The organism is Acinetobacter sp. YH12142 (genome assembly GCF_013418435.1).
Lineage (GTDB): Bacteria > Pseudomonadota > Gammaproteobacteria > Pseudomonadales > Moraxellaceae > Acinetobacter > Acinetobacter amyesii.
Genome location: NZ_VPCB01000010.1, coordinates 57672 through 115342, shown reverse-complemented (window position 1 = coordinate 115342; position 57671 = coordinate 57672). Strand labels below are relative to the sequence as shown.

49 protein-coding genes and 1 pseudogene (1 of these 50 only partly in view) are annotated in these 57671 nt (G+C 39.2%); 32 read left to right on the top strand and 18 right to left on the bottom strand.

The features are described from left to right. Nucleotides 1-120 precede the first annotated feature (120 nt). The 29 genes from tviB (at nt 121) to FTU77_RS10085 (ending at nt 31863) form a co-directional block, all read left to right on the top strand. The gene (gene tviB / locus FTU77_RS10225; RefSeq protein WP_180055726.1) at nt 121-1398 is read left to right on the top strand and encodes a Vi polysaccharide biosynthesis UDP-N-acetylglucosamine C-6 dehydrogenase TviB; all 1278 of its coding nucleotides are present in this window, start codon (nt 121-123) and stop codon (nt 1396-1398) included. 15 nt (nt 1399-1413) lie between these two features. Continuing rightward, nucleotides 1414-2436, top strand: coding sequence for an NAD-dependent epimerase/dehydratase family protein (locus tag FTU77_RS10220; RefSeq protein ID WP_180055725.1), 1023 nt, complete (start codon nt 1414-1416; stop codon nt 2434-2436). 10 nt (nt 2437-2446) lie between these two features. Further along, on the top strand, nt 2447-3619 hold the full coding sequence (locus FTU77_RS10215) for an oligosaccharide flippase family protein (protein WP_180055724.1): 1173 nt from the start codon (nt 2447-2449) through the stop codon (nt 3617-3619). Then, nucleotides 3619-4212, top strand: a complete 594-nt coding sequence (locus FTU77_RS10210) for a DapH/DapD/GlmU-related protein (RefSeq protein ID WP_180008022.1) — start codon at nt 3619-3621, stop codon at nt 4210-4212. Before FTU77_RS10215 ends, FTU77_RS10210 begins: the two co-directional genes overlap by 1 nt. Before the next feature lie 119 nt (nt 4213-4331). After that, nucleotides 4332-4880: an acyltransferase gene (locus tag FTU77_RS10205; protein ID WP_180055723.1), complete on the top strand. Its 549-nt coding sequence runs from the start codon at nt 4332-4334 to the stop codon at nt 4878-4880. A gap of 33 nt (nt 4881-4913) precedes the next feature. Then, nucleotides 4914-6032: a glycosyltransferase gene (locus FTU77_RS10200; RefSeq protein WP_180055722.1), complete on the top strand. Its 1119-nt coding sequence runs from the start codon at nt 4914-4916 to the stop codon at nt 6030-6032. Beyond that, a complete protein-coding gene (locus FTU77_RS10195) occupies nt 6029-7123 on the top strand; it encodes a glycosyltransferase (protein ID WP_180049539.1) in 1095 nt (364 codons plus the stop codon). The genes FTU77_RS10200 and FTU77_RS10195 overlap by 4 nt, the downstream gene beginning before the upstream one ends. Beyond that, nucleotides 7120-8259, top strand: a complete 1140-nt coding sequence (locus tag FTU77_RS10190; RefSeq protein ID WP_180055721.1) for a glycosyltransferase family 4 protein — start codon at nt 7120-7122, stop codon at nt 8257-8259. Before FTU77_RS10195 ends, FTU77_RS10190 begins: the two co-directional genes overlap by 4 nt. Nucleotides 8260-8291: 32 nt before the next feature. Then, complete coding sequence (locus FTU77_RS10185) at nt 8292-8831, top strand: serine O-acetyltransferase (RefSeq protein WP_180055720.1); 540 nt, start codon at nt 8292-8294, stop codon at nt 8829-8831. Between the two features lie 154 nt (nt 8832-8985). Continuing rightward, nucleotides 8986-9588 (top strand): sugar transferase, encoded by a 603-nt coding sequence (locus FTU77_RS10180; protein ID WP_180055719.1) that lies wholly within the window; start codon nt 8986-8988, stop codon nt 9586-9588. Next, on the top strand, nt 9588-10244 hold the full coding sequence (locus tag FTU77_RS10175; protein ID WP_218947286.1) for an acetyltransferase: 657 nt from the start codon (nt 9588-9590) through the stop codon (nt 10242-10244). Before FTU77_RS10180 ends, FTU77_RS10175 begins: the two co-directional genes overlap by 1 nt. 35 nt (nt 10245-10279) lie before the next feature. Continuing rightward, nucleotides 10280-11449: a DegT/DnrJ/EryC1/StrS aminotransferase family protein gene (locus tag FTU77_RS10170; protein ID WP_180055718.1), complete on the top strand. Its 1170-nt coding sequence runs from the start codon at nt 10280-10282 to the stop codon at nt 11447-11449. A gap of 61 nt (nt 11450-11510) precedes the next feature. Continuing rightward, complete coding sequence (locus FTU77_RS10165) at nt 11511-13373, top strand: nucleoside-diphosphate sugar epimerase/dehydratase (protein ID WP_180055717.1); 1863 nt, start codon at nt 11511-11513, stop codon at nt 13371-13373. 112 nt (nt 13374-13485) lie between these two features. Beyond that, nucleotides 13486-14751, top strand: coding sequence for an oligosaccharide flippase family protein (locus FTU77_RS10160; RefSeq protein WP_180055716.1), 1266 nt, complete (start codon nt 13486-13488; stop codon nt 14749-14751). 11 nt (nt 14752-14762) lie between these two features. Beyond that, a complete protein-coding gene (locus tag FTU77_RS10155; protein ID WP_180055715.1) occupies nt 14763-15929 on the top strand; it encodes a nucleotide sugar dehydrogenase in 1167 nt (388 codons plus the stop codon). A 28-nt stretch (nt 15930-15957) separates the two neighbouring features. After that, complete coding sequence (gene rfbB / locus FTU77_RS10150; RefSeq protein WP_180055714.1) at nt 15958-17034, top strand: dTDP-glucose 4,6-dehydratase; 1077 nt, start codon at nt 15958-15960, stop codon at nt 17032-17034. A gap of 8 nt (nt 17035-17042) precedes the next feature. After that, complete coding sequence (rfbD, locus tag FTU77_RS10145) at nt 17043-17948, top strand: dTDP-4-dehydrorhamnose reductase (protein ID WP_180055713.1); 906 nt, start codon at nt 17043-17045, stop codon at nt 17946-17948. 1 nt (nt 17949) lies between these two features. Continuing rightward, complete coding sequence (rfbA, locus tag FTU77_RS10140) at nt 17950-18843, top strand: glucose-1-phosphate thymidylyltransferase RfbA (RefSeq protein ID WP_180055712.1); 894 nt, start codon at nt 17950-17952, stop codon at nt 18841-18843. Nucleotides 18844-18901: 58 nt separating this feature from the next. Continuing rightward, nucleotides 18902-19465 carry a dTDP-4-dehydrorhamnose 3,5-epimerase gene (rfbC, locus tag FTU77_RS10135; protein ID WP_180055711.1) on the top strand — a complete coding sequence of 188 codons (564 nt, stop codon included), beginning with the start codon at nt 18902-18904 and terminating at the stop codon, nt 19463-19465. A 32-nt stretch (nt 19466-19497) separates the two neighbouring features. Then, nucleotides 19498-20457, top strand: coding sequence for a glycosyltransferase family 2 protein (locus FTU77_RS10130; RefSeq protein ID WP_180055710.1), 960 nt, complete (start codon nt 19498-19500; stop codon nt 20455-20457). Between the two features lie 34 nt (nt 20458-20491). Continuing rightward, nucleotides 20492-21670 (top strand): hypothetical protein, encoded by a 1179-nt coding sequence (locus FTU77_RS10125; RefSeq protein ID WP_180055709.1) that lies wholly within the window; start codon nt 20492-20494, stop codon nt 21668-21670. A gap of 4 nt (nt 21671-21674) precedes the next feature. Beyond that, nucleotides 21675-22583, top strand: a complete 909-nt coding sequence (locus FTU77_RS10120) for a glycosyltransferase (RefSeq protein WP_180055708.1) — start codon at nt 21675-21677, stop codon at nt 22581-22583. A 15-nt stretch (nt 22584-22598) separates the two neighbouring features. Next, nucleotides 22599-23690: a DUF1972 domain-containing protein gene (locus tag FTU77_RS10115; protein ID WP_180055707.1), complete on the top strand. Its 1092-nt coding sequence runs from the start codon at nt 22599-22601 to the stop codon at nt 23688-23690. Between the two features lie 237 nt (nt 23691-23927). After that, the gene (locus tag FTU77_RS10110; protein WP_180055706.1) at nt 23928-25292 is read left to right on the top strand and encodes an undecaprenyl-phosphate glucose phosphotransferase; all 1365 of its coding nucleotides are present in this window, start codon (nt 23928-23930) and stop codon (nt 25290-25292) included. Between the two features lie 102 nt (nt 25293-25394). Next, on the top strand, nt 25395-26270 hold the full coding sequence (galU, locus tag FTU77_RS10105) for a UTP--glucose-1-phosphate uridylyltransferase GalU (protein ID WP_180055705.1): 876 nt from the start codon (nt 25395-25397) through the stop codon (nt 26268-26270). Nucleotides 26271-26283: 13 nt separating this feature from the next. Then, nucleotides 26284-27537 (top strand): nucleotide sugar dehydrogenase, encoded by a 1254-nt coding sequence (locus FTU77_RS10100; RefSeq protein ID WP_180055704.1) that lies wholly within the window; start codon nt 26284-26286, stop codon nt 27535-27537. Further along, complete coding sequence (pgi, locus tag FTU77_RS10095) at nt 27537-29210, top strand: glucose-6-phosphate isomerase (protein ID WP_180055703.1); 1674 nt, start codon at nt 27537-27539, stop codon at nt 29208-29210. Before FTU77_RS10100 ends, pgi begins: the two co-directional genes overlap by 1 nt. Continuing rightward, a complete protein-coding gene (gene galE / locus FTU77_RS10090; protein WP_180055702.1) occupies nt 29203-30225 on the top strand; it encodes a UDP-glucose 4-epimerase GalE in 1023 nt (340 codons plus the stop codon). The genes pgi and galE overlap by 8 nt, the downstream gene beginning before the upstream one ends. A gap of 195 nt (nt 30226-30420) precedes the next feature. Next, nucleotides 30421-31863 (top strand): capsule assembly Wzi family protein, encoded by a 1443-nt coding sequence (locus FTU77_RS10085; RefSeq protein ID WP_180055701.1) that lies wholly within the window; start codon nt 30421-30423, stop codon nt 31861-31863. Nucleotides 31864-31969: 106 nt separating this feature from the next. Here FTU77_RS10085 and FTU77_RS10080 read toward each other — a convergent pair whose 3' ends face one another. The 15 genes and pseudogenes from FTU77_RS10080 to FTU77_RS10010 form a co-directional block, all read right to left on the bottom strand. Then, a complete protein-coding gene (locus FTU77_RS10080; RefSeq protein ID WP_180055700.1) occupies nt 31970-33340 on the bottom strand; it encodes a phosphomannomutase CpsG in 1371 nt (456 codons plus the stop codon). Between the two features lie 224 nt (nt 33341-33564). Further along, a complete protein-coding gene (locus FTU77_RS10075) occupies nt 33565-35178 on the bottom strand; it encodes a Tn7-like element transposition protein TnsE (RefSeq protein WP_180026173.1) in 1614 nt (537 codons plus the stop codon). Between the two features lie 2 nt (nt 35179-35180). Beyond that, nucleotides 35181-36713 (bottom strand): TnsD family Tn7-like transposition protein, encoded by a 1533-nt coding sequence (locus tag FTU77_RS10070; RefSeq protein ID WP_180055699.1) that lies wholly within the window; start codon nt 36711-36713, stop codon nt 35181-35183. Continuing rightward, nucleotides 36706-38394, bottom strand: coding sequence for an AAA family ATPase (locus tag FTU77_RS10065; protein WP_180055698.1), 1689 nt, complete (start codon nt 38392-38394; stop codon nt 36706-36708). The genes FTU77_RS10070 and FTU77_RS10065 overlap by 8 nt, the downstream gene beginning before the upstream one ends. Before the next feature lie 14 nt (nt 38395-38408). Further along, complete coding sequence (locus FTU77_RS10060) at nt 38409-40508, bottom strand: Mu transposase C-terminal domain-containing protein (protein ID WP_180055697.1); 2100 nt, start codon at nt 40506-40508, stop codon at nt 38409-38411. Further along, nucleotides 40492-41304 carry a TnsA endonuclease C-terminal domain-containing protein gene (locus FTU77_RS10055; protein ID WP_104504133.1) on the bottom strand — a complete coding sequence of 271 codons (813 nt, stop codon included), beginning with the start codon at nt 41302-41304 and terminating at the stop codon, nt 40492-40494. The genes FTU77_RS10060 and FTU77_RS10055 overlap by 17 nt, the downstream gene beginning before the upstream one ends. A 233-nt stretch (nt 41305-41537) precedes the next feature. Beyond that, nucleotides 41538-42361: pseudogene (locus FTU77_RS10050) on the bottom strand (IS5 family transposase). 1218 nt (nt 42362-43579) lie between these two features. Beyond that, a complete protein-coding gene (glmS, locus tag FTU77_RS10045; protein WP_180055696.1) occupies nt 43580-45418 on the bottom strand; it encodes a glutamine--fructose-6-phosphate transaminase (isomerizing) in 1839 nt (612 codons plus the stop codon). Nucleotides 45419-45430: 12 nt separating this feature from the next. Further along, nucleotides 45431-46795, bottom strand: coding sequence for a bifunctional UDP-N-acetylglucosamine diphosphorylase/glucosamine-1-phosphate N-acetyltransferase GlmU (gene glmU, locus FTU77_RS10040; protein WP_180055695.1), 1365 nt, complete (start codon nt 46793-46795; stop codon nt 45431-45433). A 21-nt stretch (nt 46796-46816) separates the two neighbouring features. Then, a complete protein-coding gene (locus FTU77_RS10035; protein WP_180055734.1) occupies nt 46817-47293 on the bottom strand; it encodes a phosphatidylglycerophosphatase A in 477 nt (158 codons plus the stop codon). Nucleotides 47294-47315: 22 nt separating this feature from the next. Beyond that, nucleotides 47316-48233: a thiamine-phosphate kinase gene (gene thiL / locus FTU77_RS10030; RefSeq protein WP_180055694.1), complete on the bottom strand. Its 918-nt coding sequence runs from the start codon at nt 48231-48233 to the stop codon at nt 47316-47318. Nucleotides 48234-48253: 20 nt separating this feature from the next. After that, on the bottom strand, nt 48254-48703 hold the full coding sequence (nusB, locus tag FTU77_RS10025; RefSeq protein ID WP_078191534.1) for a transcription antitermination factor NusB: 450 nt from the start codon (nt 48701-48703) through the stop codon (nt 48254-48256). Between the two features lie 4 nt (nt 48704-48707). Continuing rightward, the gene (gene ribE / locus FTU77_RS10020; RefSeq protein ID WP_067765591.1) at nt 48708-49178 is read right to left on the bottom strand and encodes a 6,7-dimethyl-8-ribityllumazine synthase; all 471 of its coding nucleotides are present in this window, start codon (nt 49176-49178) and stop codon (nt 48708-48710) included. A gap of 11 nt (nt 49179-49189) precedes the next feature. Next, nucleotides 49190-50311, bottom strand: coding sequence for a bifunctional 3,4-dihydroxy-2-butanone-4-phosphate synthase/GTP cyclohydrolase II (gene ribBA / locus FTU77_RS10015; RefSeq protein ID WP_180026167.1), 1122 nt, complete (start codon nt 50309-50311; stop codon nt 49190-49192). Between the two features lie 314 nt (nt 50312-50625). Then, nucleotides 50626-51198 (bottom strand): TetR/AcrR family transcriptional regulator, encoded by a 573-nt coding sequence (locus FTU77_RS10010; protein WP_180022200.1) that lies wholly within the window; start codon nt 51196-51198, stop codon nt 50626-50628. 130 nt (nt 51199-51328) lie between these two features. Between FTU77_RS10010 and FTU77_RS10005 the strand changes: the two genes are divergently transcribed. Further along, nucleotides 51329-52078, top strand: coding sequence for an SDR family oxidoreductase (locus tag FTU77_RS10005; protein WP_180022199.1), 750 nt, complete (start codon nt 51329-51331; stop codon nt 52076-52078). A 314-nt stretch (nt 52079-52392) separates the two neighbouring features. After that, nucleotides 52393-52998, top strand: coding sequence for a 2-hydroxychromene-2-carboxylate isomerase (locus FTU77_RS10000; protein ID WP_180055693.1), 606 nt, complete (start codon nt 52393-52395; stop codon nt 52996-52998). A 192-nt stretch (nt 52999-53190) separates the two neighbouring features. On the opposite strand, the gene FTU77_RS09995 is transcribed toward FTU77_RS10000, so the two are convergent. Both FTU77_RS09995 and FTU77_RS09990 read right to left on the bottom strand, forming a co-directional pair. Next, nucleotides 53191-53682 (bottom strand): hypothetical protein, encoded by a 492-nt coding sequence (locus FTU77_RS09995; protein WP_180024783.1) that lies wholly within the window; start codon nt 53680-53682, stop codon nt 53191-53193. 242 nt (nt 53683-53924) lie between these two features. After that, a complete protein-coding gene (locus FTU77_RS09990) occupies nt 53925-55436 on the bottom strand; it encodes an aldehyde dehydrogenase family protein (RefSeq protein ID WP_078194071.1) in 1512 nt (503 codons plus the stop codon). Between the two features lie 221 nt (nt 55437-55657). On the opposite strand from FTU77_RS09990, the gene FTU77_RS09985 reads away from it, so the two are divergent. Then, nucleotides 55658-56839, top strand: a complete 1182-nt coding sequence (locus FTU77_RS09985) for a transcriptional regulator (protein ID WP_078191528.1) — start codon at nt 55658-55660, stop codon at nt 56837-56839. A 21-nt stretch (nt 56840-56860) separates the two neighbouring features. On the opposite strand, the gene FTU77_RS09980 is transcribed toward FTU77_RS09985, so the two are convergent. Next, nucleotides 56861-57671 carry the 3' portion of an alpha/beta hydrolase gene (locus FTU77_RS09980; protein ID WP_180055692.1) on the bottom strand. It continues 152 nt past the right edge of the window, so the window shows 811 of its 963 coding nt (coding positions 153-963); its start codon lies off the right edge, out of view — the gene reads right to left on this strand; the stop codon is at nt 56861-56863.

Below are 57671 nucleotides of genomic sequence, written 5' to 3'. Positions count from 1 at the left end.
ATTAAAATTACAGTCGTCATAGAACATCATTACACAATCGAAATTTGATTTTCTGATATAATTTAGCGCTATTTACAACATAACGATGATTGATGATTCATCGATGACATAGGCTTCAGTATGTTACAACTCTCCGAATTAAAAATTGCCATAATCGGATTAGGTTATGTCGGTTTACCGCTAGCTGTTGAGTTTGGAAAAAAAGTTCCCGTGGTGGGCTTTGATATTCATCAGAAGCGTATTGATGAATTGCGTAGCGGACGTGATCATACCTTAGAAGTTTCTCCTGAAGAGTTAGCACAGTCGGCTCAGTTAAGTTACAGCGCAAATTTAGAAGACTTAAAGGACTGTAATTTTTTTATTGTTACTGTTCCAACCCCGATTGATGAATATAAACAACCAGATTTAACCCCATTGGTGAAAGCTTCAGAAAGCATTGCAAAAGTGTTGAAAAAAGGTGATGTGGTTGTCTATGAGTCAACGGTTTATCCTGGCGCAACGGAAGAAGTTTGTATTCCTGTTTTAGAGAAGAACTCAGGTTTAACATTCAATCAGGATTTTTATGCAGGCTATAGCCCTGAGCGTATTAACCCGGGTGATAAACTGCACCGTGTGACCAATATTTTAAAAATTACTTCGGGTTCAACACCAGAAGTTGCTGATTATGTTGATGCAGTTTATAACCTGATTATTGAGGCAGGCACACATAAAGCAGCCAGCATTAAGGTTGCAGAAGCAGCCAAGGTGATTGAAAACACCCAGCGTGATGTGAATATAGCTTTAATTAATGAATTGGCGTTGATTTTCAATAAAATGGGCATTGATACTGAAGCGGTGCTGCAAGCAGCAGGTACGAAATGGAATTTCTTACCCTTCCGTCCGGGTCTTGTGGGCGGTCACTGTATCGGGGTTGACCCGTACTACCTAACCCATAAAGCGCAAGCGATTGGCTATAACCCAGAAATTATTTTGGCAGGCCGCCGTTTAAATGATGGCATGGGCGCATATGTGGTCACTCAGTTGGTGAAAGCCATGCTGAAAAAACGCATTCAAGTAGAAGATGCCAAAGTCCTCATTTTAGGCTTAAGCTTTAAAGAAAATTGCCCAGATATCCGCAATACCCGCATCATTGATATTGTGAAAGAACTGAAAGAATATCATATCGATGCCGATGTCTATGACCCTTGGGTGGATGCGACTGAGGCAGAACATGAGTACGGTATTAGCCCTGTGCGGGCGCTGGAAAATGGCAAATATGATGCAGTAATTTTAGCGGTTGCACATGAACAGTTTAAAGCCATGGGTGCAGATGCGATCCGTGCTTTGGGTAAATCTGAGCATGTATTATATGACTTGAAATACGTGTTATCTCAAGCTGAATCTGATCTTCGTTTGTAAGAGGGCCATACCAAAATGAATCAATATCAACAGGTATGTGAAAACCTTAAAACAGCGCCTAAAACATGGCTGGTCACAGGTGTTGCGGGCTTTATTGGCTCGAATCTTCTCGAAACATTGCTCAAGCTGAATCAAACCGTAGTGGGTTTAGATAACTTTGCCACAGGGCATCAGCATAATTTGGATGAAGTGCAAAGCTTAGTCACTGCTGAACAATGGGCAAAATTTAGTTTTATTGAAGGCGATATTCGCCAATTTGCCGACTGCCAAAAAGCCTGTGTTGGCGTGGATTATGTCTTGCATGAAGCTGCTTTAGGTTCTGTACCGCGTTCGATTGCCGATCCGATCACCACCAATGACACCAATATCAGTGGTTTCTTAAATATGCTCACTGCTGCGCGTGATGCGGGGGTTGCCAGCTTTACATACGCAGCCAGCAGTTCGACTTATGGTGATCATCCTGCATTGCCAAAAGTTGAAGAAAACATTGGTAATCCATTGTCACCGTATGCCGTGACCAAGTACGTCAATGAGCTATATGCAGATGTTTTTGCACGTAGCTACGGTTTTAAAGCGATTGGTTTACGCTATTTTAATGTCTTTGGTCAGCGTCAAGATCCAAATGGTGCTTATGCCGCCGTGATTCCGAAATGGACGGCATCGATGATCGCTGGTGAAGATGTCTTCATCAATGGTGATGGTGAAACCAGTCGTGATTTCTGTTTTATTGATAATACGGTTCAAGCCAATATTTTAGCGGCGACAGCATCGGATGAAGCGAAAAACCAAGTGTATAACGTGGCTGTGGGTGACCGTACTACGTTGAATGAGTTATATCGTGCCATTCAGGTGGCACTTGCTGAAAATGCGGTGAACTTTGAGCGCGATCCTGTGTACCGTGATTTCCGAGCTGGTGATGTACGTCATTCACAAGCCAGCATTGCCAAAATTGAGCAAGGCTTGGGTTATGCACCGCAGTTCAAAATTGCCGAAGGCATTCAACTGGCGATGCGTTGGTACGTAAACAACTTAAAATGATATTGAACAGATGATTGCGAAAATTTTCGCAAAGTATCAGTCGATTGGGCTGATTACCTTAAGTTTACTGGCAGGTGCGATAATGACATTTATCGCACTTCCTGTTTTAACACGCCTATATTCTGTTGCTGACTTTGGGGCTTACGGGATTGCATTGGCGATAGTCAGTGTTATATCGACGGTGGCGAATTTACGTCTTGATCAAGCTTTATTGGTTGCCGAAGAAGGTGATAAAAAAAGCCTGATCTTTGAAGGGGTAGTATTTTCAACTTTCATCGCGATTGTTAGCGGCATTGTTATTAGTTTTATTCTAAATATTGAAATGGCAACCGCAGTTGCCACAGGCGTGCTTGCCAATACCCTGATTCAAAGCTTATACAATTACAAATTTTCAGCACACAAAGAATATTTTTGTGCAGGTTTAAATATTTTTAGAAGTGCGATCGTCGTTGCAGTGCAACTGAGTTTGCCACTGTTCATGCAGATCAGTCTGGTCAATAGCTACAATGTCAGTTCGATCCTGATGATTGTGGCGATGTTGCTCTACCTATTGAAGTATCAGCTCTATCAAGTCAGTTGGCATGCGTTTAAAAATTATAAAGATTTCATTTACGCCAATACACCGCATGCCTTGCTGAATAGTTTTTCGCATAACTTGCCGTATTATGTGGTGTCGCATTTTGTCGGTGTGCAGGCGATGGGTTTCTATGCCATCGTTGAGCGGACTTTACGTGTCCCGATCAATCTAATTTCACAAACCCTGCGTCAATTTTTTATTCGCAAATTTAAAGATGTGGATTCAAACCAAAATGCGTTAAAAGCAAGTGTACTACTGAGTTTAGTTTCACTGCCGTTATTTGCTTCGGTCTTTGTATTGCCTGAATCTTTATATTTATGGGTTTTTGGCAGTGAATGGGTGGGTATTTCGAGCTATTTCCAAATTCTAGCTTTGGGCTATTGGGCGATTTTCTGTAATCCGCCAAGCTCAGCTTTTCTGATTGCTAAGCGCAATAGCCAAGTGCTGTTTAAGTTACAAATCGTAGAACTCATGATTAAGTTCGCTTTATTTGCAGGCTTCTATGCAGTCTTTGCTGATAAAGTATATATGTTGCTTGCGGTGCCTGTAGCACTGATCATTTATAACTTTGCCATTTTATATGTGGTGTGGAGAAACAAAAGCTGATGTTTTTTAAACTGTTAAAACTGATGAATTGGTTCACTGCACAATCCCGTCAGCAATTTTATAATGTGGCTTTTGGCTCCAAATTTCGTTATTTCGGCAAAGCCTGTACGGTCGATATTAGCGGACAAGTGAAGATTGGCAACAATGTTTATATTGGCGATCATGTCAGTTTAATTGTCGAGCAAGGTGCGAGCTTAGAAATCGCGGATAACAGTTTTATTGGTGAAAACTGCTATATCAAATGCTTTGGTGGCAAGGTGTCAATTGGTAAAGATGTCAGTATCAATTCTAAGTCCTATATCAATGGCTGTGGAGGTGTGAGCATTGGCGATAACACCCGTATTGGCACGCAAAGCATCATCATTGCCAGTAATCATAAATTTGGTGAACCTGACGTGTTGGTGAAAGACGCAATTACCAAACAAGGGGTCAGTTTGGGTGAAAATATTTGGCTTGGTGCACGGGTGACGGTACTTGATGGTGTGAAAATTCCAAGTGATTCGGTGATTGGCGCGTGTAGCCTCGTCTCGAAACCTTTGGATGAATCAGGTGTCTATGTCGGTAGTCCTGTTAAAAAAATCAAATCGCTCTGATCTTTTTTTTCATCCTGTATCGTGACTGCGGTTTCCATATCGTAAAGTAGATTTTCAGCGTAAAATAGCTGACTTATTTTCCTCCTTTTAAGTTGCCCCGCCTCATTCAGGTACTGTGTATGTCATTTATGGTTTCTGCTTTTCGACAGCTGTTTGATTTAGCTTATTTTATGGTAAAAGGCAGTGTGGCTTATGCACGTAAAAAAGGTGTGAAAGTTGGTGAAAACTGCCGAATCTATATTAAAAGTTGGGGCTCGGAACCGTTCTTGGTCAGTATTGGCGATCATGTGACGGTCACTTCAGGAGTGAAATTTATTACCCATGATGGCAGTACCTGTTTAGTCAAAGATGAGCAAGGGAAGCGCTATCAACGCTTTGCGCCGATTCAAGTCGGTTCTCATGTATTTATTGGGGTCAATACTATTGTAATGCCGGGTGTAAGCATTGGCTCCAACGTGGTGATTGGGGCAGGCTCGGTGGTGACCAAAGACATTCCTGATCACAGCGTGGCGATTGGCGTACCTGCCAAAGTGGTATCCAGTTTTGTCGACTATCAAGCCAAAATTCAAAGCACCTGTGCCAGTGATAGTGAGCTGGCAGGTATCACGGATTATCGTGAGCGTGTTGAGCGTGCCATGGCGATTCAAGCCTCAAAAAACCACTTTTAATATTTTCCCATTTCATAAAATTTAGGTCTGCATATGTTGAATAAAGTCATGTTCTTTTTGCCGAGCTTGGGCGGTGGCGGTGCAGAACGTACAGTCATTCAACTCGCCAACAGCTTTGCGGAACAAGGTCTAAATATTCATTTGGGCGTGTGTAATGTCACAGGTGATAAAGCTAAGCTGTTGCCTGAAGTCAGCCCGAAAATTCAATTGGTGAATTTTAATTGCGGTCGGGTGATAAATAGCATCACGCCTTTAAAAATAAAAATGAAAGCTGAGCAATACGACTGCTTGGTGGCAACGCAAACCCACACCAATATTGTGGCAGGTATTGCGAAAAGACTCGCAGGTGTTAAAACGCGATTAATCTTCCGTGAAGTATCTACGCCGTCCAAAAACTTAAAATTGCAAGGTCTTGCCAAATTTTTGCTGAAAACTTTGGTGAATTGGACTTATCCCATAGCACAGCAAGTGGTCTGTGTCTCGAAAGGCGTAGAAACAGATTTTCGTGAATACTACAGCTATAAGAAAAATAACCTGAGCACCATTTATAACCCTGTATTGGACGATGCCTATTTTGAAAAGCTCAAAGCACCAGTCACACACAAATTTTTAAATGGTGACCATAAAGTGATTTTGGCAGTGGGGCGTCTCACTGAAGCAAAGAACTTTGGTTTTCTGATCCGCTCCTTTAAAGCCTTGCATGATCAGCATCCTGAAACCCGATTATTGATTTTAGGTGAGGGCGAACTGCGTGCAGAGTTTGAGGCTTTAGTTGCTGAATTGGGTTTAAAAGACGTGGTGGATTTGCCGGGCTTTGATGCCAATCCATACGCTTATTTTAAATATGCATCGCTATTTGTTTTAAGCTCGAATTGGGAAGGCTTGCCGGGTGTACTTATTCAAGCCTTAGCCTCTAAAGTGAAAGTGGTGAGTACCAACTGTCCAAGTGGACCAATGGAAATTCTAGAAAACTCTAAGTTTGGTTTATTGGTTGAATGTAATGATCAAGCAGGTTTAACCCATGCGATGCAGCAAGCGATATTTGCAGATTATGTGCGATATCAAGAAGCTGATTTTGAAGCGCATATTCAGAAATTCCACAAGGCAACGGTATTGAAGCAGTACTTAAACATGATGGAGTCTGCAACATGAGCAAACCGTTGATGGTACATGTGATCACCAACTTTGCAGGCGTGGGGGGTGCCGAAATGATGTTGGCACGCTTAATTCAGCAAACTGAGCATGACTATCAGCACGTGATCATTGCACTGATGAAAACTTCCAAGGTGTATCAAAGTACTTTAGAACGTTGTCAGTCGCATTATGCGCTCGGTTGGAATGGTTTAAATACGCTGAGTACGGTGAGTCAGCTGCGCGCATTACTCAAAAAGCTACAGCCCGCAACGGTGCAATGCTGGATGTACCATGCCAATGCATTGACCAGTCTCAGTGTTATTGGTTTAGCGAAAAAACCAAAGGTCGTATGGGGTATTCATCATTCTCTTGCTTCTCCTAAAGATGAATCAATCAGCACCAAGATTGCCTTGGGCATAAGCAAAATACTGTCACAGCAACCTAGTGCTATTATTTATTGTGCGCATTCGTCTATGCAGCAGCATCAGGCCTTCGGCTTTAAAAATGGCAATAGCCAAGTGATTGCCAATGGCGTGTTTCTTGATAAATTTCAGCCTAATCCCCAATTGCATGAACCAACCGTGATTGGTTTTGCAGGGCGTTATCACACGGCCAAAGGCTACCCCTATTTGTTTGAAACGATGGGCTTACTCAAGGATCAACACATCATCTTTAAAATTGCAGGTAGCGGCGCGAGTTTAGAGAATCCTGAAGTAAAGGCTTTATTCGATCAATATCAATTGGATAGTCAAAAAGTCCATTTATTGGATCAAATCTCAGATATGCCTGCTTTTTATCAATCGATTGATGCATTCCTCATGACTTCAATTACCGAAGGTTTTCCGAATGTGTTGGTCGAAGCCATGGCATCAGGTTTGCCTTGTATCAGCACCGATGTAGGTGATGCGCAATATATTGTGCAAGAGCTTGGCGAAATTGTACCGCCGCGTAATTCGGCTGCATTGACGCAAGCAATTTTAAATTATGTGCAGCAAAGCAATGATGAAAAATTGCAGTTGAAACAAGCCGTGCGTGAGCGCGTAGAAGCACATTTCAGTATTGAGAAAGTGAGTCAGCAATATATGCAAGTTTGGGAGCAAAGCCGTTGAAATTTCTGATGATCAGCAGTTTTTTGCCTTCTGTTTTAAATTTCCGAGGGAAACTGTTGGAAGCTATTCATGCACAAGGCTACGAAATTCATATTATGGCGCCTGAATTCGCATCATTCCCTGAAGAACAGCAAAAACTGCAAGCCCTTGGCTATCATCTGCATGAAATTCCCATGCAGCGCACAGGCACCAATCCGCTGTCGGATTTAAAACTGTTAAAACATCTCTATCAGAAGATCCGTCAAATTCAGCCTGAGTATGTGCTGTCTTATACTATTAAACCTGTGATTTATGGCACGCTGGCTGGATGGCTTGCGAAAGTACCGCATCGTTTTGCTTTAATTACAGGTCTGGGCTATGCCTTTCAAAATGTGGAATCTGGCAAGCGTAGTCTGTTTCAAAAGCTGGTGCATGGCTTATATGCACAAGCGCTCAAACGTAGCGATAAAGTCTTTTTTCAAAACCCAGATGATTTAAAGCTGTTCCAAGAGATGCACTTACTGGATGTTAGTAAACCGACTGTAGTGGTGAATGGCTCAGGGGTGAATGTGCAAGACTTTGATGTTATGCCTTTACCCAAAAATGAACAAGGGCAGGTCAAAGTCTCATTCTTACTCATTGCACGCCTTTTAGGTGATAAAGGCGTACGTGAATATGCTGAATCGGCGCGCATCATCAAAGCACAATATCCTGAATCGGAATTTCATTTGGTCGGTTGGATTGATGACAATCCATCTGCCATTTCGCAAGTAGAACTCGATACGTGGATTGCCGATGGTCGCCTCAAATATTGGGGGAAACTCAGTGATGTCAGACCGGCTATTGCCCAAAGTTCAGTATATGTATTGCCATCCTACCGTGAAGGCACGCCACGTACGGTATTAGAGGCGATGGCTATGGGACGGGCTATTATTACCACCGATGCACCAGGTTGTCGTGAAACGGTATCGCACGGTGTGAATGGTTATTTGGTCGGAGTGAAGTCTGTAGATGATTTGGTGCAATGCATGCAATACTTTATTGAAGATCCAAAACTGATTGAGTATATGGGACAGCGTTCGCGAGAAATTGCGCTGAATAAATATGATGTGCATCAAGTGAATAAGCACATGATGGCTGAAATGGATATTCATTAAAGGCGATTTACCCAATTTAAGAGGCGATCCAGATGACCTTAAAATATATAAAAAGTGATTTATACCGTTATACCGGCCATGTCAGTTTTAAAACATTTTTAAAAACTTATTTTTTCAATCGTGGTTTTAATTTTTCATTTTGGCTGCGTTTGGCCAGTGCAAAATCTTTTTGGGCAAAGTTGGCTTATCCCATTTATTATTATAAAAAAAAGCAGTACGGCATAGATATTCATACCACAACTCAAATTGGATATGGTCTGTTTATTGGTCATGGCGGGCCGCTGGTTGTTAACCCTACGACTGTGCTTGGCAATAATGTAAATTTATCGCAATTTACAACGATTGGTGCCAATGGCGGCCGTCAAGCAGCAGAAATTGGTGACAATGTTTATATTGGGCCGAATGTTTGCATCATTGAGCATGTCAAAATTGGCAATAATGCCACTATCGGTGCGGGCAGCGTTGTGACGAAAGACATTCCTGAAAATGCAACTGCGGTAGGAAACTACGCGAAAGTGATCAGCATGAATAACCCGGGTCATGCAGTCAATCGTCGTTGGACCGATCTCTAAGCGGCTATATGGTTTGGCAGCTTTTAGAATGGGGAATACTTGAGTCCCTTTGATCGTTGAAATATTTTACAAATCTGATGGCGTCGAACAGGGTATAATCATTGCTAGAAATGGATACCATTTCCCCATCTTCATCTAATCTTAAGAGTGAACCATGTTAAAGCGCTTATTGGATATTGTTATTGCATCATCTGCGCTGGTGCTGCTGTCTCCTGTTTATGCTTTGGTGGCTTATAAGGTGAAAAAGAATTTAGGTTCGCCTGTCTTATTCCGTCAGGTACGTCCGGGTCTGCATGGCAAGCCTTTTGAAATGGTGAAGTTTCGGACCATGAAAGATGCGCTCGATGTGGAAGGTAATCCTTTACCTGACAGTGAGCGTCTGACTGCATTCGGAAAAATGCTCCGTGCCACCAGTTTGGATGAAATGCCTGAACTGTGGAATGTGATTAAAGGCGATATGAGTATTGTCGGACCACGACCACTGTTGATGGAATATTTACCGCTCTATAATCGTGAGCAAGCCAAGCGTCATAACGTGCGTCCGGGCATCACAGGACATGCTCAAGTGAATGGTCGCAATGCCATTTCATGGGAAAAGAAATTCGAGCTTGATACATGGTATGTTGAAAATCAATCTCTATGGCTCGACTTTAAAATCATGCTGAAAACCATAAAAAAAGTCATTGCAAAGGATGATATCAGTGCTGAAGGTGAAGCGACCATGACCAAATTTACCGGCACACCGGAACAAAAATAATGACAACACTTTATGCAATTTATGGCGCTTCAGGTTGTGGGCGTAGCCTGATGCCTGTCGCGCGTCAGCAATTGGCACGTAAAGGTGATGCGTCTGAAATTATCTTTATCGATGATGCGTTAACAGACACTGTTTTGGTCAATGGTCATCGTGCCATGAATTACCAAGCGTTTCTAAATGAATCTGCTTCTGAAAAATATGTGCAAATTGCGATTGCCAATAGTCGTGTGCGTGAAAAAATTGCGCAGCTTTTAGAATCGGATGGCATTCTGCTTTGGTCGATCACTGCGGACAATGTGGTTTTAATGGATCAAATAGAACTCGCTGAATGTTCTGCTTTGAGTCCCTTTGTCAGCATTGGCTCAAATGTCAAAATAGGCAAGTGTTTTCATGCCAATTTATACAGTTATGTCGAGCATGATTGTGTGATTGGGGATTTCGTTACTTTCGCACCAGGCGTAAAATGCAACGGCAATATTCATATACACGCGCACGCCTATATTGGCGCGGGTGCGATGATTAAGCAGGGCACACCTGATCAGCCTTTAGTGATTGGTGCAGGTGCCATTGTCGGGATGGGCGCCGTGGTCACCAAAAGTGTACCCCCAGGCGTCACTGTGGTGGGTAATCCTGCCCGAATTGTGACTTCAAAATAGATTTGTAAACTCGATTTTTAGACTGGGAAAATTCCATGTTAAACAGTGCATTTGAACCTTGGCCAAGCTTTACTCAAGCAGAAGCCGATGCGGTATCAAAAGTCCTTTTATCTAATAAGGTGAATTATTGGACCGGTCAAGAATGCCGTGAATTTGAAAAGGAATTTGCACAGTTTGCAGGAACTCAGCATGCAGTTGCCGTGGCCAATGGTACAGTCGCACTCGATTTAGCACTCAAAGCTTTAGGTATTGGTGCAGGCGATGATGTGATTGTTACCTCACGTACTTTTTTAGCTTCGGCAAGCTCGATTGTGACGGCAGGCGCCAATCCTATTTTTGCCGATGTGGAGCTGGCTTCCCAGAATATTTCTCGATGTACCATTGAAGCAGTGATTACGCAGAATACCAAAGCGATTATTTGTGTACATTTGGCAGGTTGGATGTGTGATATGGATCCGATCATGCAGTTGGCTGAGGAAAAAGGCATCTTCGTGATTGAAGATTGTGCTCAAGCGCATGGTGCAATGTACAAAGGCAAATCAGCAGGTTCCATCGGTCATATAGGCGCATGGTCTTTCTGCCAAGACAAAATTATGACCACGGGCGGTGAAGGCGGTATGGTCACGACCAATGACGAAAATCTTTGGAAAAAAATGTGGTCGTATAAAGATCACGGCAAAAACTTTGATAGCGTGTATCACACGCAACATCCGCCGGGATTCCGCTGGCTGCATGACTCATTTGGCACCAACTGGCGCATGATGGAAATGCAGGCGGTGATTGGCCGTTTACAGCTCAAACAAATGCCCGAATGGACTGCAAAACGTAACGCCAATATGGCACGTACCCAAGCGGCGTTTGAAAATAGTCCGTATTTTACTGTAGCTAAACCCTCTAGCGACTATGTACATGCCGCATATAAATGTTATGTGCAAGTCAATGTCGATGCATTACCCAACGGCTGGTCGCGTGATCGAATCATGGCTGAAATCAATGCATTGAATGTGCCTTGTTTTAGCGGTTCGTGTTCAGAAGTGTATTTAGAAAAAGCATTTGATGGTACGCCTTGGCGTCCTGCACAGTCTTTGCCGCAAGCTAAACAGCTCGGTACAACAAGTTTAATGTTCCTTGTACACCCAACATTGTCTGAGCACAGCCTGCAAAAAACCGTGGATGCGATCCAAGCGGTGATCGCAAAAATCTAAACCTGAAAAGCGCGTATAATATGCCCTCTCATTCGCTTTATTGACCCCATTTGAGCATCTTGTGAAAGACTTTATCCGTTCTATAGCATCATTACCGCGTCGCCAAAAACAAATCGTTTTGGTGCTGATGGATATCTGTGTTTTACCGTTAATGATGTGGCTGGCTTATGCCATTCGTTTGGCGCGTCCGAATGTACAGGTCATGCAAGGCTTAGACGCTTGGTATATCTATGTCGGTATTTTTGGCATTGCTATTTTTGCTTTGCTCGGTATATACCGTGCAATTGTGCGTTCATTTAATGAAGATTATTTGCTGCGGATTTTAATCGGGACATTTATTCAAATCGTGGCCTTGTACACGATTAAAAAATTGAATGTTGCATTTATTCCAATGAGTATTCCACTGATGTATGGCTTTATGCTGTTTTCATACATGTGGTGGAGCCGTGCTGTCATTCGCTACGCTACTCTTAAAACTTTTGCCAAAAAACAAAGCCGTAAACGCGTGGCAATTTATGGTGCAGGGCTGGCAGGTCAGCAAATTGCTGCAGCTTTAAACCGTTCAGATGATTATTTGCCGGTGTGTTTTATTGACGATAAACGCTCCTTACAAGGGCAGTCATTAAGCGGTTTAAAAATTTATTCACCCAAAAAAGCGCAAGCAAAACTTGGAAAATTTGGCATTGAAGAAGTATTACTTGCCATGCCTTCCGTTGGTCGTGCACGGAAAAAAGAGATTATTGAGTCTTTTGATTCGGCAGATGTCAAAATCATGGAACTACCAGGGGTAACCCAACTGGTCGATGGTCAAGTCCAAGTTTCAGATATTCGTGAAGTGGATATTATCGACCTATTGGGACGTGATCCTGTACCGCCGAAACCTGAACTGTTAGAAAAAAATATTAAAAATAAAGTGGTCATGGTGACAGGAGCAGGGGGGTCGATCGGCTCTGAGTTATGTCGTCAGATTGTGAAGCATCAGCCGAAATTGCTGGTGCTGTTTGAAATGTCTGAATTTGCTTTGTATTCAATTGATCGTGAATTGCAGACATCCAATGTACAAGTTGTACCAGTATTGGGTTCTGTCACCAATCAGCAAAAATTAGAACGTATTATTCAAGAGTACAAAGTGCAAACAGTTTATCATGCCGCAGCTTATAAACATGTACCACTTGTTGAAGCAAACCCATTTGAAGGTATTTATAATACCTCCATTGGTACACAGCGTAGTGTAGATGCAGCGGTAAACCAAAATGTTGAAACTTTTGTTTTAATTTCAACAGATAAAGCGGTACGTCCAACCAATGTGATGGGCGCGTCTAAACGCATGGCAGAATTGTATTGTCAGGGCCTAGCGTCGACGAATCCAAAAACGCAAATTAGTATTGTGCGCTTTGGTAATGTACTCGGTTCGTCAGGTTCTGTCGTCCCTTTGTTTAAAAAGCAGATTGCTCAAGGCGGGCCTGTTACAGTAACGCACCCAGAAGTCACGCGTTATTTTATGACGATTCCTGAAGCAGCTCAGCTCGTGATTCAGGCTGGTGCGATGGGGACTGGCGGTGATGTATTTTTATTGGATATGGGCGAGCCAGTTAAAATAGTAGATTTAGCTAAACAAATGATTCGTTTGAGTGGTTTTCGAGCAATCGATGAAAATGGTATAGGTGATATTGAGATACAATTTACAGGTCTACGTCCGGGTGAAAAGCTATATGAAGAGTTGTTAATTGATGCTGAAAATGTTGAAAAAACGGATCATGAGCGGATATTAAAGTCTTTTGAGGAGTTTTATGAATATAATAAAGTATTTATTATATTTAATAATTTGGATGAGATCGTTAAAATTGAAAATAAGATTAAGTTGTTGTATTTTTTTAAAAAACATGTAGAAGGATATATAAATAAAACTACAAATATTTTTTAAAAGTAAAGACAATATTGGTCTGATTAACTATACTAATGCGAAATTATTTTTGTGAATGTTCAAAGGAAACTAAAAAATTATGATTGTTTGTATCTTGGAGTAGGATTTTGCGATGCAAATATTTTCTAATAAGATTTTTTCTAACTCTTTGTGGATGATGCTTGAAAAAGTTATTTCAATTTTTGGATTAATTTTTGTGACATCCTATGTGGCAAAATATATTGGTCCTGAAAACTTTGGAAAAATTGTGTTGGCGGCTACACTTTTTAACTTTGTTCAAACATTAACTTGGTTTGGTAACCAAGAAATTCTATTTAAACGGGTAAGTAAAAATAAAAAAATGGGTTTAAATTATTTGTTTAACACTCAGAAATTAAGAATTTTATTATTTTTTCTTTTTAGTACACCTATTTTAGTCGGTCTTGCATGTTTTACAGATCGATTAACTTTAATTTACGGAATTGCAACAGCATCGGCAACATTTTTTCTAACACAAGATATTTATACAATTTATAATAACGCAGTTTTACAATCTTATATTAATGCAATTACCAATATGATTGGGTTAAGTGTTGCACTAGCTGTCAGATATTTGATTATTTATTTAGAATTAGATTACGCATATTTAGCAATACCAATTCTACTTGTAACGTTTTTTCCATATGTTTTAAAAAAGTGGATTTATAACAAAAATGAACAGCCATTACTAAATAAACCTAAAAAATATTGGAAATATTATATTTTTGCAGGTGGTTCTTTGGTTGTCTCAACATTAGCAATTAGTTTTTATACCCAAATTACTAGCTTAATGCTTGCAAAATTAACTACCTTGAAAGAACTTGGAATTTATGCAGTGGCGGTGACTTTGGGTACAGCATGGTCTTTTGTAAATATTTCTGTAATCACTTCAGTGTTAAGTAAGATTTATCAAATAAAAGATGACCAAATGTCTTACGCTTTAATTGCAAAATTAAATGGAATTGTGATTGCAATTTCCTTAAGTGCAATGACAGCTTTATTTTTTCTAGTAAATACCATAATTCAATGGTTATATGGTAGTGCCTATTTGGAGGCTCAATATTTAGTACTAATCTTGGCACTTTCAACAATGTGTAGTGGGTTGGGCACAGTTTCTGCTCGTTTGATGATTAAACAAGAGAGCTATCATTATATTTCAAAGAAAATGGCTCTAGTAGCCCTTTCTGCTTTACCTATTAGTTATGTAATGATCAAATGCTATGGCTTGCAAGGTGCTGCATATAGTGTGCTATTAATTGAGTTTTTATCGCTCACTCTATTTAATTACTTTTATAAAAATGGATTAATTTTTAAGATTCATTTTTATCCGTTTTTCAAGAAATCATTTCAATCTAATTAATTGGAAAAAAAATGTTAAAAATTACAGTCGTTGGAACAGGTTATGTAGGTTTGTCGAATGCTATGATGTTTGCAAATCAGCATCATGTGGTTGCATTAGATATTGACCAACACCGAGTTGAACTGCTGAAAAACAAAGTTTCTCCGATTCAAGATGAGTATATTGAAAAATACTTGAAAAAGGTAACTCATTTTGAAGCGACTGTTGATCAAGAAGTTGCTTATCATAATTCTGATTTCATTATTATTGCTACACCAACAAATTATGATGAAAAAACCAATTACTTTGATACTTCATCGATTGAAGCAGTAATCAATAAATTAGCTCAAGTAGAAACTCATTCAACAATTATTATCAAGTCTACTATTCCTGTAGGTTTCACAAAGAATATTCGTGAGCAATACCCAAACTTGAAAATCATTTTTTCTCCTGAGTTTTTAAGGGAAGGTAAAGCTCTATACGATAATTTGTATCCGTCACGTATTGTGATCGGTGATCGTTCTGAGATTGGGCAGAAAGTAGGTGAGCTATTCAAAAAAGCTGCTTTAAAAGCTGATGTTGATGTTTTATTAATGGATTCAACCGAAGCAGAAGCAGTAAAACTTTTCTCTAATACTTATTTAGCGATGCGCGTAGCGTATTTTAATGAATTGGATACTTACTGTGAATCCCGTGATTTGAACAGTAAAGATATTATTCAAGCAGTAGGTTTAGATCCACGTATTGGAACACACTATAACAACCCATCGTTTGGCTATGGTGGTTATTGTCTGCCAAAAGATACTAAACAGTTGTTAGCTAATTATCAGGCTGTACCACAAAATTTGATTGGGGCGATTATTCAATCCAATACTACGCGTAAAGATTTTATTGCTGAAAAAATTCTGCAATTGAAGCCTAAAGTAGTAGGCATTTATCGTTTAGTAATGAAACAAGGTTCTGATAATTTTAGAGAATCTGCAATTCAAGCTATTATGAAGAGAATTAAAGCCAAAGGGATTGAAGTTATTGTGTATGAACCGAATTTGAGTGAAGAGCATTTCTTTAATTCTGAAGTAGTTAATGATTTAAAAGTTTTTAAGCAAAAATCAGATGTCATAGTCGCTAATCGCTTTGTTCGAGAATTAAGTGATGTCCGTGATAAAGTTTACACACGTGATCTGTTTGGCGAAAACTAATTATATTATAAATTTATTGGGATAGATGATGAGAATATTAATCACAGGTGGTGCAGGATTTATTGGTTCTGCTGTTGTACGACATATTATTCAAAACACAAATAATCATGTCTTAAACGTTGATAAACTAACCTATGCTGGTAATTTAGAGTCGTTATCAAGTATCCAAAATAATGAACGTTATATATTTTCACAAACAGATATTTGTGATCGTAGTGCTCTAGATGACTTGTTTTTAAGCTTTCAACCAGATGCTGTTATGCATTTGGCTGCTGAGTCACATGTAGATCGTTCAATTTCTGGGCCAGCTACTTTTATTGAAACCAATATCATTGGTACCTATCAGCTATTAGAAGCAACTCGTCAATATTGGAATACCCTTTCTCAAGAGAAAAAACAAGCATTCCGTTTTCATCATATTTCAACTGATGAAGTTTACGGTGATTTAGAGGGAACAGAAGATTTATTTCTTGAAACTACGCCATATGCACCAAGCTCTCCGTATTCTGCCAGTAAAGCCAGTTCAGATCATTTAGTTCGAGCTTGGCATCGCACATATGGTTTGCCTATAGTGGTAACAAACTGTTCAAATAATTATGGGCCTTATCATTTTCCTGAAAAGCTGATTCCATTGATTATTCAAAATGCTTTGGCGGGTAAACCACTACCTGTTTATGGGAATGGTCATCAAATTCGAGATTGGTTGTATGTAGAAGACCATGCTCGTGCTTTATATAAGGTTGTTACTGAGGCAGCTGTAGGTGAAACCTATAATATTGGTGGCCATAACGAACAAAAGAATATTGATGTCGTAAAAGCCATTTGTGAATTACTCGAAGAGTTAGCCCCAAATAAACCTGTGGGTATAGAACATTATCAAGATTTGATTACTTATGTAACAGATCGTCCAGGGCATGATTTACGTTATGCTATTGATGCTAGTAAAATTCAAAAAGACTTAGGTTGGGTACCTCAAGAAAGCTTTGAAACAGGACTGCGTAAAACGGTTGAATGGTATCTGAATAATCAGGAGTGGGTTGAGCACATTCAGAGTGGTGAATATCAAAACTGGATTCAACAGCAATATCAAACTGAAAAGGCTTAATTAATTAGATGAAAATTTTGCTTTTAGGTAAAAATGGTCAAGTCGGTTGGGAATTGCAACGTGCATTACAGCCACTTGGTGAAGTGATTGCTTTGGATCGTTCTATCAATGGCGATGGTCTATGTGGCGATATTGCAAACTTCCCAGCAATTGAACATGTATTAAAGCAAATACAACCTGATATTGTTGTAAATGCCACTGCTTATACAGCTGTAGATAAAGCCGAATCTGAACAAGATCAAGCGGATTTAATTAATCATAAAGCCGTTGCTCATTTGGCGCAGCTTTGCCAAAAGCAGAATGTTTTATTGGTGCATTATTCAACTGACTATGTGTTTGAGGGTGTAGGTATTACACCATGGGTGGAAGATGCACCTAAGCAACCCGTGAACTATTATGGTCAAACCAAATATGAGGGTGAAATTGCACTTGAAAAGAGTCAAGTTCGTTTTATCAATTTTCGTACATGCTGGGTGTATGGAACACATGGTCATAATTTTATTAAGACCATGCTGAAATTGGCAGAAAGTAAGACTGAGTTGAGTATTATTCAAGATCAAGTGGGTGTGCCTACTGGAGCTGCTTTAATTGCTGATGTGACTGCACAAGCCTTACGCTATTACACACTGCAAAATTTTGATCAGCAAAAAAAATTGCACGGACATTATCACTTAGCACCTGCGGGCGAAACAACGTGGTATGACTATGCGAATTATATTTTTGAGCAAGCACGTCAATCTGGCGCGACTTTAGCTATTCAAACAGTAAATCCAATTGCAACTTCAGCATATCCAACACCAGCAAGTCGCCCCCTAAATTCGCGCTTAGATACGCAAAAGCTACAACAGACTTTTAAACTGCATTTGCCTGTATGGCAACAAGGTGTAGCGCAAGTCATTAATGAGATTTTATAACATGACAAACTCTATAAAACGTAAAGGTATTATTTTAGCGGGTGGATCAGGTACCCGCCTATATCCAATCACCATGGGGACGTCTAAGCAATTACTCCCTATTTATGATAAGCCGATGATCTATTATCCGCTGTCTGTGTTGATGTTGGCTGGAATTAAAGAAATTTTGATTATTTCTACGCCTGAAGATTTACCTAATTTTGAAAAATTGCTAGGTACAGGTGAAGAACTTGGTATTCAATTGTCTTATAAAGTACAGCCTTCACCAGATGGTTTGGCACAAGCTTTCATTTTAGGGGAAGAGTTTATAGGCAAAGACAATGTTTGCCTGATTTTAGGTGATAACATTTTCTACGGTCAGCATTTCAGCGATCAACTTAAACGTGCGACTCAGCAGGTGACTGGTGCAACTGTATTCGGTTATTATGTGAATGACCCTGAGCGTTTTGGCGTGGTTGATTTTGATGCTGAAGGTAAAGCGCTCAGCATTGAAGAAAAACCAGAAAAGCCGAAGTCAAACTATGCAGTAACTGGGCTATATTTCTATGACAATGATGTTGTTGAAATTGCCAAAAATATTCAGCCTTCACACCGTGGTGAACTGGAAATTACCGACGTGAATAATATCTACCTTGAAAAAAATTCCCTGAATGTAGAAGTATTAGGTCGTGGTTTCGCATGGCTAGATACAGGTACACATGACTCTTTATTAGAAGCAAGTCATTTTGTTCAAACTATTGAAAATCGCCAAGGTTTAAAAGTCGCAAGTTTGGAAGAAATTGCTTTTAATAATGGCTGGATTAGTCCTGAACAACTCAAACAACGTGGTGAGTTTTTTAAAAAGACTGGTTACGGTCAGTATTTATTAAAGCTGTATCAAGAACATAGTAACTAAGGTTAAACTTTTATAAAGAGCCTGTTTTGGGCCCTTATATCTTTTTAATGGATCAGAAATGAACGTAATTGAAACAAAAATCAAGGATTTATTGATTTTAGAACCACGAGTATTTGGTGATGATCGTGGTTGGTTTATGGAAAGTTTTAACCAGCAGGTATTTGAAAAAGCATTGGCTGAACGTGGTTTAGATATTCCTCAATTTGTGCAAGACAATCACTCATTTTCTAAAAAAGGGGTTTTGCGTGGTTTGCATTACCAGTTAAATCCTCATGCTCAAGGGAAATTGGTGCGTGTAGTGCAAGGTCGTGCTTGGGATGTTGCAGTTGATATTCGTAAAGACTCTGAAACATTTGGTCAATGGGTAGGTGTAGAGTTAAGTGGGGAAAACCATAAGCAATTTTGGATTCCAGCTGGCTTTGCACATGGTTTTATTACTTTAGAAGATAATACACAGTTCTTGTATAAGACAACTGCATACTATTCTAAAGAGTGTGAGCGTTCAATTGTTTGGAGTGATCCACAAATTGCAATTGAGTGGCCAATAGAATCAGAAGTTGATTTACTACTTACGGAAAAGGATTCATCAGCCCCTCTATTTCAAAATGCAGAAATTTTTTAATTTAATTAGATAGTTTGACTAGGACTGTTGTAATGCCAATGCCTCTAACTAAAAAACAAGAACAGCTAGATTTAACAGTAGTTGTTCCTTTTTATAATAGGTCAAATTATGCTGAAAGACTTATAGATTCAGTTCTTCATCAGTCTAGTCAACCTAAGAATTTTTGGTTTATTGACAATGGTTCAAATCAAAACGAGGTTGAGAAATTAAAAAAAATTATAAATGCTAGAACTTCAGAAAATCTAAGTATTGAATACTTAAAGACAGAAAAATCTGGTAATGCAAATTATGCAAGAAATCTTGGATTAGTGAAAGCAAACACTAAGTATGTTGCATTTTTAGATTCAGATGATTGGTGGGAAAGTTGCCATCTTGAAGAGTCGGTAAGAGTTTTAGATATAAGTGGTAAAGCAGCGGTATATGGTGGCGCAATAATTCATTACGGAAATTCAACCGTCGTTAATTATTCAGGTGACATAGCTTTAGTTGATACCCCTTTTCATGTGTTATTTTCCAGCAAAGGTTGGTCAGCGCAGACATCCAGTTATGTAGTAAACAAAACAAAAATTGGTAATTTAAGTTGGGATGAAAATTTAAAAAGACATCAAGATTATGATTTCTTTTTAGCTTTGGAATACTTAACAACGGGATGGATTTTTAATTCAACGCCATCTAGTAATTTAGAGAGAGATGATGCTGTTTCAGGAAGAAACTTCGATATTAAATCGATGATTAATTTTCTTGAAAAATGGAAGAATAAATTTCCGAAAGAATGTTTAGAGGTTTATCTTATTAATCAAATGGATCTTTGTATCATTGCTAAATTAGATAAAAAATATTACGAGTATTATAGAAATATATATATTGACACGAAAGGCAATAAATATATTTTTAAATTAAATTATAAGTATAGAAATTTTAGGCGGACTTCCATATCTATTTTAAAAAAATTGAAGCTTTTTTCTTTTATTAAAAAATTGAGAATATCTTGAAATGATAAATTTTTTAAACTTAAAGATTAGTGCTTTGACATGGATGTTACCTATATTATTTTTATATTTATTTGCAGGGACTTTTCAATATTTAGGGGTAATTTCACCTACACAGTGTAATTTTATAGTTTTATTTTTATTTATTCATATTTTTAAATTTTATTCTAGTTGGAGGCAACTCAGAATTGAATTTCTTTTATTTTTATTTTTAATATTTATTATCGTATATCATTTTATTGTTGATGCGAAAATTTCGTATACGAGCACTTATGTTTATTATTTAATTTGTACGATAATAGCTGCCTGTTCAGGTCGAATTTATGCTAACAGGCTCTTTGGTGAATATGGTACGTTATCTAATACAGTTTTTTTTAAAATATCTAAAATATTTTTATTCATACAACTCCTTGTGACGATAATACAAGCTAGCTTTACGGAATCCTATATTTCTTTTTCTAAAGCAGCGATTGGTTATGAAGATGCAATTTTTGGGACTTTATTTTTACAGTCTGACGCTACATTAGCTACTATATGTGAGTTAATGATTTTAAGTGTTTATCTTCTTCCTTCTAAATATAATGAAAAGATTATAATAACTATTTTAGGTGTTTTTGTTGTTTTTTTAGGTAATTCTAAAGCAGCTCAATTAATAATATTAATAATATTATTAATATTATTTTTTAAATTTATTTTTGATAAAATAAAATCCTATAAATTGGGATTTAAAATATTAATATGGTTGTTTTTTATACTCCTCTTTTGTTTTACTTACTCTGAATGGTCTATTTATTTGTATAATTTTATTCAAGAAGCTCAGTATGATTATCAAAGGAAAGATGAATGGATTACTGCACCTCGATTTGCACCTTTTGGTGAAATATTTCAAACTGGAATTAGTTGGTTTGGTCAAGGACCTTTAACATATTATAATCCTATCGAAAAAACTTGGTTATATAATTCCGGTTTTAGTACAATTTATGTTCTTTATTTTGATTATGGTTTATTGGGATTTATTTTATATTTTGCTTATCAAACATTTTTAATATTGAAATTTGGCGTAAATTTTACTGCTAAAATGATATTATTTATTATTCTATTATCATATATGAACTTTAATTTAGTATTAACAGATATAGGTTTTATATTTATGTTTAATTTTACGCTATTATTACTCTATAGATATAAAAAATTACCAATTCATTGCGGGAGATAACCATATGTCTAAAAAAAACTATCAAGATTTTGATGGTTATTTAAATGATAATAAGCTCACTCTAGATATCTCAGTTGTAGCTGCCAATTATAATAATGCTCCATTTTTAGAAGATTTTTTCGAATCATGGAAAAAGAGCACGGCTTTGCCTAAAGAGCTTATATTTATTGATGATGGATCTATAGATGATTCTTTAGAAATTGCTAACAATTATAAGGCAGAATTACCATGTTTAATTATTATTGCCTTAGATAAAAATATAGGTTTTGGAAATGCCTTGAATGAGGGTATTGATTTAGCTACAGGAAAATATATATTCCGTATTGATCCAGATGATGAAGTTCATAAAGATCGATTGCAAATACAATATGATTTATTAGAAAGTGACCAAAACATAGATATTATTGGATCAAATGCTATCGCTTTCAATTCTGTGACAGGAAAGGATGTTAATAAAACTAATTTTCCGTTAACGCACAAAAAAATATTATCTGCATATCGGAAAGGAGAGCATGGTGTTTTGCATGGAACAGTTATGGGACGATCGTCCTATTTTAAAAAACATAAATATGTACAATCTAATGTTCCAGCAGAAGATTATGATATTTTTGCAAGAATGATTAAGGATGGTGCTATTTTTAAAAATTTACCAGAAGTTTTATTGAGATATAGAATTCATTTAAATAGTGCTTCTAATGTTTTGCCCATCTCAACAATACAGAAAACGTATGCTCTACGAGATAAAATTTTCTCAACACAAACTTCTAGTTTACATATTAACTTATATTTTTTGCATATTAAATTTTATAGAAAATTCTTATTTTCTAATAATGGATTTAAAAGATTATTTTTTTTGCTATTAGCAGCTACATTACGACCTGATAAGGTTGTAAAAAAGTTTTTTTCTAGATGAATTTGAGATGATTAAATGAAACTACGTATATTAGGTATTCGTGGGGTACCAGCAGCGCATGGTGGTTTTGAAACCTTTGCTGAATATCTATGTTTATACCTTGTTCAGCAAGGCTGGAAACCAGTGGTATATTGCCAGGAAGATGGTGAAGGTGAAATGTGGACAGATGAATGGAAAGGTGTTGAGCGCATTCATATTCCAGTAAAACAATCTGGCCCATTAGGTACAATCATCTTTGACTGGAAGACAAATTTACATGCTATGAAGTATTCTGATCAATGTTTAATTCTAGGTTACAATACAGCTATTTTTACCCTTCTTTTGCGATTTAAAGGAATCCATTCAGTTATCAATATGGATGGTATTGAATGGTCGCGTGCAAAGTGGGGGCCTATCGCAAAGTTATGGTTTTGGTTTAATGACTGGGCAGGATGCTGGTTGGGCAACCATCTAGTTGCAGATCACCCGGAAATTAAAAAACATCTTTCTACACGTGCAAACCCTAAAAAAATTACCATGATTCCATATGGGGCGGAAGAAGTAACGCATATTTCTGTTGAACCACTCGCAAAGTGGTCATTAGAAAAAAATGGATATTTAACTGTTATTGCTCGTCCTGAACCTGAAAATTCGCTGTTGGAAATTGTAGAAGGTTTTTCCAAGAGTACACGGGGAATAAAACTGGTTGTGTTGGGTAATTATGACCGATCCAATACTTTCCATAAAAAAGTATTGGATGCAGCGAGTGATGAAGTCTTATTTATTGGGGCAATTTATGATAAAGCTATTGTGCAAGCACTCCGTTATTACAGCTTAGCTTATGTGCATGGTCACCAAGTTGGTGGTACTAACCCATCCTTGGTTGAAGCATTAGGTGCTGGGAATGCTATTATTGCACACGATAACCGCTTCAATAAATGGGTTGCTGGCAAGGGGGCTATGTATTTTTCTAATGCTGATGCTTTTTCCTTAATTCTAGACAAATTGATTGATAACCCAAATTCCATTAATCAAATGAAGCACGATGCTAGAGAACGCTTCATAAAAGAATTTACTTGGCCAAATGTGCTTAATCAATATGAAGATCTATTAAAAAAATATAAATAATGTTTTATAAGTCGAATAAATCTATTGTTTTTAAATGGATTTTTCGACTTTTTTAATTTTTATTATAATGAAATATATATTTGGTTTAATATTCCTAAATTTACATTTATAATGTTTAAATTGATTGTATAGTAATGTTTTTTTAAATTTAACATTTAGAAATTTTTTGTATGATCATACTTATTAAAATTTAAATTACTAAGTGGTATATCCAATAATTGCTTTTAAAGGTTAACAATGGCTTCTCGATTAAATGCGTCTTACGTATCAATTTTACAAAGATTTTGTGATGTGGTTGCTATTTATGTGGCTTTGTATGCTATTTTTAATTTAAATTCATTAGTGATCAGTCATCAGGCGATGCTTATATTTTTAAGTATGGTCAGTTTTTTTCAGTTGATTGGCGGTTTGACTGATTTTTACCGTTCTTGGCGTGGTGTCAGTTTATTTAATGAATTGGTTGCTTGCTTAAAAAATATCTTCTTTAGTGTATTTTTGCTGCTTCCATTTTGTCTTCTTTATTCTGATATTAGCTTAAAGCTTATGATTCAATATTTTTGTACAGTCTTGTTTTTTATGGGAATAATGCGGATTTTTGTTCGTTTAATATATGCCATTTCCTTTAAAATATTCAAAAAATCTAGAAATGTAATTGTCATTGGTGATTCCGTTAAAGCACATAAGCTTTTTACTGATTTGAAGAAGTCAGAGTGGATTGGATTTAATCCGTTGGGTATATATTCATTTAATGAAAAAGCAGACAAATATGATTTTAATGGTAATATAAATGATGCAATTGGTATTCTTCATTCAGAAGATATTAATCAAGTCTATATTGTGACAAGTCAGGAAAATATTCATCAAGTTAATAACCTATTAAAAATGCTTTCGGATACAACATGTTCGACAGTCATTGTTCCTGAGTTATTTAGTTATGATTTTTTATATTCTCGGGTAGATGATATTAATGGTACGCCAATTATTCCGATTATTGATACCCGTATTAAAGGCATTAATATTTTTTTGAAACGTATAGAAGATATTTGTGTCGCTTCGGCTATTTTAATGCTGATTTCACCGCTCCTTCTTTGCATTGCTATCGCTATTAAGCTGAATTCTAAAGGGCCTGTGTTTTTTAAACAAATCCGCTATGGCTTAAATGGCAAGCCTATTCTGGTCTATAAATTTAGAAGCATGTCTGTAATGGAAAATGGCGCAGACGTTAAGCAAGCTGTAAAGAACGATCCACGTGTGACCAAAGTTGGTAGTTTTCTGCGTAAAACTTCTTTAGATGAGTTGCCACAATTTATTAATGTTATTTTAGGTAATATGTCTGTTGTAGGGCCTCGTCCACATGCTGCTGCACATAATGAAGAGTATCGGAAGTTGATTACTGGCTATATGCTGCGCCATAAGGTTAAGCCTGGCATTACAGGATTGGCTCAGATCCGCGGTTGGCGGGGCGAAACAGATACTTTGGATAAAATGGAAAAACGTGTGGACTGTGATTTGGAATATATCCGCACATGGAGCCTGTTGTTGGATTTAAAAATTATATTTTTAACTATTTTTAAAGGTTTTATTAATAAAGCTGCATATTGATGTCAACTAAAACCCGAAGGCTAATATTTTATGGATTTATTAAAATCTAGCTTTAGACTTTAATAAATATGATGGTAAATTTAAACTTAGAAGTATGATGTAATGATTAAAAAAGCAATTCTTCCTGTAGCTGGTTTGGGTACACGTTTTCTTCCTGCAAGTAAATCTATTCCTAAAGAAATGGTGACGGTGGTTGACCGTCCGGCCATTGAATATGTAGTCAAAGAAGCGGTTGCTGCAGGGATTGAACAGATTATCTTGGTGACCCATTCTTCAAAAGCTTCGATTGAAAATTACTTTGACCGTAATTTTGAGCTGGAAACCACTCTAGAACATAAAAAAAAATTTGATTTACTGAAAGAAATCACTGAAATTTTACCGCCACATGTCAGTGTGATCAGCGTACGTCAACCACAGCCACTTGGTTTAGGTCATGCAGTTTTATGTGCCAAATCTGTCGTGGGAGATGATGATTTTGCTGTGCTATTGCCAGATGTTTTAGTCAAAGATCCATCAGACCAAAACGATCTGAGTTTGATGATTCAACGTTTTGGTGAAACACAAGCATCACAAATTATGGTGGAAGCTGTACCTGATCATTTGGTGGATCAATATGGCATTGTAGATGTTGCTTCTACACCTGCAGAAGGGCATAGCATCGTCATGCAAGGCATTGTGGAAAAACCAGCAGTCGGAATAGCACCATCCAATTTATCCGTAGTCGGCCGTTATATCTTACCTGCGAAAATCATGCAATTACTCGAAAATACACCCCAAGGTGCGGGTAATGAGATTCAGCTGACCGATGCTATTGCTATGCTGCAAGCGACCGATACGGTTGAAGCCTATCGCATGAAAGGTCAAACTTTTGATTGCGGCAGTAAAATTGGCTACTTGAAAGCGGTTTTACATTATGGTGTAGACCATCCCAAATTGGGTGAAGAGTTTAAAACTCTTATTCAAGAACTCAAATTGTAATTGAGGAATTTTGATGAAAGTTGCAGTCTTTGGTCAGACGCTTTTTTCGGGCGTGTTCGCCGCTTTGCTGGCAGAATGTGGACATCAGGTTTTTTGGTGTATGTTGCTCAAAAAACCTGATAGTGAACAAGTATATATGCAAGATGAAGCGGTCAAAAACCTACTCAATAAACAGCAAAGCAGTTTCTTAACATACTGCAATTTTCATGATCTTCCATTAGATATAGATGCCTATTTCTTTAGCTTTAATCCTGCTGAAGAAGAGCAATGTATCGAAATTCTCAAGGCAATCAAGCAACGTCCCATTATTCACCCTAAGCTGATGATCAATGCATCCACTTTGGGGTTACATGGAACGGAAAAATTTGCAAAAATTCTGCATGAAGATGAATGGGTCTATTTACCTGACATGATTCAGGAAGGTAATGCTTTACAAAGCTTTGCTCAAGCTAAACAACTGATTGTTGGCTCTATGTCTGATACTGTTCAAATTAAAGTTAAGGAACTCTTACGCCCCTTATTTCCACGTCAGCAGCAATATTTATTTATGCCCATTTTAGATGCTGAATTTACCAAACTCAGTATCTCTGGCATGTTGGCGACACGAATTAGTTATATCAATGACTTGGCAATTGTTGCTGAGAAATTAGGTATCGATATTGATTCGGTACGTCAGGGGATAGCCGCAGATAGCCGTATTGGTGGATCTTATCTCTATCCAGGTGCAGGTTTTGGTGGGGAAAATTTTTCACATGATATTCAGACCCTGACGCATACGGTGTCAGGTGTCGGTGCAAATAGCCAATTGCTTGCTCAAGTGTGGGAAATTAATGAGCAGCAAAAAGAAATTCTATTCCGTAAATTGTGGAATTATTTTCATGGTGATTTAAAAGGCAAGACTGTTGCGATTTGGGGTGCTGCATTTAAAGCAAAAACCTCCAGTATTCGACAATCGCCGATTCATGCCATGCTGAAAGCACTGTGGGCACAAGGCGTTAAGGTTCAATTGCATGATCCTCAAGCCTTAGCGGAAATTAAAAAAATATATGGTGAGCGGCCTGATCTGATGTATTGCACAGCGCAATATGAGGCGGTACAGGGTGCACATGCTTTGTGTCTGCTGACGGCATGGAAGCAATATTGGAGTCCGAATTATGCCGAGTTGCTTAAAAGCATGCAGCATCCGCTGATTTTGGATGGGCGCAATATTTATGATCCAGCGTATGTGAAGACTCAAGGTTTTGCATATATGGGGGTAGGACGCTAATGGCTGTTAAAATTCAACCTTATGCGGTAGAACATTTGGATTCAATGTTAGACAGTCTTCATCACTTAAAAACTGAATTTGAAAATAAACATTTAACTAAACTCTTTGCTGAAGATTCGCAACGATTCGAAAAATTTTCCGTGACTTTAGAGCCGATTGTTTTTGATTTTAGCAAACATCGAATCAATCAGCCCGTCATCAAAAACTTAGTTCAGTGGGCACATACACAAGATTTAACATCGTGGATGAAGCGCCTATTTTCTACTGAACAAATTAACTATACCGAACAACGTGCAGCTATGCATTGGGCGCTGCGTTTGCCGAAGCAGGATCGCCAGCATGCGGAAATAGCAGCTCAAGTGCATGCACAACTTGAGCGTATGTATGCCTTGGTGAATAAAATCCATGCAGGCCAATGTCGCGGTTCAACAGGTGAAGTGATTCAGGATGTGGTCAATATTGGGGTCGGTGGGTCAGACTTAGGGCCGCTGATGGTGAGCCATGCTTTATCTGACTTTAAAAAAGCCACGCAAAAACCGCTCAATATGCATTTTGTGTCGACGATAGACGGTAGCCAGCTTTCAGATTTATTGCATCAACTTCGCCCCGAAACCACGCTATTTATTATTTCCTCTAAATCCTTTGGGACGATTGATACCTTATCCAATGCGCAAACGGTGCGTTTATGGCTTGAAAAAGCACTTGGACAAGAATCACAAATTTTAAAACATCATTTTATTGGCGTATCAACCAAAGCAGATAAAATGACCGAATGGGGCATTGCCGCTGAAAATCAATTTTTGCTTTGGGATTGGGTCGGTGGTCGCTATTCACTCTGGTCATGCATCGGCTTACCGATTGCACTGACGATCGGGGTTAAAGGTTTTAAACAGCTATTGGCAGGTGCTCATGCCATAGACCAGCATTTTCAGACTGCACCCTTTGAACAAAATATTCCTGTATTAATGGGTTTATTGGGGGCTTGGAATAATAATTTTCTCGATATTCAAACCCATGCGGTATTGCCTTATGACGGACGTTTGAAATATTTCGCCTCTTATTTGCAGCAGTTGGAAATGGAATCGAATGGTAAATCGATTCAGCGTAATGGTCAAAAAGTTAATTGGGATACTTGTCCGATTATTTGGGGCGAAGTCGGTCCGAATGCACAGCATGCTTTTTACCAATTATTGCATCAGGGCAGTCAGGCAGTCAGTTGTGATTTTATTGCCCCGGTACAGCGTTATAAGGCGCAACAATTTACCTATGTCGATAATGCAGAGGCGCTAGTTGAACAGCATCATTTGGCCTTATCCAATTGCTTGGCGCAATCGCGCTTGCTGGCATTTGGTAATCAAGCATTAGATCAAAATGAAGTGCAAGATTTGCCTGAATATAAAAAATATGAAGGCAATCAGCCAAGCTCAACCATTTTATTGCAAGAACTGAATCCTTATAGCTTGGGTATGCTAATCGCGATGTATGAACATAAGGTATTTGTACAATCGGTGCTTTGGAATATTAATCCTTTCGATCAATGGGGCGTAGAAAAAGGTAAAGAAATTGCCAATCAGTTACTGCCTATTTTGAATGGGGAACAGAATGATCTTTCTGCGCTAGACACCTCAACACAAGGTTTATTGCAGATACTCTTAGGAAAGAATAATGGCTAAAATTTTGGTAACTGGTGGTGCGGGTTATATTGGTTCTCATACCTGTATTAAACTTCTAAGCGCAGGGCATGAGGTTGTCGTACTGGATAATTTATCCAACAGTTCTGTCGAGTCATTAGCACGTGTTCAGGCATTGGCAGCTAAAAAATTAGATTTTGTTGAAGGCGATATCCTCGATCAGCAGATTTTAGAGCAAATTTTTCAAGAGCATCAGATTGATGCGGTGATTCATTTTGCAGGTTTAAAAGCCGTGGGTGAAAGTCAGAAAGAGCCGCTAAAATATTTTGAAAATAATATTTCGGGTTCGATTAGTTTGGTCAAAGCCATGGAACGTGCTCAAGTGTTTAAGCTGGTGTTTAGTTCATCTGCGACGGTTTATGATGAAGCCAATATTTCGCCTTTAAATGAAACCATGCCTACTGGTATGCCAAGCAATAACTATGGCTATACCAAATTGATTGTTGAGCAGTTATTGGAAAAACTCTCGGCTGCAGATGAGCGTTGGTCGATCGCCTTGCTGCGTTATTTTAACCCGGTGGGCGCACATCAGAGTGGTCAGATAGGTGAAGACCCGCAAGGGATTCCAAATAACTTAATGCCTTATGTCACTCAAGTGGCAGTTGGTCGCCGTGAAAAATTAGCAATCTTTGGCAATGATTATGACACGCTAGATGGTACGGGTGTACGTGATTATATCCATGTGGTGGATTTGGCCAATGCACATTTATGTGCCTTACATAATCGCTTAAATGCACAAGGATGCCGCGCTTGGAATATCGGCACAGGCAATGGAATTTCGGTTAAACAAATTCGAGATACCTTTGAGAAGGTGAATGGTGTTGAGATTCCATTTGAATATGTACCGCGCCGCGAGGGAGATGTGGCAACGTCATTTGCCGATAATGCCCGTGCAGTCGCAGAATTAGGTTGGCAGCCTGAATATGGGTTAGAAGATATGTTGAAGGATAGCTGGAACTGGCAAAAGTTGAATCCTAATGGGTTTAATCAGAGTTAAATCTTAGCTTTGAGATTCATCTAAGAATGTATGGCTAATGCGATAGAGCTTTAGCCATACAAAACACTGAATATCATGCCCGTTTGAATTTAAGATTAAATTGTGTATGGATTGTGCAAATAATCTAGTACTTATTTTCTTTTATCTAAAAAAAATCGCTATGATATGTGATAGATAAACTAATTTAAAAAATTTATGACATATCAAAACCTTAGAACTCTATCATTTGCAATATTATCTACTTTAGCTTTGCCCGTTGCTGCTCAAGGGATTGTATTAAACAACCAAGATGTACGCACAGATTTAAATTGGTTAAATCAGCAAGGCGTGATTCAAATTAGTACATCAACCTGGCCTTTGAGCGGCGATGAAATTCAGCGCGCTCTTTCAAATGCAAAAATTGAAAATCTAGCTCAGCAGAAGGTTTTCAATTCAGTCAAAGCCAGTCTGGAGGCTGAAAACACGTCTGCGAAGCTGGCGCTATTTGCTGAAACAGATCCACAAAATATTCCGCAAAAATTTGCAGATGAGCAAAAGTCTCAATATCAAGCAGCGCTTGAATTGAATGCTGGTGGCGCGCAGTGGGATGCAAGACTGCGTGTCAATGCTGAAAAAGATCCGATCATTGATCATGGGCAGGATGTCAATGTAGAAGGCTCATATCTTGCGGGTAAATTGTGGAATCAATGGCTCATTGCTGGGCAAATCCCGACCTATTGGGGGCCAGGACATGATGGCAGTCTAGTTCGAGGTGATGCGAGTCGTCCGGTCTATGGTTTGACTATGCAACGCGCTGAACAAAACGCATTTGAAACAAAATGGTTGTCTTGGATTGGACCTTGGCAATATCAAGCCTTTGCAGGTCAATTGGATGATTACAATGCGATTGCAGATGCAAAATTATTAGGTTTACGCGTCACCGTTCAGCCACTGCCTTATTTGGAGCTAGGCGCTTTTCGGATTCTTCAGTGGGGTGGGGAAGGACGTTCAGAAAGTTGGGATTCTCTTTGGAATGCAATTAAAGGCAATGACAACTTTTATGATGGTGATTTGGACAAGTCTAATCAGCTTGCTGGATTAGATTTACGTTTAAATTTACAGCAATTATCTAATTTACCATTGAGTTTATACGGTCAATTTGTTGGAGAAGATGAATCTGGTTTGCTTCCGTCCAGAAAAATGTATTTAGCAGGGGTAGATTATTCATCACATTTTAACCATATGCCTTTCCAGCTTTATGCGGAATGGGCGGATACACGTACTAACGGAGAAGTTTTGGGTTACTCTTATAACCATCATATTTATAAGGATGGCTATTATCAACACGGCTTCCCGTTAGGGCATGCCATGGGCGGGGATGGTCAAATGGTAAGTCTTGGTGGAGATATTCGCTTTGATGTTATGAATCGCTTAAATGGTCGAGTAATGATGGCCAAAGTGAATCAGTCAAATTCAATAAATAATCATGCATTTGCGCAAAAAGATGAAATTAAAGCTTTAGATCTTACTTGGACACATTACTTAAAACCAAATGCGCCATTGAAGCTGAATGGATGGGTGAGTGATTCTGATGTCTATGGTCAAGATGCGGGAGTGTCTATCGGAGTCGAAATTCCATTGGATCGTTCATTATTTTAATCAGTTGTCAGCTTAAATAGAATTTCTTTCTAGTTGAGCTAAGAAAAAAACCATTCAACTTAATGAATAAGTTGAATGGTTTTTTTTATTGGAATGCAGAACAATACTAACCTTGAATCAGCTGTGTTAATTCATCGACATAATCTTGCATTGGTTTTGGATTTTGATCTTTTCGGCTTTCAATATTTAAACGTAAAAGTGGTTCAGTATTCGATGCTCGAACATTGAAGCGCCATGCACCAAAATTTAGACTGACACCATCCGTTTCATCAATCGCAGGATTTTGATCGGCAAAGTGATCAAAAATCTTTTGAATAGTGGCTTGAGTATCCGCAACTTTAAAATTGATTTCACCCGAACAAGGGAACTTTTCAATCATACCTTCAACCAGTGAAGACAATGTTTGCTGGGTTTCTGAGAGTACAGAAATCACCAATAACCAAGGAATCATACCACTGTCACAGTAAGCAAAATCACGGAAGTAATGATGCGCTGACATTTCACCGCCATACACTGCATTGTGCTCACGCATTTTTTCTTTAATGTATGAATGCCCTGATTTAGACTGAATCGCTTCACCTTGGTATTGTTCAATCACATCAAAGGTATTCCAAACCAGACGAGGGTCATGCACAATTTTCTCACCAGATTGTTTCAGTAAGAACGCTTGTGCCAATAAACCGACAATATAATAGCCTTCAATGAATTGACCTTTTTCATCAAATAAGAAGCAGCGGTCAAAGTCACCATCCCACGCGATACCCATATCTGCATGATGTTCAATCACCGCATTACGGGTGCTGTCACGGTTTTCAACTAAAATCGGGTTGGGAATACCATTCGGGAAGGTGCCATCGGCATCGTTGTGAATTTTGACAAATTCAACAGGCATATTGAACTGTTTAAATTTTGCTTCAATGGCATCAACCACATGGCCCGCAGCACCATTACCAGCATTCATGACTAATTTGAGTGGGCGAATTTTGGCAGGATCAATATAAGACATTAAATGATCAATATATTCAGGAAGAATATTGTATTTTTCAGTTTTGCCTTTTGTGGTAACTTCATTAAAGTTGCCTGATTCAGCCAATAAACGAATTTCTTTTAACCCTGAATCCGCTCCAATCGGACGTGCATTTTCACGGACCAATTTCATGCCGTTGTAGTCCATTGGATTGTGGCTCGCAGTAATTTCGATACCACCTTGCACATCTAGATGAAAGGCACCGAAATAGACTTCTTCAGTCCCTGTCATGCCTAAATCTAATACATCAACACCCGCATCATTTAAGCCTTTGATGGTGGCTTGTTTTAAATCTTCACTGCTGAGGCGGATGTCGCAGCCCACCACAATCTTGTTTGGTTGATAAATTTGCCCATACGCACGACCAATTTTATAAGCAATCTCTTCATTGAGTTCTGTACCAAGTTTGCCGCGAATGTCATAGGCTTTAAAGCAAGTTAGTTTTGTCATGTAATCCTGCAATATCCCTCAAAAAAGGAAAAGATATAAATATATATTTTAAAGATGAGCATCTGATATACACATCTCAGCTAAGCATTTTAACAGCCTGAATAGGTCTTTATTCAAAAATTACCGATAGACATCCTTTATGGGAAAAATACTTCAATGTTTACAGTATATGCCATCAATAAATGATATATCTACCGCATGATTTTTAATCGTATTATTTAATATCAATTGAATGTGGAATGCCCCAGGATAGATAGGTGTCTGATGATATTCAGCCGCCATAGCTCTATTTCTTCCGAAGTATATGTCATTGATGCCTGTGACTTTTTAGGATGATTAATAGTTTTAAATAATCCCCATTCTGAAAGTATTTCCTTAGCAGGCCAACGTAAAGAGAGTCTCACAATCTCTAGTGTAAGTTTCTTGATGACCTCTTGACTAGGATGCGTGTCAGAATTCCATTGAATTATTAGAGTAGAAATACTCTTCGCACGATCATCAAGATCAATTTCAAAAATACTTGAAGCTCTGTCTTGATATTTGAATCTGAACTCAAGCAATGTTCGGGGATGATCTTTATGAATATAGTGTAGCCGCGATTTACCCACTTTGGGTAATCGATGGTAATGTGGATCTTCAGAGTCTAATACAATAACCTTTGACTCATTTAAGCCTATGATCATTTCTTTGAATGCAGTAAGGCTTTCACTGTAATATTCTAGATATTGAAGATCATCTGCGAGGCCCATGAATTCACCTTGTCCAAGGGTCCCTAATATTGATGGTTCATCTGTCGCAACGACATCTGGATCATCAAAGGTACCTCGTTCTTCCCCATATGACTTGTTCATCCCCTTGAGTTTTATATAGCGTTTGGCAGTACGGATTGGTTGCTGAAAACTTAACAGTACTGGTTCAGATTTAATAATTACCGTACCTTTATCTGAACTTGCTTCCTGTAGATCATCAATAGCCGGTTCTTCTGGCGTTTTTTCAATGCGATAGCTACCCTTTGTTGTATTGGTCGTTTCGTTTTGTTTTTGGATAAATTGAGAGCTAGAAAACTCAACCAGCTTAGGAAGTTTGGGTTGTATATTTTTAATTTCAAGAATTTCATTGATATAAATCTGATCTGATTCTTTTGAATAATAGGCTTTTACCGTAATTTCTGTATTTCTTAAAGACGGACAGCTAAAGTCGAAATTCCATTTCTCTCTTGATTTGTCTTGATATTTTTGTGAAATTAAGTGGGCGGCAATACTTTTATAGCAGGCTTTAATTTCACGATTAACTAGGATCCAAGCGAGAACACTGCGTATTTCAACAGAGTTATAAAGCGTAGTAGGAAAACTTTTTGACACCAATTCATGAATGATGTAATGATCTTTGTTTATTTTTTTGACAGCAAACTCTGCATCCAAAAATTCAGGATTGAACACATTACGGGCAAAGTATGCATTATGAAAAAACAAGGCACGGGCAAGTTCAAGCTTGGGTAAATGCACTAAGGTATTTTCATAGCGATGATCAAGATCAGTCATGATCTGAGACAACTGATTTTGTTGGCTGTAGATGTTGCATGTATTGTGCCAGCGTCTGAGATGTTCAATTTTATATGTCAGAATGAGTGGATCTGCCGATTTGTACTCTGGAGTTGGTTTTAAACATCTTTGACGTGCAAGTAAATGCATATTTGAGAATCTAACCCCGACAGGATATTTTTTTTTCGACATCAGGTCGTTGAGCTGAAGTTCGATCATCCAAGCTTTGTTTTTTTGTTCTCTATAAATAGTCCCCATGGAACGAATAAAGGCATTCTCAGGAAAATTTTTCAGCATTATTACACCTTAATAATCTGATCATATTGTATGACCTGGTTGAGGAAGTTTTGGGTTTCTTTTGTCATTCTGTCTGTTGTTAAGCCAGCTTTTCTGAGTAATACCCACAAGGGGATAGACTCATTTTTGAGTTTATTTAGCAGAAGTTCACGTGATAAGCGCCGAATTTGATAGCAGCTGACATCTTCTTGGTATTTGCTTAGAAATTTTGCGATTAATGGTAAGTTATCTAAATTCTTTTCAATAGTTGATGGGCTTTTTAATTGTTTGATCCACCAGGTTCTTGTTCTTCGAGGAGAGTCAAGGTTTTCCAGCAATTGTTGGTGTAAGCGAAGTAATGTTTTGACGCCTTCCCAATCACGTTGTTTCCAATTGACTTTTTTCCCAGATGGAATAAATGGCATCTGTTTCTGAGCATTGGTTTCTACTAGCCATTTTTTATCATTACGGTATAACCAAGCATACAGGGCTGTATTTTGTCGTCTTGCATTCACAATAGAGGTTTGTGCTAAAGCAGTTAACCATAAATGACGTTGGGTATGGATAACTGTGGGTTGTAACTTTTCGCCTACGGTGTTGTCACAGAAGCTTGTTGGCGTAGGTGAATATGCTTTCACCACTTTGAGAATCTCTTGAAAAGTCCAAGACTTCCCACCGTAAAATGCTTCAATCACGATGAAATGTTCTAAGTAAGAAAAACTGCGTCGATGTTTTCTAAACATATGATGAAGCCAGCTATTTTCCGTACACAGATCACCTAGTCCATGCTGTATTAGAAATGACATCGGCCAACGTTGCATAATCTTTTGGTAAATGAGTTCATGTACTATGTGATGTTTGCCTTTGACCATATTATGTTTTAAGGCAAGGTCTTTATAAAAAAGTGTCCATTGCGTTAAGTTAGCAGACGGGGTGTTTGTAAGTGAACAAAGTTCAATGGCTTTTTGTGCAATCAAAATTTCATCTAGGGAGGCGGGTTCTTGGGCATGTGTTGGACAGTTCTCTAAACAAGCGGCTTTGAATTCATGCTTATGGACGGGTCTATATTGCACGCTACTATTGAGGAGTTTCCCATGTTGAGGACAGCAACTAACACCTGGAATTTGCCACAGTCTAGACCAATACCATTCGCCATAGCTTTGTAATTGTTCTTCGAAACATCGAGGACAGTAGCGTAAGTATTCCGGAATATTAACTTTTGATGCATTGAGTCCTACAGCTAAGTGCAAAGCACCATGCGATGCTCCTTGCATGAAATGTAAGCAGTTTTGGCGTCTTTCTTCGGGAATAAAGCAAGCATATATTGGGAATAGTGTGTGTTTATCAATAAGATGATTTAAATCATAAAGTCTTTGGGGTAGCCAGTGCAAAATTTTTTCAAGATGACATGGCAGATCTACCGTTGCAGAAACTTTACGATTTTGAAACACTTCATCAAGGAGTTGTTTCGGGCTAGTGAGGGCCAAACGTACTCCAGCACGTGCTACAGTGCTGTAGATCAACTCATCAGGATAAGGCGTGGGAAAATTAAACATGTTGATGACTCTCCCTGAGCCATTGCTCAATATCAATTACATACCCTGTGTGATCTTTCAGGTGTTGATAAAATGAAAGAAGAGGGTCTTTTTGACTGTATTGAAAACGTAAGTCAGCATTATCTAACTGATGCCATGCTGCAGCTTTGATGGTAGGTTTTCGAGGGGATTGGAACGCTTTTTTCTGATCATTTTCCATGACTTTTTCAAGGTCATTTTCATCTTTGAGCCATTGCATAATCACAGGCAACAAAGTTTGCATGTCTGTATTTGGATAAGACTGAAATGCTCTTTTAATCATGTTTGGGAGTAGATCTGATTGATACCCCAATTCAACCAATAGTCGATGCAGACGAATCGCCTGTGAGTTTCCATCATAGATATCGACATCATCTTTCTCGCCATGTTCTTGTCTAATCTTTTCCTGCAAGTACAGTAATTTTTTGTCGACTTCGGGGATACTTAAGTCTGAGTACTGTGCAATTCTTTGAGGATCCCCACTGCGTAATGCCTCAATCATGGCATGGATTGGGATCATATCCTGCATGTAGGTGGTTTCTAGCAGTCTGATCGTAATACGTTCTACCCCAGTCTCGATCGCTCTGATCTGAGCCAATACAAACAGTTTCACCACCACATCTGGTATACCTTGTGATAGTTTATACCAACATTCCCGTATATCTTCAGATAGAGAAAGATCTGCTTTAGTCAGCCATTGATATTTCCAAAGTGTATCTGTAAACCCCACCCATTCAGACTTGATCACTTGCTGAGTGTGAGGAGAAACACTATTTTTTTCATTTTTGATCGGCTCCCATAATACTGCCCCAAATCCAATTGCTCTTCGAGCTGATCTGAAATCAGCATCAAATATAGGGCGTGCTTTTGGTGTACCGACCATTACAACAGGTAAGCTGATAATATTGACGAGGGTGACGAAAAAATTAAGCATCTTTTTCTCTCCCCCAGATTTATTAACGCTCAAATGTTGAATTTCATCGATGATTAATAAGCCAATCGCGTGAAGATTGGCAATTTGGCTCATTAGATGCATCAGCGTTTCAACACCATGCCTTTTTAAAGCATATTTTCTTTCATAATCTGAGCCAATTGCAGAATCCACAGCTCTGAAAAAATGTAAGCATAAGCTTTTTAATGATCCATCGTGTGGACAGTCAATTTTAAGATAGACAATTTGGGTGAAGTTATATTTTTCGTGAAAAATGACCTGAGGATATGTTGCTAGAATTCGATTTAATGTGGTGGTTTTTCCACTCCCTGAACAGCCAATAAAAGACATACTCTTGGCAGTCGATTGTGCTGTTTTAAATCGAAACGCATGGATATCCCCTGTCATCATTCGTTCGTAACCATTTTGCAGGTGAGTAGCTAATTCACCTTTTTCAAGATTACGTGCGACATATCCATCACGAATCATAATGCCAAGCTTTTGCTCAAGTGAATAGTGTCTTGAAATAGGCAGAAAAAAACTATTCATGAGCTGAGAAATCAGATGACTTCTAACCACTCCGGGTTCATGTTTCTCAAGCGGACTAATATCTACTGTACATTTCAAGGCTGTTTTAATATCGTTGAAATTACGTATTGGCGGCAATGCTTCTATAAGTGGATTGCCTCTATATTGACCAAAGCTCGGTTGATAAATGGCGTTGACTTTCATTTTTTTTCCTCACTTTAATCATCATCGAATAATTGATCAAAAAATGCAGGTCGATCGTATTGATCCTGGTCATCTGTGTGTGCTTTACCTTTTGAAAAAGAAACGATATTGCTTGGTCGTTCTTGATTTGATTTACGGGTAGGCACTGATTCTTTGAGCACTTCTCTTTCTTGGTCGCGTGCCTTTATACGATTCTCTTTAATGGTTGAAAGGCGATCAGCATTGCTTCGGGTTGATTGTCGTGTCGATTCAAGGGCTTTTTGAATGATTTCTTCATTTGAACGTTCTAATTCAGCACGGGCAATTTGTAATGAGGTATGGTAATTTGCCTGGCTAGACTTTTGCTCCTTCTTAACTTTCCAAACTTCCCAAAAACTACAGCCTATAAATTCTCTTGAGCGTTGTGCTAGTTGTGCTTCCCAATACTCAGAGTTAGACTGCGAAAAAAACACGTATATTTTTTCAGCATTAGCCGGATCATAGGCTATGGTTAATTTTTGTGGGCGCTGTATTGATGTAGAGCGATGCATCCAACCATTTTCTAAGATTTCTTTACAAATATAGTAAACACCAAAAACTTTAAGGCCTAAATGCGACAGTGTAGCTTCAGTCCGGGGGAGGAGAGCAATGTAGATCAAACGTTCAGAAGCTGTTCTTAATTTACCAGTCCTATTTTGGATCCCCCAATTCCACAGATGTAATGGAATATTTGGAAGATCTGTCGGCATATCGATATCACGATCATAAGATCTGATTTCATGTGTCTGATTATGCATTAACACAGAATTAAGTATAATCTTGGTAAACTCATGTATGGTCAGAGTAGCATCTAGCCGATAATCTTTACCTCCACGTTTCTTTTCTTTAATAGGTTGTACAACACCTGGTGCATAGGGTTTAAAGTCAGCCTGTATGGTACGAAAATATCGCTCGATAATCCCTTTAAGATCACCTCGATATGCAGGGGCATTTTCAATTCGGATAGCAAAACTTTTTTCTAGGTGTTCAATTTGATGACCGAGTAGTTCACCACGATCTGCTAAAATGGCTTCAGGTAAACCGATGCAAGGCCAATCCTCAGAACGTATTTCACGGCCAAAACTTTGACAATATTTGACTTTGTCACACATGGCAACACGTAGAACTTGCATGCTCGTAACATATGATGGATTTTCGAGACCAACATATATACCGGTCACCATACGACTAAATTCATCTATCATAAAATAGACAGTTGGCCGACCAATAATGCATGAGCGATCAGAGTCAGAAATGAGATATATATCTGCAATTGTTGCGTCAATTTGATATCGAGAACCTGGCCCTGAAACTTGTGAATTTGTTGTAGACAATAAAGGTCTGTTATCTTTCAAATATTGAATTTGAGGAGAACGCTTTTTAAGCCTAAAAGTGCGGCTAAAATCTCTTTCATAAAAATATTTAAATTGCCAAAAAGAAGGATACTCAGTCTTTGGTATATCAGGGTATTCCTCCTGATACAGTATCAGAAATTTACGGTAAGCGTATTTAATGGAAATTTTTTTGTCATTGAGTAAGTATTGATTGATAACTTTCTTAAATAATTTTTCCACGCTTTTATCAATTAATGCACCTGTACCAACAGAAATAACACGTGGTCGACCTAATTTTTTTTCAGTGACGGTTTTTTTTATCCCTTTTCCACCAGAATTATAATATTGAGGAATAAGCGCATTAGGTGTCATACCACGTTGCCAATAGCATCGTAATAGACGATAAATCGTTTGTTTAGTCGCGATTTTTTGTTGTACAACTTGTTCAATTAGATAAGCACGTTCTTTAGGATCATAAAAGCGTTCATGCTCAATAATTCTTTTAATTATGGCAAAGTTATGATCACGTTTTATCTGGTAAATAGATCCTGTATCTACAGAGAGTAAACAGAGATCTGAAAATGGGTCATGTGCTAGTTGGGCTTGACCAGAGATAACGAATTGTTCAAGTTCAGAAATTGGGATAAGTTCAGGCAAGGCTTTATTAGACTGTATATCCATCCACACTAAATACTGAGGGTATATTTTTAGAATCCGAAATAAAACATGATCTAATTGATAAACATTATTCACCTGAAACATTGCGAAGTTTCTCCAAATGTTGAATGTTTCCGATCTCAATGTCACGACCACAAATCTTTCTATAGCCTTTAGTGATATCGAAAAGAAAATAGCGCTGAGCAAGCAATTCCCTAATTTCTAGAAGAGAGGCACCTGCTTCCATTGAGTAGTGAGTATCAAGATATTTTGATAGCTCTATCAGTGTAAGTTCAGGTTTTTGAAGAAAATAATTTTGGTAAAAATCCATTTTTGAGAAGGTGTAGATATCATTATTTACTTTATTCAAGGGATATAGCCATTTAATATTATCTATAGCTGTAGATGAAATATCTTTTTCTGTAAAGAGAAACCAAGGTATGTTTTTTTGCTCCCAATAACGTCTCTCGAGTTCTAATTGAGCAATGGTCCTTTTTTGATCTAGGTGTATCGACTTAAGCGCTTTTACAACAAAGCAAGGGGGCTTTAGAGGAGAGTGATTGACGATAAAAAATGTTGAGGTAAGGATTTGATGGACATTTTTTTCAATAGGGTGTGGAATTTTTAGATCTTCAGCAATTTGAACAGTAGTTTCAAGATCGAGTGGGATTTGCTCCCGTATATCTTCAATATCCTGAATTCTATCTAGTGCTAAAAATAGTGCTAATTCTAAGTCAGAAAATAAATGGTGAGTCCTTTGGGTCTTATAACCATATACACGACTCGATCTTTCAGTCAGCGACTTATTATCTCTGACATTCAAAAAAGGCTTGTATGTATCTAATTGCCCTTGACCACGTCCTTCTTGCAGCCAACGTAATTGTTGTTGTCTTGAAACCATCCTAGAACTCATCTCTTTTTTTTTAGAAACTATCATTTGATTTAATTTTAATCAATATGGTTTCCTACTTTATTTCTAAAATATTAATTTTTTTTACTCTGTATGAATGATTATTTCTTCTTATGTATTGAGTGTTATTGATCTAAAATTTATTTAATTTTTTAAAATCAATAATATATATAATTTTTTAGATAGATATTTACTTACAAATAATAGACCTCTTGCGAAAGTTGTTATTGCAAGTTTATTCGGTTTACCAGTGGAGTAATTAAGTTAATGCGTAAACCGAATCTTTTCCGTCTATTTCGATAGCGTTCACTTAATATTCTAAATGTTTTCAATTGACTATTGATGTGTTCGATCACAACTCGTATTTTTCCAATCAGTTTATTGTACTTTTTCTCAACACTAAATAAGGGGAAATCCTTCTTTTTCTTCATGGGAATCAATAATTTAAAGCCATGTTGCTCTAATCCGTAGTGCCCTAAATCGGTCATAACATATTCACAATGTTTAAATTTCTTAACCGTTTTTCTTGCCAGTGTAATGTCAGGCTGACAGCCATTCGATATATCTAGCCCTATGATTTGTTTACTCTTCGGATGATAGATCACTTGAGCTTTTAGCGTATGTTTCTTCTTTTTACCACTATAGAACTTACTCTGATTTTTTTTTCAGGCGTTCGATTGAACATTCTGTCGCATCAATAATGACCCAGTTAAAGTGTTCTTCTGCTGTGGTTATGCTTCGTTTTGGCAGGGTAAAACGTCTTGATTTCATCAATGCATTTTCAACTTTTTTAATCGTCCGATTCACATTACTTTCAGCAATATGGTAATTTGCCGCTAATTCCAGTTGAGTGCTATAGTTACGTAAGTAATTGGTGAGTTAATAACAACTGGTCCTCTATATCTAAAGTATGAGGTCGACCTGATTTCTTTTTGAGTGATTCTGCTTTTTCTAAAACCTCTACCACCTCAGTAAAAACTTGTCGAGGTACGCCAACCAAGCGTTTGAATTCAGAATCTGAAAAACGGTTTAATTTCTGATATCTCATGAAATTTATATGGAAGTGATTTTTACTTTCGCAAGAGGTCTAGTCTATTCATATTTTTAACATAGAAGTTAGTTGTGTATGGCTTTGTTACACAAAGCTCATATAGGAGGCTTATTGAGTAATATAATCTCAAAATGAATAAGCCTATTCCTAAAATTTTTCGCACAACCAATTAGTCTTCCTATCATGGATCCTTGGTTAGCCCAGACAATCTTTCCATTCGGTTTCATACTTAGAATCGGTGGTATGATCAGCCAAAAGGAAAATAAAGTAAGAATCAAATCTACTCTGATACAATTATTCAATGATCAAAGCTCTATTTTAAGTCTCTTTAAGTAGCGGGGGAGGTTTGGTTCAAAGTCTGATTAAACTTTGCGGATGAGATGCGACATCCCTAGAGTACACAATGCTGTGTAGAAGAAAAAAGCATATTGCGATGAGCGATCAAAAAAAATCATGATAATCTCACCTTAAAAGTTGAACTTTCTTTAGCTCAGTTTAAATTTAAAATATTACTTCTATGAAAAATATTCTTCGGGATTTAAGCTTAAATTTATCCAGCTGCATTTATTTGGATATGGTAAGGCATTAAAGAAAAACAGTCAGACATCTAGGAGGGTCTCTGGTCTGAGTGCCGTCTTCGAAGGTTTGGTGGAAGCCACCATACATCGCATCAAATTATTAGACGATAAATTGCCAGTAAGGAGCTTCTCTAGTGAGAGTAGTGAGATGTATGCACATGTAGTAGTACTCAATAGATTTATAGTATTAATCTGTCCTCATACCTAAGCTGCATCTTAAAGTTGAATAATTAAGGGTAGCTCTGCCCTATGAATCTTTGGATAACAAAGCTAGTCCGTATAAAAAGTTATCTCTTCGGATAAAGTTTTGAGGGAATTTTGATAAGAATTGACAGAGTTGAGTGTTTTATATTGTAAGGTAATATAGTTTCATACTATACGATTTATAAATAACTGATTTTAATTAATAAATTTTTAGTATTAATTAAAGAAAGTTTCATACTACTAATAACAAAATAATTTTTGATTCATTTAAAAATAAAAAAAGTTCCATACTTATTTCTTAATATATTGAAAAATATTTAAATATATTTTAATTATAGAAAAAGTATGGAACTTTATTTTAGAGTAAAGAAATTTATTACATAGTATTAAACATTTTTACTCTATTACAGCTGAACAGAGTCAGCCTTTTCAGTTATTCAACAGTGACAGATTTTGCCAGGTTTCGCGGCTGATCAACATCAGTGCCGCGGAGCACCGCTACATGGTATGACAGCAGCTGCACAGGAATGCTGTACACAATCGGTGCGAGAACCGCATCAACTGCTGGCACGCTTACGACATGCTGGCGGTCTTTGCCTTGAATTCCGCTGTTCTCGTCGGCAAATACAAACAGCTCGCCGCCGCGCGCCTGAACTTCTTCCATGTTTGATTTGAGTTTATCGAGCATGTCATCTTGCGGTGCAAGAATAACAACGGGCATATCATTGTCGACAAGCGCAAGCGGACCGTGTTTCAGTTCGCCGGCAGCATAGCCTTCAGCATGAATATATGAAATTTCCTTCAGCTTTAATGCGCCTTCGAGCGCAATCGGGAAGTGCGTCCCGCGTCCTAAGAACAGGCAGTGCTGCTTCTCTACAAATAGCTCAGATAAACGCAGGATTTCGGCATTGTTTTGCAGGGTATCTAAAATCACTTTAGGTGTATGCCATAGTTCAGCGACAATTTTAGCAATTTGCTCTTCTGAAATGGTTTTCTTGATTTGACCAATTTTCAATACAAGAAGCATTAACGCTGCAAGCTGAGTGGTAAATGCTTTGGTTGAAGCCACACCAATTTCAGGGCCGGCAAGCGTCAGCAGGCTATGGCTGGTTTCACGCACCATTGAAGATGTTGCAACGTTGCAGATCGTCATCGTGGTGATGTTTAAGTTTTTGGCAGCAGCGCGTTTTTGGGTATCGCGCAGCGCAGCCAGCGTATCCGCAGTTTCACCAGATTGAGAAATACATACATAAAGTGTGTTGTTCACAATCACTGGTGAGCGGTAACGGAATTCACTGGCAATTTCAACTTGGCATGGTAAATCAATCAGCTGTTCAAACCAGTATTTGGCAATCATGCCGGCATGGTAGCTTGTGCCGCAGGCAATAATTTGCACTTGCTGAATTTTAGAAAAATCTTCAATTGCAGACGCTAGGAAATCTTCACGCAGCGCATTGCCATTTAAAGCCTGTGAAATCGTTTGTTTGATTGCTTCAGGCTGCTCATAAATTTCTTTGAGCATGTAGTGCTTATATTCGCCTTTTGATGCATTGCTTACCGTTGCATCAAGCTCTTTAACAGGGCGCTCTGCAATGACACCATTAACAAACACTTCAATAGAATTACGTGTTAAACGCGCAATATCACCTTCTTCAAGGTAAATAAAGCGGTTGGTAATTGGAAGAAGTGCAAGCTGGTCAGAGCTAATGAAGTTCTCGCCAATACCTACACCAATTACAAGCGGTGAACCTTCACGGACGGTAATCAACTCATCAGGATAATCTGTATGAACAATACCAAGCGCATAAGCGCCTTTCAGCTGAGGTACAACTTTATTTACAGCTTCTAATAAGTCTTTTGATGTTTTGAGTGCATCATTCACCAAGTGAGCAACAACTTCAGTATCCGTTTGTGATGTGAAGACGTAGCCGCGAGCAATCAAATCATCTTTTAGTTCTTGGTAATTTTCAATAATGCCGTTATGAACAACAGCGGCATTGCCTGAAAGATGCGGATGCGCATTTTCTTCAGTCGGTTTGCCGTGAGTGGCCCAGCGCGTATGCGCAATGCCAAGAGAGCCAGTTACTTTAGATTCATTCACTGCTTGTTCAAGATTTGCCACTTTGCCTACACGGCGTTCACGCAGCACTTGATTTTGATTGATCAACGCCAAGCCTGCTGAATCGTAGCCCCGATATTCTAAGCGCTTTAAACCTTCGATGAGGATATTGCTGATATTACGTTCTGCAACGCCGCCGACGATACCACACATAATGAATTCCTCTTATTTCTTAATCTTTTGCGGACGCGGATAGTTTTCTTTGGCAAATTGCTTTGAACGCTCCACCGCTAAACTGTTGTCTGCTACATCGCGTGTAATCGTTGAACCGGCACCGACAGTTGCGCCATTCCCAATGTGTACTGGAGCAACCAAAGAGCTGTTTGAGCCGATAAAGGCGCGATCACCAATGATGGTTTTAAATTTGTTGGCGCCGTCATAATTGCATGTAATGGTGCCTGCGCCAATATTTGAGCCTGCGCCTACTTCTGCATCGCCTAAATAGGTAAAGTGGTTGGCTTTTGAACCTATGCCAATGCTTGAGTTTTTGACTTCAACAAAGTTGCCGATGTGCACTTCATTCGCAAGTTTTGCACCTGGACGCAAGCGCGCAAACGGGCCGATTTGCACATCTTCGCCGACAATGGCGCTGTCAAAGACGCTGTACGGCTGCACTTTGGTGCCTGACGCAATTTTTGTATTTTTAATGATGCAGCCTGCGCCAATTTCAACGTTATCACCGAGTTCAACATCACCTTCAATAATCACGTTGATATCGATACGGACATCTTGACCAACAGTCAATGTACCACGTAAGTCGAAACGTGCAGGATCAATCAGGTGAACGCCTTGTTGCATCAGTTGTTTAGCTTGGAATGCTTGAAATTCACGTTCAAGTGCAGCCAATTGTACGCGGTCATTGACACCTTCCACTTCGAAAGCGCGTTCTGGTTCAACAGATGCCACTTCGAGACCGTCAGCAATCGCCATGGCAACGATATCGGTCAGGTAATATTCACCTTGCGCATTGTTATTGCTTAATTTTGGCAGCCATTCGTGCAATTTGGCATTACTCACGGCATAAATACCGGTATTAAATTCTTTGATCTTACGTTGTTCTTCAGAAGCATCTTTATGTTCAACAATGGCTTGAATCTTGCCATTTTCACGAACAATACGCCCGTAACCTGTCGCATCATTAACCGTTAAGGTTACTAAACCAATGCCTGTTTGAGCAGATGCATCTAAAAGTTTTTGTAATGTTGCTTCAGTGATGCAAGGCACATCACCTGAGAGAATCAAAGAAATCCCGGTTTTTGCTAGGACAGGCAGAGTCACTTTGACTGCATGGCCTGTACCCAATTGTTCTGCTTGTTCAACCCATTTGACATTTTCATGTGCAAACGCGTTTTGTACCAATTCACCGCCATGCCCATAGATGGTAATTATTTCTTCTGCATTTAGTTTTTTCGCCGTGTTGATGACATGACCGAGCAGCGGTTGTCCTGCGAGGGGTTGTAAAACTTTGGGTAAACGTGAACGCATACGTGTTCCTTTACCTGCAGCAAGAATAATAACGCTAGTAGACATGTTTAATCCTAGGTGTTTCTATTACATAGACACAATATAAAAATAAATACAGATGCAAAGTGCGGCCCAAAGACCCGCAATGATGTCGTCAAACATGATGCCAAAGCCACCACCGACTTGACGGTCAATGACACGAATAGGCCACGGTTTCCAGACATCAAATAAACGGAATAACGCAAAACCAATCAATGCCCAAGTCCAGCTCATTTGCCCAAGATATAAAATTGGGAGGAAGGTAATGGACTGACCGGCAAATTCATCCCATACGATGCGGCCATCATCATGAACACCCATGACTTTGGCGGTTTGACCGCAAATATAGATCCCAATAATCGACATGATGATCATGACTATAATGGAGTTGAAAAAGCCGATTGCAAGCCAACCTGGAATAAACAACAAAGCAAAAGCAGAGCCAAAGGTGCCCGGTGCTTTGGGTGCAAGACCCGAGCCAAATCCCACGCCACAAAAGGCGATGACTCGGTTAAACCAAGACATGGATTTAAAGTTAATGGCTGGCTTATGCAAAATGCTGGTATCCCTTAAATTTTATGACTTGGTCAACACCGTGGTTGTTATAACGGATTCCCAAATTAGGCGTGATTTGACCGATTTTACTAATGTTTACATCTAATTCTAGTTGCAGAAGTTTTTTATAATTCTGCGGACTTATTGTAAAGCATAACTCGTAGTCATCTCCACCCGCGAGGGCGTATTGCCACTGCTTTTCTTGTTGTAATTGTTTTACATCGTGATCGATAGGAAGTTGATCTAATTCAATTTCTGCACCGACGTGTGAAGCAGCGAGGATATGTCCTAAATCTTGTGCGAGCCCATCAGAGACATCAATCATACTGTTGGCTAAGCCTTTGAGCTGTTGGCCTAATAAGCAACGGGGTGTGGGATAATCTAAACGGTGCTGTAAGCGATGACCTAAATGGTTTAAGCCAAATGCAGCATCACCGACTTGTCCGCTGACGCAGATATAATCACCGATTTGGGCACCTGAACGCGGGACGGCTTGTCCCGATTCAACCCAGCCGAGGGCTGTGACTGAAATCGTCAGATGAGGACTTTGTGTGGTATCACCACCAATTAAACTCACACCAAATTGATCGCAACAATTATATAAACCCTGACTAAAGCCTTTGAGCCAATCATGATCAATTTGGGGTAGGCTCAATGCCAATAAAATACTGTGTGGTTTGGCACCCATTGCAGCAATGTCAGAGAGGTTGACAGCAACAGATTTCCAGCCGATGGCATGTGGTTTTGTGTCGAGAGGGAAGTGACGCCCAGCAACCAGTGTATCGGCACAGATGACCAATTGTTGCTGTGGAGGAGGGGTGAGCAAGGCTGAGTCATCACCGACCCCTAAATCGACAGAATTGATATTCTGTCGATTAAAATAGGTATCAATGATCGAGAACTCAGCCATACAACGTACTACTTAAAAAATTAATTAGCTTGTTGTTTTTCTGCTGCACGCAATGTAGTCGCTAAACGATCCAATACACCATTGATGTATTTGTGGCTGTCTGCACCGCCAAAATGTTTAGCTAACTCGATCGCTTCATCTAACACGACGCGATATGGAATCTCAAGATGTTCTTTGAGTTCATATGCACCAAGACGAAGTGTTGCAAGTTCAACACCATCTAAAGCGTCCACTTCACGATCGAGCACAGGGATTAAAAGCGCATCCAATGCTTCATGATTGGCAACAACCTCGGTCAATAACTCGTGGTAATAGCCGAGGTCGACCTTGTGCATGGCATTATCCACACGTGTACGTGCTTCAATCTCATGGACAGGATTGCGGCTCATTTGCCATTCATAAATTCCTTGTACAGCAAAGCGACGTGCTTTACGTTTTGCTGCATAAGTTGCTTGAAGTGTTTGCGACATAGCGTTAAATAGCCTTTAACAAGTTAACCATTTCAATAGCAGTCAAGGCAGCTTCACTACCTTTATTGCCTGCTTTTGTACCTGAGCGTTCAATCGCTTGTTCAATACTATCCGTAGTCAATACACCATTAATTACTGGTAAGCCAGTGTCTAGACCAACAACGCCTAAACCTTTGGCACATTCGCCAGCAACAAAATCGAAGTGAGGCGTGCTACCACGAATCACTGCGCCAAGCGCGATGATGGCATCGAAACGATCTGAAGCTGCAAGTTTTTTTGCAACCACAGGAAGTTCCCAAGCACCCGGTGCATGAACAACAGTGATATTATCCTCTGATACGCCATGACGTTTCAATGTATCAACGGCACCTTCTAGCAAATGTTCAACAACAAAGCTATTAAAACGACCAACTAAAATCGCATAACGGTCTTCGTTCGCGAGATGTAACATACCTTCAATACGGCGAACTGCCATAGCAACCTCGATTATTTCTCTGATGTTTGATTTGCGGTGATGTATTCCACCACTTCTAAGTTAAAACCTGATAGTGCATTAAAGCGTAGTGGAGAGCTGAGTAGCTTCATTTTTTCCACGCCTAAATCACGTAAAATTTGTGCACCCACACCAATGGTTTGATACTGCTGAGACAGTGCCGCATTGGATTTAACATTTTTCGGTGCAGTTAAATTTTCTAAAGCAGGGCCTAAGTCCTGTAAATGACGCTGACCAATCCATACTAAAACACCACGATCGCTGGATGCGATTTCTTTCAGTGCTTTATCGAGATTCCACGCCGGAGCACCATCTTGTTTATTGAGTTTTAATAAGTCACGAACCGGGCTGAAACCATGTACACGGACTGTGGTTATGCCTTGTTTTGGTTCGCCTTTAACCAGTGCCAAATGAATGTCTGGGTTACCAATTTCACGGTAACGGAACAATTCAAAAGTACCGTATTCAGTATCTAAAGTTTGTTGATCAATGCGCTCAACGGTTTGCTCATTGGTCATGCGGTAGTGAATTAAGTCCGCAATCGTGCCCATTTTTAAGCCATGCTTTTCAGCAAATACTTCAAGATCAGGGCGACGTGCCATAGTGCCATCTTCATTGATGATTTCACAAATCACAGATGCGGGTTCAAGACCTGCTAAACGCGATAAATCACAACCGGCTTCAGTGTGGCCTGCACGGTGAAGGACGCCACCAGGCTGCGCCATCAGCGGGAAAATATGGCCTGGCTGTACGATGTCAGCTGGTTTAGCATGTGCAGCTACCGCTGTTTGAATGGTGTGCGCACGTTCTGCAGGAGAGATGCCTGTTGAAATGCCATTTGCTGCTTCAATAGACAAGGTAAAGTTGGTACCGTGCTGCGCACCATTGGCATCTACCATGAGTGGTAGATTTAACTGTTGGCAACGCTCTTTGCTGAGCGTTAAGCACACAAGACCACGCGCATGCGTAATCATGAAGTTGATATCTTCAGGGCGTACGTGGGTCGCAGCGATAACAAGGTCGCCTTCATTTTCACGATCTTCATCATCCATCAGGATGACCATTTTTCCTGCACGAATATCAGCTACGAGCTCTTCAACAGTATTAAGCGGCATCAATCTTCACCTTTTTGTTTGTCTCGAATGACATTTACTTGCATTGATTGTTGCATAGTCTAACGTTTTTTTGCGTTCTTTGCCTATGCTTATCATTTTCCTTTAATGGCTCATTGTTATACACAGTCGTCAGAACCTTGAAAAGAGGACTTTATTTGAATTGTGCCATTTATGCCCAATCTTTAAGCGATTGAAAAGCATAAAAATTGGCAACCTTATACGGATATTGAATAATTAAGCCAAAGGAAGCTGACAGTTTGTCGGAAGCGTTTAATCGCATAACTACATGAAGGATCACATAAAATAATTGTCACTTATGCAGCTGAGTGAGCAGCTAAATAATCTTGAATGATCATTTTATTGGCCTGCAAAATGCTTTTTTGTAATTCGGGATCATGCATTGCCCGTGCAATTAAAACCGCACCGACCAATTGGGACATCATGGCCCAAGCTTTTTCTTCACTCGCCAAATGTGCGCTAAATAAAGCATGACCGCGCAGTAATTCCTTTTCATAGGCCTGTTTAATCGTGTCATCTGCACGAGCTACTTCGGTCGCAAGTGTCGGCAAAACACAGCCTTGTTCAGGATGTTCAAGGTGGGAAGGGGTTAAGTAACGGTCTAACTCAAAATTAATCCAGTCGGCTGCATTGTGATGCGGGTTGCTTTGCCACATGTTAAAGCTTTGCTGCAATTCATATTCAACCAATGCTTTGAGTAAATCCTGTTTTGACGAAAAATGTGAATAGAATGCGCCACTAGTTACACCTGCAGCTTTCATTAAGCCGTCAACACCTGTTGCAGCAAAGCCATTTTTTTTCGCAATTTGTCCCGTAATGTTGAGTAGTTCTTGTCGTTTTTGTTGTTTGTATTCGGGTTTGTAACGCATCTGCAACCCCCTTGAAAATAATATTGACGATAAATTAACCATAACATAGTATTCGTTATAGTAACGATCGTTATTCAATAAAATTGATCGCACATGGAATATAAAAACTATCCAGCACGAGGAGATCGTCATGGAAAATAATCATATATCTAAGCCTGTCAAAGGTGTGGCATTGATCATTGGTGCAGGAGATGCCACCGGCGGTGAAATTGCCAAACGCTTTGCTCGTGGTGGCTATACTGCGTGTATGACGCGGCGTAATGTCGACAAATTACAGCCCTTAATTGTTGAAATTCAAGCGCAGGGAGGGACTGCTTTTGGCTTTGGTTCGGATGCTCGAAAAGAAGAGCAAGTGATTGAACTCATCGAGCACATTGAATCAAACATTGGCCCGATTGAGGTCATGGTCTTTAATATTGGTGCCAATGTGCCATGTAGTATTTTGGAAGAAACCGCACGTAAATATTTCAAGATTTGGGAAATGGCATGTTTCTCGGCATTTTTAACGGGTCGGGAAGTGGCAAAACGCATGGTGAGCCGTGAATCTGGCACAATTATTTTTACGGGTGCGACGGCTGGGGTTCGTGGTGCCGCAGGCTTTGCCGCTTTTGCTGGCGCAAAACATGCGCTTCGTGCCTTGGCACAAAGCATGGCGCGTGAACTTGGGCCTAGAAATATTCATGTGGCGCATGTGGTGGTTGATGGGGCGATTGATACCGACTTTATTAAAGAGACTTTTCCCGATTTGTACGCAAAAAAAGCGCAAGATGGTATTTTAAATCCCGTACATATTGCAGAAAATTATTGGCATCTCTCACAGCAACCACGAGATGCATGGACGCATGAATTAGATCTGCGACCGTGGATGGAACGCTGGTAAGCGTAATTTGATTCAAATGAAAGAACGATACGCGGTAAGGTCATCCGCAAGTGTTTGAGACAGGACTACATCTATTCAAAAATGTTTTTGCGATACTTTGAATAATTAGACGCTAGTGAACGAGTTTTGCGGATGACAATGGTTTTGGGTACTTTTGCCGAAACAAAAGTACCTCCAGCCGAAGGCTAATCCCTTTATTTAAACCCTGGATGTAAGACTCCGTCAAATCGGCTTAAAAATCATTTAAAAAATACGATGTTACTTTTACGTGCGTAACATCAGTTAGGAAAATAAGCAAAAAAAGGACGAAAAACATGAAAGTCATTGAATTTTATTTTGATGTCGGCAGCCCATATAGTTATATCGGTTTTCATCGCATTCAACAGATTGCACAGCAGTATCAAGCCGAGCTGATCTGGAAGCCGATGCTTCTTGGTGGAGTGTTTAAAGCTACTGGCAACAGTAGTCCGATGGCTGTGCCTGCCAAGGCACGCTATTCCATGCGGGATCTTAAGCGCTGGTCAGATCTATGGCAGATTCCCGTGCAAATGAATCCGTATTTTCCAATCAATACTTTGCAGTTGATGCGTTTGATTACCGCAGTCCAATTATTTCAGCCTGAAGTATTTCTCAATGTACTGACGGGTATTTTTAACGCGATGTTTGGTCAGCCACGCAATTTAAATGATCTCAATAAATTAATTCAATTGATGCAAGAGCTTGGATTGGATGTAGAGCAAGTTAAATCATGGCTTGAAGATGAAAAAGTAAAGTCTGAGCTTAAAGTTATTACCGAAGAAGCCATTGCACGAGGTGTGTTTGGGGCGCCAAGTTGGTTTGTCGATGATGAGTTATATTGGGGTGTTGATCATTTACATTTTGTTGAGGCGGCTTTACAGGCTTCATCACGATCAGCCTAATTGGACGAATACTTGAGTGAATGCTACTGAATATGAGCACCAGTTTTAGGACGGGAATGCAGAAGTTATTGTAGATGTAAGTAAAATTATAGAATGGATCATGGCTGATTGTCTTACTTACATCTACTTTTACTCAGCTTTCATTTGTATTGAGTCTTATTTTTGGGGGTACTAACTTAAAAAACTTAAGCTTTATTCCGTATATAAATAATGCTGACATTTGGTGCAATTTACGGTGCATGAATCGCTTGCATAAATACCTTTACGAAAGAATCGTTTATTGCCGCAAAAAATACAGATAAATTCATCTTTATGATTTTTAGCGCTTGGTAGCTCTTGGTAAACGAGTCTTAATCCATTGTCTTTATAACGATAATTTCGACCATAAATTTGTTTAGCAAGCCAATAGTCCAAACTTGTAAATTTTATGGCAATACAACTGATGATACAAAAAGGAAATAGCCATATAGATTCAAATGCTTTGGAAACAGACGCCCAACCTGAAAATACACTTGTGAAAGTAAAAAACATGACCGCGAAAGCACCAAAGAAGAAAAGATAGAATACTTTGCTTTGGAAAGAGCTTAATTTGTTTAAGTATTTGAGATGATGTTCATAGGTCGAAATATCATCTTGGTTGGGCACAAATGCGGGATAACGTGCTTGCTTAGGTTTGTCTGACACTTGATCACCAAATGAATGACCACAGGCACTACAAAAGTGATGTTGTACTAATGCTTTTTCTCCACAGGAGACACAATATTTCATAGCTATTTAAATATTTTTAATTAATAAAGTTATTTGTTTAGCAAGCATAAGAAAATTTGCAGCTTTTTAAAAGAAATTTTAATGAATTCATTGAAGAGGCTTCTAACAAAAAAGCGAACCGAAGTTCGCTTTTTATCTCATGTATTGTTCAACGCTGCTTAGAAGAAGCCCATTGGTTTGGTGTCATAGCTCACCAACAAGTTTTTGGTTTGTTGATAATGATCAAGCATCATTTTGTGGTTTTCCCGGCCGATCCCTGATTTTTTGTAGCCACCGAATGCTGCGTGTGCAGGGTAGATATGATAACAGTTGGTCCATACACGGCCCGCCTGAATAGCACGACCCGCACGATATGAAGTATGCGCTGAACGCGACCAAACCCCTGCACCTAGACCATAAATCGTGTCATTGGCAATTTTAATGGCATCATCAAAGTCTTTAAAGGTTGCTACTGAAAGCACAGGGCCGAAGATTTCTTCTTGGAAAATCTTCATGTCATTGGTGCCTTTAAAAATCGTTGGCTCAATATAGAAACCTGTACCGACTTCATTTCGTGGGTCACCACCAGTAATCAGCTGTGCACCTTCATTTTTACCTGTCGCGATACAGCCTAAAATTTTGTCTTGCTGCTCTTGCGATGCCTGTGCACCAATCATGGTATCGGTATCGAGTGGATGACCCGTCTTAATACGTTTGACACGTTCGACAGCCATTTCCAAGAATCGATCTGCAATGCTTTCTTGTACCAATGCACGTGAAGGACATGTACAAATTTCACCTTGGTTGAGCGCAAACATGGCAAAACCTTCGAGTGTTTTATCTAAGAACTCATCGTCTTTGTCCATGATGTCTTCAAAGAAGATATTTGGTGATTTTCCACCAAGTTCTAAAGTCACAGGAATGATATTTTCAGTCGCATATTGCATGATCATTTGACCGACAGCGGTTGAACCTGTGAAGGCGATTTTTGAGATGCGTGGATTGGTCGCCAATGGACGACCGACTTCAACACCATAACCATTCACAATATTCAGCACGCCCGGTGGGAGTAGGTCTTGAATGAGTTCAGCCAAGACCAAGATGCTGACAGGCGTTTGCTCCGCAGGTTTCAACACGATGCAGTTTCCCGCAGCCAATGCTGGAGCAAGTTTCCAAGCCGCCATCAAGATTGGGAAATTCCACGGAATAATTTGACCGACCACACCAAGTGGTTCATGGAAATGGTAAGCAATGGTATTTTCATCAATTTCAGAAATGCCGCCTTCTTGGGCACGGATACAGCCGGCAAAATAACGGAAGTGATCGATACAAAGTGGAATATCAGCGGCTAAGGTTTCACGAATCGGTTTACCGTTGTCCCAGGTTTCTGCGACCGCAAGGAGCTCTAGGTTTTCTTCAAGTCGATCGGCAATTTTTAATAAAATATTTGAGCGTGTGGTTGGGGAAGAGGCGTTCCATTGGGCTTTGGCTTTATGCGCTGCATCCAAAGCCAATTCAATATCTTCAGCAGAAGAACGTGGCACTTTGGTAAAAACTTTACCGTCTACAGGGGAGATATTTTCAAAGTATTCACCTTTCACTGGCGCGACCCATTGGCCACCAATCAGGTTTTCATACTGAGCTTTAAACTGAACTTTTGAACCGGGTTGATTAGGATCGACATAACGCATATGAATTTTCCTTTGCTTGTTTATTATGATCTTGTTGGGCTGCCCATCTGTGGCAATCTACAGCTTTGGTATAAGGTACTTTTGTACATTATTTGATTAGCATAGCCTGTATAAGGTTGGAAAAAGGTTGGAGACAAGAAGGTTTACAATATTTTTTTTCAGTCTTAAAAACAAAAGCCGGGAAACGGATTTTTAGTCATGAATTGTTGTGAGAATAATGAATGATGATACAGAAGGATTTATCTGAAAAACGACAGAATGTCGAACGGTTAAGACAGGGCATGAGTCTGTCAAAGCAGCAAACCTCGCAATTGAATGAGAGCATTGCGAGTTCTTGGCAGCGATCGGCGCAGGCAGAAATTCCGGAAAATCGGAGTGCTGCGCCTTTGGTAAATTTAAGCCCTCAAAGTCAACAACAGTCGGCATTGCATCATGCCTTGCAACATTGTGCCGAAGATTTAAAACACATTGCCGAACAGTCGTCGATGGTACTTGCCGTGGGCGATGTAGGTAGCACGATTATTTGGAGTGCGTCGAGTCGGCAAATGCAAAGTGCTGCGGAAAGTGTGCATTTTATTGCAGGTGGGCAATGGCGCGAAGAATTGGTCGGCACCAATGCTTTAGCGTTGTCTCTAAAAACCCAACAGTCGAGTTGTGTGTTTTCAAATGAACATTATATGCCGTCTGTACATGAATGGGTCTGCTATGCAGCACCGATTATCGATCCACACACACAGCAAATTTTAGGTGTGGTTGATTTATCCACCGTGTGGAAAAACCACAATAGTTTAGGGCTACTTGCGGCTGAACGCTGCGCTTCGATTATTCAATCGGCTTTACTTGATTTTCAAAAACAGCATTTGTACATTCGGGCCTTTGCTGTGCCGCAAGTGTTATTTAATGGCAAAGTGATGGTGCTGACCCCACGGCAAATTGAAATTTTGACCATCTTGGCGCTATGTCCGCAAGGCATGACCTTAGATACTTTGCATCAAGCCTTATATGGTGAACGTAAGGTGAGCGTCGGGACTTTAAAAGCAGAAATGTCTCAGCTACGCGATATTTTGGGCGGCATGTTAGGCTCACGTCCTTACCGTCTATTGGCACAAGTCGAAGCCGATTTTTTGCAAGCCGAGCAAGCCTTAGATGCTGGTTATCTCGATTCGGCGTTGAAACTATGTTCAGGGGTTTTCTTGGCCAAAACCGAAAGTCCTTTTTTAGGGGCATGGCGCGATTGTCTTGAGTCACGATTAAGCCAAGCGATTTTTAATGCCAAGGAAACGGATGTTCTACTCAAACATGTCGCGCGTTTCCCTGAAGCTATCGATGCGGTTGAACGCCTGATTGAGCTGATGCCGAGATCGCATCCCGTACATCAGACCTTGTTGAAATTAAAACAGTAAGTTGCAATGTCATTCGGGCTGTTAAAAACCTTTATTGGCCAGCCATTCAAAGAGCTGGGTATAGACTTGTTCACGCGCGGTTTTTTCCGAAAGCACTAAATCATGCAAGCCATTGTGTATGCTTTGAATGGTGACATCGCCCTGAATTTTCTTGGCATATTTTTGGATGTCTTTTACACCTAAAATCACATCACTGGTCTGCGCTGCTTTACCCCATTTTTTGGGATTTTTAGTTTGATGCGAGTGCATGACCAAGACCGGTACATCTAGGCTGACACCTCGATGAATCTCTTTTTGAGCCTCATAAATTGTCCGCACGAAACTTAAATACACCATTGGATAGCGGGTCTTTTTCCAGTCTAAATTGAAGTCCCATTCACCCTTGAGTTCGCGGTGTAAACTGGCGGTATACCATTTATTCAGTTCACTCGGAAATTTTAAATTGGGAAAGGTTTTTGCCAATTTACTCAGCTGTGGAATACCTAGTGCGCGTTTCACTGGATTCATGTTGAAATCATAAAATGGGCTGTTAACCCAAAGGGCTTGAATTAAAGGATGATTTTGATGATGTGCCGCATACAAAGTGGTGGTTAAGCCACCGGTTGAATGACCACAAAGCAGTAAGGCATCATGACCTTCATCTGCAATGATCGCTAGAGCTTGATCTATTTCGGCATCGTATTCAGACAGTGCATGCACATTATAGTATTTTTGATGCGGGCGGATTGAGCGACCATATTTTCTTAAATCTAAGGCATAAAAGTCGAAACCGTGCTGATTAAAGCGTTCGGCCATTTCAGTTTGGAAAAAATAATCGATAAAGCCATGGATA

Bases quoted from the DNA above. Each gene is read 5' to 3' on its own strand.
- tviB (WP_180055726.1), top strand. From the start codon at position 121: ATGTTACAACTCTCCGAATTAAAAATTGCCATAATCGGATTAGGTTAT.
- FTU77_RS10220 (WP_180055725.1), top strand. From the start codon at position 1,414: ATGAATCAATATCAACAGGTATGTGAAAACCTTAAAACAGCGCCTAAA.
- FTU77_RS10215 (WP_180055724.1), top strand. From the start codon at position 2,447: ATGATTGCGAAAATTTTCGCAAAGTATCAGTCGATTGGGCTGATTACC.
- FTU77_RS10210 (WP_180008022.1), top strand. From the start codon at position 3,619: ATGTTTTTTAAACTGTTAAAACTGATGAATTGGTTCACTGCACAATCC.
- FTU77_RS10205 (WP_180055723.1), top strand. From the start codon at position 4,332: ATGTCATTTATGGTTTCTGCTTTTCGACAGCTGTTTGATTTAGCTTAT.
- FTU77_RS10200 (WP_180055722.1), top strand. From the start codon at position 4,914: ATGTTGAATAAAGTCATGTTCTTTTTGCCGAGCTTGGGCGGTGGCGGT.
- FTU77_RS10195 (WP_180049539.1), top strand. From the start codon at position 6,029: ATGAGCAAACCGTTGATGGTACATGTGATCACCAACTTTGCAGGCGTG.
- FTU77_RS10185 (WP_180055720.1), top strand. From the start codon at position 8,292: ATGACCTTAAAATATATAAAAAGTGATTTATACCGTTATACCGGCCAT.
- FTU77_RS10180 (WP_180055719.1), top strand. From the start codon at position 8,986: ATGTTAAAGCGCTTATTGGATATTGTTATTGCATCATCTGCGCTGGTG.
- FTU77_RS10175 (WP_218947286.1), top strand. From the start codon at position 9,588: ATGACAACACTTTATGCAATTTATGGCGCTTCAGGTTGTGGGCGTAGC.
- FTU77_RS10170 (WP_180055718.1), top strand. From the start codon at position 10,280: ATGTTAAACAGTGCATTTGAACCTTGGCCAAGCTTTACTCAAGCAGAA.
- FTU77_RS10160 (WP_180055716.1), top strand. From the start codon at position 13,486: ATGCAAATATTTTCTAATAAGATTTTTTCTAACTCTTTGTGGATGATG.
- FTU77_RS10155 (WP_180055715.1), top strand. From the start codon at position 14,763: ATGTTAAAAATTACAGTCGTTGGAACAGGTTATGTAGGTTTGTCGAAT.
- rfbB (WP_180055714.1), top strand. From the start codon at position 15,958: ATGAGAATATTAATCACAGGTGGTGCAGGATTTATTGGTTCTGCTGTT.
- rfbD (WP_180055713.1), top strand. From the start codon at position 17,043: ATGAAAATTTTGCTTTTAGGTAAAAATGGTCAAGTCGGTTGGGAATTG.
- rfbA (WP_180055712.1), top strand. From the start codon at position 17,950: ATGACAAACTCTATAAAACGTAAAGGTATTATTTTAGCGGGTGGATCA.
- rfbC (WP_180055711.1), top strand. From the start codon at position 18,902: ATGAACGTAATTGAAACAAAAATCAAGGATTTATTGATTTTAGAACCA.
- FTU77_RS10130 (WP_180055710.1), top strand. From the start codon at position 19,498: ATGCCAATGCCTCTAACTAAAAAACAAGAACAGCTAGATTTAACAGTA.
- FTU77_RS10120 (WP_180055708.1), top strand. From the start codon at position 21,675: ATGTCTAAAAAAAACTATCAAGATTTTGATGGTTATTTAAATGATAAT.
- FTU77_RS10115 (WP_180055707.1), top strand. From the start codon at position 22,599: ATGAAACTACGTATATTAGGTATTCGTGGGGTACCAGCAGCGCATGGT.
- FTU77_RS10110 (WP_180055706.1), top strand. From the start codon at position 23,928: ATGGCTTCTCGATTAAATGCGTCTTACGTATCAATTTTACAAAGATTT.
- galU (WP_180055705.1), top strand. From the start codon at position 25,395: ATGATTAAAAAAGCAATTCTTCCTGTAGCTGGTTTGGGTACACGTTTT.
- FTU77_RS10100 (WP_180055704.1), top strand. From the start codon at position 26,284: ATGAAAGTTGCAGTCTTTGGTCAGACGCTTTTTTCGGGCGTGTTCGCC.
- pgi (WP_180055703.1), top strand. From the start codon at position 27,537: ATGGCTGTTAAAATTCAACCTTATGCGGTAGAACATTTGGATTCAATG.
- galE (WP_180055702.1), top strand. From the start codon at position 29,203: ATGGCTAAAATTTTGGTAACTGGTGGTGCGGGTTATATTGGTTCTCAT.
- FTU77_RS10085 (WP_180055701.1), top strand. From the start codon at position 30,421: ATGACATATCAAAACCTTAGAACTCTATCATTTGCAATATTATCTACT.
- FTU77_RS10080 (WP_180055700.1), bottom strand. From the start codon at position 33,340: ATGACAAAACTAACTTGCTTTAAAGCCTATGACATTCGCGGCAAACTT.
- FTU77_RS10075 (WP_180026173.1), bottom strand. From the start codon at position 35,178: ATGCTGAAAAATTTTCCTGAGAATGCCTTTATTCGTTCCATGGGGACT.
- FTU77_RS10070 (WP_180055699.1), bottom strand. From the start codon at position 36,713: ATGTTTAATTTTCCCACGCCTTATCCTGATGAGTTGATCTACAGCACT.
- FTU77_RS10065 (WP_180055698.1), bottom strand. From the start codon at position 38,394: ATGAAAGTCAACGCCATTTATCAACCGAGCTTTGGTCAATATAGAGGC.
- FTU77_RS10060 (WP_180055697.1), bottom strand. From the start codon at position 40,508: ATGTTTCAGGTGAATAATGTTTATCAATTAGATCATGTTTTATTTCGG.
- FTU77_RS10055 (WP_104504133.1), bottom strand. From the start codon at position 41,304: ATGGTTTCAAGACAACAACAATTACGTTGGCTGCAAGAAGGACGTGGT.
- glmS (WP_180055696.1), bottom strand. From the start codon at position 45,418: ATGTGTGGTATCGTCGGCGGCGTTGCAGAACGTAATATCAGCAATATC.
- glmU (WP_180055695.1), bottom strand. From the start codon at position 46,795: ATGTCTACTAGCGTTATTATTCTTGCTGCAGGTAAAGGAACACGTATG.
- FTU77_RS10035 (WP_180055734.1), bottom strand. From the start codon at position 47,293: ATGTCTTGGTTTAACCGAGTCATCGCCTTTTGTGGCGTGGGATTTGGC.
- thiL (WP_180055694.1), bottom strand. From the start codon at position 48,233: ATGGCTGAGTTCTCGATCATTGATACCTATTTTAATCGACAGAATATC.
- nusB (WP_078191534.1), bottom strand. From the start codon at position 48,703: ATGTCGCAAACACTTCAAGCAACTTATGCAGCAAAACGTAAAGCACGT.
- ribE (WP_067765591.1), bottom strand. From the start codon at position 49,178: ATGGCAGTTCGCCGTATTGAAGGTATGTTACATCTCGCGAACGAAGAC.
- ribBA (WP_180026167.1), bottom strand. From the start codon at position 50,311: ATGCCGCTTAATACTGTTGAAGAGCTCGTAGCTGATATTCGTGCAGGA.
- FTU77_RS10010 (WP_180022200.1), bottom strand. From the start codon at position 51,198: ATGCGTTACAAACCCGAATACAAACAACAAAAACGACAAGAACTACTC.
- FTU77_RS10005 (WP_180022199.1), top strand. From the start codon at position 51,329: ATGGAAAATAATCATATATCTAAGCCTGTCAAAGGTGTGGCATTGATC.
- FTU77_RS10000 (WP_180055693.1), top strand. From the start codon at position 52,393: ATGAAAGTCATTGAATTTTATTTTGATGTCGGCAGCCCATATAGTTAT.
- FTU77_RS09990 (WP_078194071.1), bottom strand. From the start codon at position 55,436: ATGCGTTATGTCGATCCTAATCAACCCGGTTCAAAAGTTCAGTTTAAA.
- FTU77_RS09985 (WP_078191528.1), top strand. From the start codon at position 55,658: ATGATGATACAGAAGGATTTATCTGAAAAACGACAGAATGTCGAACGG.